The sequence below is a fragment of the Wolbachia endosymbiont (group A) of Paraperithous gnathaulax genome (assembly GCF_964028485.1).
GTDB classification, from domain to species: Bacteria; Pseudomonadota; Alphaproteobacteria; order Rickettsiales; family Anaplasmataceae; genus Wolbachia; species Wolbachia pipientis.
The window spans coordinates 1,209,712-1,254,541 of sequence record NZ_OZ034784.1; the positions used below are offsets into that span (position 1 = coordinate 1,209,712).

General features: G+C 35.0%; 47 protein-coding genes, 3 tRNA genes and 2 pseudogenes. 20 read left to right on the forward strand and 32 right to left on the reverse strand.

Annotation, left to right across the window (positions count from 1 at the left end; genetic code table 11):
- Nucleotides 1–23: 23 nt before the first annotated feature.
- Nucleotides 24–96, reverse strand: a tRNA-Thr gene (locus tag ABWU74_RS06395).
- A gap of 19 nt (nucleotides 97–115) precedes the next feature.
- Between ABWU74_RS06395 and ABWU74_RS06400 the strand changes: the two genes are divergently transcribed.
- The 3 genes from ABWU74_RS06400 to pdxH are packed head-to-tail and all read left to right on the forward strand — an operon-like array spanning nucleotide 116 to nucleotide 1,638.
- Nucleotides 116–259, forward strand: a complete 144-nt coding sequence (locus tag ABWU74_RS06400) for a hypothetical protein (protein ID WP_187296969.1) — start codon at nucleotides 116–118, stop codon at nucleotides 257–259.
- The gene (gene mutM / locus ABWU74_RS06405; protein WP_353286351.1) at nucleotides 225–1,028 is read left to right on the forward strand and encodes a bifunctional DNA-formamidopyrimidine glycosylase/DNA-(apurinic or apyrimidinic site) lyase; all 804 of its coding nucleotides are present in this window, start codon (nucleotides 225–227) and stop codon (nucleotides 1,026–1,028) included. Before ABWU74_RS06400 ends, mutM begins: the two co-directional genes overlap by 35 nt.
- A gap of 16 nt (nucleotides 1,029–1,044) precedes the next feature.
- Entirely contained in the window at nucleotides 1,045–1,638 is a 594-nt protein-coding gene (gene pdxH, locus ABWU74_RS06410) for a pyridoxamine 5'-phosphate oxidase (RefSeq protein ID WP_209472544.1), read from the forward strand.
- Between the two features lie 3 nt (nucleotides 1,639–1,641).
- Here the strand turns inward: pdxH and ABWU74_RS06415 are convergent.
- Nucleotides 1,642–1,718, reverse strand: a tRNA-Met gene (locus tag ABWU74_RS06415).
- Between the two features lie 62 nt (nucleotides 1,719–1,780).
- Here ABWU74_RS06415 and ABWU74_RS06420 point away from each other — a divergent pair.
- Both ABWU74_RS06420 and ABWU74_RS06425 read left to right on the forward strand, forming a co-directional pair.
- Nucleotides 1,781–3,955: a ComEC/Rec2 family competence protein gene (locus ABWU74_RS06420; RefSeq protein WP_264705867.1), complete on the forward strand. Its 2,175-nt coding sequence runs from the start codon at nucleotides 1,781–1,783 to the stop codon at nucleotides 3,953–3,955.
- 61 nt (nucleotides 3,956–4,016) lie between these two features.
- A complete protein-coding gene (locus ABWU74_RS06425) occupies nucleotides 4,017–4,478 on the forward strand; it encodes a hypothetical protein (RefSeq protein WP_353289296.1) in 462 nt (153 codons plus the stop codon).
- On the opposite strand, the gene ABWU74_RS06430 is transcribed toward ABWU74_RS06425, so the two are convergent.
- Together ABWU74_RS06430 and ABWU74_RS06435 are read right to left on the reverse strand one after the other, a co-directional pair.
- Entirely contained in the window at nucleotides 4,456–5,244 is a 789-nt protein-coding gene (locus ABWU74_RS06430; protein ID WP_353289297.1) for an IS5 family transposase, read from the reverse strand. The two genes, ABWU74_RS06425 and ABWU74_RS06430, sit on opposite strands and share 23 nt — an antisense overlap.
- Nucleotides 5,245–5,274: 30 nt before the next feature.
- Nucleotides 5,275–5,481, reverse strand: a complete 207-nt coding sequence (locus tag ABWU74_RS06435) for a hypothetical protein (protein ID WP_353289298.1) — start codon at nucleotides 5,479–5,481, stop codon at nucleotides 5,275–5,277.
- A 31-nt stretch (nucleotides 5,482–5,512) separates the two neighbouring features.
- Here ABWU74_RS06435 and ABWU74_RS06440 point away from each other — a divergent pair, with 31 nt between their 5' ends.
- Together ABWU74_RS06440 and ABWU74_RS06445 are read left to right on the forward strand one after the other, a co-directional pair.
- Nucleotides 5,513–6,577: a hypothetical protein gene (locus ABWU74_RS06440; protein WP_264705870.1), complete on the forward strand. Its 1,065-nt coding sequence runs from the start codon at nucleotides 5,513–5,515 to the stop codon at nucleotides 6,575–6,577.
- Entirely contained in the window at nucleotides 6,568–7,512 is a 945-nt protein-coding gene (locus ABWU74_RS06445) for an RluA family pseudouridine synthase (RefSeq protein ID WP_038227940.1), read from the forward strand. The genes ABWU74_RS06440 and ABWU74_RS06445 overlap by 10 nt, the downstream gene beginning before the upstream one ends.
- A gap of 11 nt (nucleotides 7,513–7,523) precedes the next feature.
- On the opposite strand, the gene ABWU74_RS06450 is transcribed toward ABWU74_RS06445, so the two are convergent.
- The 6 genes from ABWU74_RS06450 to ABWU74_RS06475 form a co-directional block, all read right to left on the reverse strand.
- A complete protein-coding gene (locus ABWU74_RS06450; protein ID WP_353289299.1) occupies nucleotides 7,524–7,709 on the reverse strand; it encodes a diacylglycerol kinase in 186 nt (61 codons plus the stop codon).
- A 122-nt stretch (nucleotides 7,710–7,831) separates the two neighbouring features.
- Nucleotides 7,832–7,978, reverse strand: a complete 147-nt coding sequence (locus tag ABWU74_RS06455) for a diacylglycerol kinase (protein ID WP_244663030.1) — start codon at nucleotides 7,976–7,978, stop codon at nucleotides 7,832–7,834.
- A gap of 97 nt (nucleotides 7,979–8,075) precedes the next feature.
- Nucleotides 8,076–8,264: a hypothetical protein gene (locus tag ABWU74_RS06460; protein ID WP_010082006.1), complete on the reverse strand. Its 189-nt coding sequence runs from the start codon at nucleotides 8,262–8,264 to the stop codon at nucleotides 8,076–8,078.
- On the reverse strand, nucleotides 8,242–8,571 hold the full coding sequence (locus tag ABWU74_RS06465; protein ID WP_010082007.1) for an EndoU domain-containing protein: 330 nt from the start codon (nucleotides 8,569–8,571) through the stop codon (nucleotides 8,242–8,244). Before ABWU74_RS06465 ends, ABWU74_RS06460 begins: the two co-directional genes overlap by 23 nt.
- A complete protein-coding gene (locus ABWU74_RS06470; RefSeq protein WP_012673373.1) occupies nucleotides 8,568–8,855 on the reverse strand; it encodes a hypothetical protein in 288 nt (95 codons plus the stop codon). The genes ABWU74_RS06465 and ABWU74_RS06470 overlap by 4 nt, the downstream gene beginning before the upstream one ends.
- 49 nt (nucleotides 8,856–8,904) lie before the next feature.
- Nucleotides 8,905–10,101, reverse strand: a complete 1,197-nt coding sequence (locus ABWU74_RS06475) for a phosphoglycerate kinase (RefSeq protein WP_010963073.1) — start codon at nucleotides 10,099–10,101, stop codon at nucleotides 8,905–8,907.
- Nucleotides 10,102–10,926: 825 nt separating this feature from the next.
- Here ABWU74_RS06475 and ABWU74_RS06480 point away from each other — a divergent pair.
- The 4 genes and pseudogenes from ABWU74_RS06480 (at nucleotide 10,927) to ABWU74_RS06495 (ending at nucleotide 13,692) form a co-directional block, all read left to right on the forward strand.
- Nucleotides 10,927–11,448, forward strand: a complete 522-nt coding sequence (locus tag ABWU74_RS06480; protein ID WP_010082022.1) for a cytochrome b — start codon at nucleotides 10,927–10,929, stop codon at nucleotides 11,446–11,448.
- Nucleotides 11,449–11,453: 5 nt separating this feature from the next.
- Nucleotides 11,454–12,482 carry an NAD(P)H-dependent flavin oxidoreductase gene (locus ABWU74_RS06485; protein WP_209472394.1) on the forward strand — a complete coding sequence of 343 codons (1,029 nt, stop codon included), beginning with the start codon at nucleotides 11,454–11,456 and terminating at the stop codon, nucleotides 12,480–12,482.
- Between the two features lie 113 nt (nucleotides 12,483–12,595).
- Nucleotides 12,596–12,802 (forward strand): annotated as a pseudogene (locus ABWU74_RS06490) (DUF350 domain-containing protein); the annotation flags it as partial.
- A 57-nt stretch (nucleotides 12,803–12,859) separates the two neighbouring features.
- Nucleotides 12,860–13,692, forward strand: a pseudogene (locus tag ABWU74_RS06495) (IS5 family transposase).
- A 36-nt stretch (nucleotides 13,693–13,728) separates the two neighbouring features.
- Here ABWU74_RS06495 and ABWU74_RS06500 read toward each other — a convergent pair.
- A protein-coding gene (locus ABWU74_RS06500) for an IS630 family transposase (RefSeq protein ID WP_094745768.1) occupies nucleotides 13,729–14,740 on the reverse strand; the annotation gives its coding sequence in 2 pieces (ribosomal slippage) (nucleotides 13,729–14,277 and nucleotides 14,279–14,740; 1,011 coding nt in all).
- A gap of 203 nt (nucleotides 14,741–14,943) precedes the next feature.
- Between ABWU74_RS06500 and ABWU74_RS06505 the strand changes: the two genes are divergently transcribed.
- Nucleotides 14,944–15,651 carry a uroporphyrinogen-III synthase gene (locus tag ABWU74_RS06505; protein ID WP_353289300.1) on the forward strand — a complete coding sequence of 236 codons (708 nt, stop codon included), beginning with the start codon at nucleotides 14,944–14,946 and terminating at the stop codon, nucleotides 15,649–15,651.
- Nucleotides 15,651–16,430 carry an exodeoxyribonuclease III gene (locus ABWU74_RS06510; RefSeq protein ID WP_006279450.1) on the forward strand — a complete coding sequence of 260 codons (780 nt, stop codon included), beginning with the start codon at nucleotides 15,651–15,653 and terminating at the stop codon, nucleotides 16,428–16,430. Before ABWU74_RS06505 ends, ABWU74_RS06510 begins: the two co-directional genes overlap by 1 nt.
- A 26-nt stretch (nucleotides 16,431–16,456) precedes the next feature.
- On the opposite strand, the gene ABWU74_RS06515 is transcribed toward ABWU74_RS06510, so the two are convergent.
- The 13 genes from ABWU74_RS06515 to ABWU74_RS06580 form a co-directional block, all read right to left on the reverse strand.
- Entirely contained in the window at nucleotides 16,457–17,476 is a 1,020-nt protein-coding gene (locus tag ABWU74_RS06515; RefSeq protein ID WP_070356955.1) for a hypothetical protein, read from the reverse strand.
- A 50-nt stretch (nucleotides 17,477–17,526) separates the two neighbouring features.
- Nucleotides 17,527–20,103: a DNA polymerase I gene (gene polA, locus ABWU74_RS06520; RefSeq protein WP_353289301.1), complete on the reverse strand. Its 2,577-nt coding sequence runs from the start codon at nucleotides 20,101–20,103 to the stop codon at nucleotides 17,527–17,529.
- A gap of 214 nt (nucleotides 20,104–20,317) precedes the next feature.
- Nucleotides 20,318–20,482: an IS3 family transposase gene (locus ABWU74_RS06525; RefSeq protein ID WP_084741697.1), complete on the reverse strand. Its 165-nt coding sequence runs from the start codon at nucleotides 20,480–20,482 to the stop codon at nucleotides 20,318–20,320.
- Nucleotides 20,475–20,636, reverse strand: a complete 162-nt coding sequence (locus ABWU74_RS06530) for a DDE-type integrase/transposase/recombinase (protein WP_010082071.1) — start codon at nucleotides 20,634–20,636, stop codon at nucleotides 20,475–20,477. The genes ABWU74_RS06525 and ABWU74_RS06530 overlap by 8 nt, the downstream gene beginning before the upstream one ends.
- A gap of 3 nt (nucleotides 20,637–20,639) precedes the next feature.
- Nucleotides 20,640–21,074 (reverse strand): IS3 family transposase, encoded by a 435-nt coding sequence (locus ABWU74_RS06735; RefSeq protein WP_144078574.1) that lies wholly within the window; start codon nucleotides 21,072–21,074, stop codon nucleotides 20,640–20,642.
- Nucleotides 21,059–21,361 (reverse strand): transposase, encoded by a 303-nt coding sequence (locus ABWU74_RS06545; protein WP_209472831.1) that lies wholly within the window; start codon nucleotides 21,359–21,361, stop codon nucleotides 21,059–21,061. Before ABWU74_RS06545 ends, ABWU74_RS06735 begins: the two co-directional genes overlap by 16 nt.
- A 225-nt stretch (nucleotides 21,362–21,586) precedes the next feature.
- Nucleotides 21,587–22,399: an SDR family oxidoreductase gene (locus ABWU74_RS06550; RefSeq protein ID WP_353289302.1), complete on the reverse strand. Its 813-nt coding sequence runs from the start codon at nucleotides 22,397–22,399 to the stop codon at nucleotides 21,587–21,589.
- 5 nt (nucleotides 22,400–22,404) lie between these two features.
- Entirely contained in the window at nucleotides 22,405–23,049 is a 645-nt protein-coding gene (locus ABWU74_RS06555; RefSeq protein ID WP_015589325.1) for an alpha/beta hydrolase, read from the reverse strand.
- 195 nt (nucleotides 23,050–23,244) lie between these two features.
- Nucleotides 23,245–23,436, reverse strand: coding sequence for a hypothetical protein (locus ABWU74_RS06560; protein ID WP_265023607.1), 192 nt, complete (start codon nucleotides 23,434–23,436; stop codon nucleotides 23,245–23,247).
- Between the two features lie 135 nt (nucleotides 23,437–23,571).
- Nucleotides 23,572–23,937: a hypothetical protein gene (locus ABWU74_RS06565; RefSeq protein ID WP_209472454.1), complete on the reverse strand. Its 366-nt coding sequence runs from the start codon at nucleotides 23,935–23,937 to the stop codon at nucleotides 23,572–23,574.
- A gap of 121 nt (nucleotides 23,938–24,058) precedes the next feature.
- Nucleotides 24,059–25,726, reverse strand: a complete 1,668-nt coding sequence (locus tag ABWU74_RS06570; RefSeq protein WP_353289303.1) for an aminopeptidase P family protein — start codon at nucleotides 25,724–25,726, stop codon at nucleotides 24,059–24,061.
- 8 nt (nucleotides 25,727–25,734) lie between these two features.
- On the reverse strand, nucleotides 25,735–27,657 hold the full coding sequence (gene mnmG, locus ABWU74_RS06575) for a tRNA uridine-5-carboxymethylaminomethyl(34) synthesis enzyme MnmG (RefSeq protein WP_353289304.1): 1,923 nt from the start codon (nucleotides 27,655–27,657) through the stop codon (nucleotides 25,735–25,737).
- Nucleotides 27,658–27,844: 187 nt separating this feature from the next.
- A tRNA-His gene (locus ABWU74_RS06580) sits at nucleotides 27,845–27,920 on the reverse strand.
- Nucleotides 27,921–28,070: 150 nt separating this feature from the next.
- Between ABWU74_RS06580 and murJ the strand changes: the two genes are divergently transcribed.
- On the forward strand, nucleotides 28,071–29,558 hold the full coding sequence (gene murJ / locus ABWU74_RS06585; protein ID WP_010962984.1) for a murein biosynthesis integral membrane protein MurJ: 1,488 nt from the start codon (nucleotides 28,071–28,073) through the stop codon (nucleotides 29,556–29,558).
- Between the two features lie 3 nt (nucleotides 29,559–29,561).
- Nucleotides 29,562–32,105: an AsmA-like C-terminal region-containing protein gene (locus tag ABWU74_RS06590; RefSeq protein WP_182282701.1), complete on the forward strand. Its 2,544-nt coding sequence runs from the start codon at nucleotides 29,562–29,564 to the stop codon at nucleotides 32,103–32,105.
- 54 nt (nucleotides 32,106–32,159) lie between these two features.
- Here ABWU74_RS06590 and ABWU74_RS06595 read toward each other — a convergent pair whose 3' ends face one another.
- Nucleotides 32,160–33,353 carry a phage portal protein gene (locus ABWU74_RS06595; protein WP_209472460.1) on the reverse strand — a complete coding sequence of 398 codons (1,194 nt, stop codon included), beginning with the start codon at nucleotides 33,351–33,353 and terminating at the stop codon, nucleotides 32,160–32,162.
- A gap of 158 nt (nucleotides 33,354–33,511) precedes the next feature.
- Here ABWU74_RS06595 and lipB point away from each other — a divergent pair, with 158 nt between their 5' ends.
- Together lipB and ABWU74_RS06605 are read left to right on the forward strand one after the other, a co-directional pair.
- Nucleotides 33,512–34,129 (forward strand): lipoyl(octanoyl) transferase LipB, encoded by a 618-nt coding sequence (lipB, locus tag ABWU74_RS06600; protein WP_353289305.1) that lies wholly within the window; start codon nucleotides 33,512–33,514, stop codon nucleotides 34,127–34,129.
- Complete coding sequence (locus tag ABWU74_RS06605; protein ID WP_209472462.1) at nucleotides 34,129–35,106, forward strand: LD-carboxypeptidase; 978 nt, start codon at nucleotides 34,129–34,131, stop codon at nucleotides 35,104–35,106. The genes lipB and ABWU74_RS06605 overlap by 1 nt, the downstream gene beginning before the upstream one ends.
- Before the next feature lie 392 nt (nucleotides 35,107–35,498).
- On the opposite strand, the gene terL is transcribed toward ABWU74_RS06605, so the two are convergent.
- The 5 genes from terL to trmD all read right to left on the reverse strand — a co-directional run bounded on the left by terL (nucleotide 35,499) and on the right by trmD (nucleotide 40,925).
- Nucleotides 35,499–36,941, reverse strand: coding sequence for a phage terminase large subunit (gene terL / locus ABWU74_RS06610; protein ID WP_353289439.1), 1,443 nt, complete (start codon nucleotides 36,939–36,941; stop codon nucleotides 35,499–35,501).
- A 636-nt stretch (nucleotides 36,942–37,577) separates the two neighbouring features.
- Nucleotides 37,578–38,375, reverse strand: coding sequence for a phosphoribosylformylglycinamidine synthase subunit PurQ (locus tag ABWU74_RS06615; RefSeq protein ID WP_264705898.1), 798 nt, complete (start codon nucleotides 38,373–38,375; stop codon nucleotides 37,578–37,580).
- A gap of 6 nt (nucleotides 38,376–38,381) precedes the next feature.
- Nucleotides 38,382–39,632 (reverse strand): phosphate ABC transporter permease PstA, encoded by a 1,251-nt coding sequence (pstA, locus tag ABWU74_RS06620; RefSeq protein ID WP_015589336.1) that lies wholly within the window; start codon nucleotides 39,630–39,632, stop codon nucleotides 38,382–38,384.
- 221 nt (nucleotides 39,633–39,853) lie between these two features.
- The gene (rplS, locus tag ABWU74_RS06625) at nucleotides 39,854–40,231 is read right to left on the reverse strand and encodes a 50S ribosomal protein L19 (RefSeq protein WP_006279489.1); all 378 of its coding nucleotides are present in this window, start codon (nucleotides 40,229–40,231) and stop codon (nucleotides 39,854–39,856) included.
- Entirely contained in the window at nucleotides 40,215–40,925 is a 711-nt protein-coding gene (trmD, locus tag ABWU74_RS06630; protein WP_007549279.1) for a tRNA (guanosine(37)-N1)-methyltransferase TrmD, read from the reverse strand. The genes rplS and trmD overlap by 17 nt, the downstream gene beginning before the upstream one ends.
- Before the next feature lie 74 nt (nucleotides 40,926–40,999).
- On the opposite strand from trmD, the gene purC reads away from it, so the two are divergent.
- Nucleotides 41,000–41,722, forward strand: a complete 723-nt coding sequence (gene purC, locus ABWU74_RS06635; protein WP_010081959.1) for a phosphoribosylaminoimidazolesuccinocarboxamide synthase — start codon at nucleotides 41,000–41,002, stop codon at nucleotides 41,720–41,722.
- Here the strand turns inward: purC and purM are convergent.
- On the reverse strand, nucleotides 41,719–42,756 hold the full coding sequence (purM, locus tag ABWU74_RS06640) for a phosphoribosylformylglycinamidine cyclo-ligase (protein WP_353289306.1): 1,038 nt from the start codon (nucleotides 42,754–42,756) through the stop codon (nucleotides 41,719–41,721). The two genes, purC and purM, sit on opposite strands and share 4 nt — an antisense overlap.
- 133 nt (nucleotides 42,757–42,889) lie before the next feature.
- On the opposite strand from purM, the gene ABWU74_RS06645 reads away from it, so the two are divergent.
- A complete protein-coding gene (locus ABWU74_RS06645; RefSeq protein WP_006280049.1) occupies nucleotides 42,890–43,183 on the forward strand; it encodes a hypothetical protein in 294 nt (97 codons plus the stop codon).
- A gap of 14 nt (nucleotides 43,184–43,197) precedes the next feature.
- Nucleotides 43,198–43,542: a hypothetical protein gene (locus tag ABWU74_RS06650; RefSeq protein ID WP_233395610.1), complete on the forward strand. Its 345-nt coding sequence runs from the start codon at nucleotides 43,198–43,200 to the stop codon at nucleotides 43,540–43,542.
- A 66-nt stretch (nucleotides 43,543–43,608) separates the two neighbouring features.
- Here the strand turns inward: ABWU74_RS06650 and ABWU74_RS06655 are convergent, their stop codons facing one another.
- Nucleotides 43,609–44,427: a transporter associated domain-containing protein gene (locus tag ABWU74_RS06655; RefSeq protein WP_353289307.1), complete on the reverse strand. Its 819-nt coding sequence runs from the start codon at nucleotides 44,425–44,427 to the stop codon at nucleotides 43,609–43,611.
- Between the last annotated feature and the right edge of the window lie 403 nt (nucleotides 44,428–44,830).

The following is a 44,830-nucleotide window of genomic DNA, read 5'->3' on the forward strand; positions in this document are numbered from 1 at the left end:
AGTTATGCAATATTGTAAGAGTGTGCCGTTACCAAGATTCGAACTTGGGACCTCGTCATTACCAATGACGTACTCTACCACCTGAGCTACAACGGCAGTCTTATATATTATGATAATGAATAACACAAAAAGGAATAAGGAAAAAGAAGAAGAGAGAAAAAGATTGGCAAAAGCTTTAAAGCAAAATATTGTAAAAAGAAAAAAACAGCAACAGAGTAGACAAGATGCCAGAACTACCGGAAGTGGAAGTAATCTCTAATTTTTTGCTTGATAAAATTAAAAACAAGCAAATAAGCAGTGTTACAGTAAATAATTGGAATTTGCGTGTACCAATAACAAAAAATATTGATGATTTGCTAAAGGGCAAAGTTATAAACGATATCAAGCGTAGAGGTAAGTATATAATCTGGAATACAGATAGTATGGCTGTAATCATACATCTTGGCATGAGCGGAAAGCTTATATATGCTCAAGTGCGGAATAAGCACGATCACGTGGTATTTTTATTTTCCGATAATACTTCAATAATCTTTAATGACCCAAGAAGATTTGGACTAGTTATTATTTTAAGCAAAGAACAAGAAATAAATTTTTTTGACGGTTTCGGAATAGAGCCCCTCACGGATGAATTCAGTGGAGACTATTTACAGGAGTTGCTGAAAAACAAAAAAGTGAATATCAAATCAGCGTTAATGGACAATAAATCAATAGTTGGCGTAGGCAACATATATGCTTCTGAGAGCTTGTTTAGAGCCCGTATATCACCACTCAGGTCAGCAAAAAACTTGACCTATAGAGAGTGCGAAAAACTTGCTGCTGAAATAAAAAATACTCTGAGTGATGCAATTGCTGCAGGCGGTTCAACACTGAAAGATTATGCACAGCCATCTGGATCTGCTGGATACTTTCAAAATAACTTTTACGTATATGGTAAAGTTCAAAAACCTTGCAAGATTTGCAATAATATCATAACACTTATACGACAAAATGGCCGTAGCACTTATTTTTGCAACGCGTGCCAGAATTAAGATTTTATTTTTAGATATGACATTCTCACCTGAAAAAGATCCGTTTGATTTGTTTTCAAAGTGGTACAAAGCAGTACTTAATTCTCCGTGTGAACAACCAACTGCAATGACGCTAGCAACTTGTAGCAAAGACTACATTCCATCTGCAAGAGTAGTATTACTAAAGGAATATAGCAAAGAAGGTTTTGTGTTTTTCACTAACGTAAACAGTAAAAAAGGGAAAGAATTGACTGAGAACCCCAAAGCTGCGTTAGTGTTTCATTGGATAGAATTTGCTAGGCAAGTGCGAATTGAAGGAGAGGTTAAACTTCTAAACGATGAAAGAACTGACAAATACTTCTCTTCTCGAGCGCTGGGTAGTCAAATTAGCGCATGGTGCTCAAAACAATCGAGCATTCTGAAAGATTGGCAAGATTTTGAGCAAGCTATAAAATTGAAGGAAAAAGAATTTCACAATACACAAGTTTCTCGTCCTGATTTTTGGGTGGGATTTTGCGTAATCCCAAAAGTAATTGAATTTTGGCAAGAAGGTGAATATAGGAAGCATATTAGATTTAGATACACTCTTGTTGAGGGAAGCGATTGGAAAGTGGAACAACTATATCCTTAAAAATGGTTGCGGGAGTAGGATTTGAACCTACGACCTTCAGGTTATGAGCCTGACGAGCTACCGAGCTGCTCCATCCCGCGTCGTTGCTTATTTAGTTATTATATATACAAATAATGAAAAAAGAAAAATAAAATTTCACCACATGCAAATATCGACACACTTATTAACTTTTCTTGACATAATAGTTAGTTATATACGTAACAATCTGCGCAATGAACAATATAACTTGATACTGTGGTTTCCTGTTCTTCAGTGTGCAGGAATTTTAACATATTTTTCCCTAAGTTTTGAACCAAGCTGCATATCTATTTTTCTTTTGCTTTTACCCACACTAATTTTGATTGCAATATTATACAGAAAGTACGCAATATTATGCATTGCTTTAATTGCAGTGCTCATAGGATTTACAGCCAGTAAATTAAGAACAGCTTTAGTTGATACTCAAATTCTTGATAAAGAGAGGTATGTAAAAAATATCGTTGCCACAGTGAAGGATATTAATGACAGGGGCTCATACAAACAATTTCTGCTTTCTATTACAAAGCCTTCCACCATTCCAGAATCCTCCTCTGTCATCCCAGTGCTCCCTTCTGTCATCCCAGCGCCCTCTTCTGTCATCCCAGTACTTGATACTGGGATCCAGAAAAAAAAGATATGGATTCCAGCGTCACGCGCTGGAATGACACCGGATAGAGCTCTAGATAACATCAGAATATCAGTTAGAACCAAAGTGGAAAAAGGCATTAAAATAGGCGATCAAGTAAAATTATCAGCAAAACTCTTCCCTCCAAAAATTGCGCCTTCGGAGTATGCATACGATTTTGCAAGAATAGCATATTACCAGAAAATAAGTGCAACAGGTTTTGCAACAAGCAAAATAGCCCTACACAAAAAGGCTGAAGCAAGGCAATTTCTAGAGTATATGGAATCTTTCCGTCAATACATTTATGAAAACCTGCAGCAAAATATTAAAAAACCACATGCAGACATAATTTCTGCATTACTGATCGGTAAAAAGGACGGAATAGACCAAAAAACTATGGATGCGATACGAGATTCAGGTATAGCACATTTGTTTGCCATATCTGGTTTGCATTTATCATTTGTTGCTGGCCTGTTTTTTATAGTGTTTCGTAATTTATTTGCAACATCTGAAACTTTAACTCTTAAGTATAACACCAAGAAAATATCTGCATTCCTTACTATTTTGCCAACCACGTTTTATTTGTTGATTACCGGCATGCAAATTTCTGCTCAGCGTGCCTACATCATGGTGATTTTAGTACTCGTTGCAATAATGATAGAGAGAAAATATCGAGGGTTAATAGCAATTGCGTTTGCTGCTTCAGTGATACTCTCAGTAGAACCAGAAGCAATTTTAAAGCCAGGCTTTCAGATGTCATTTTCTACTGTTTTGGCACTGGTTGCCAGTTATCAAATTAATGCTAATAAATTATTCAAAATAAAAATAATGAAATATTTTGTGTCGATAATGATCAGCTCAGTAATAGCAAGTTTAGCAACTGTTCCGTATACGATATATAATTTTAATTATTTTTCAATTAGTGGCATTATCACAAATTTAGTTGCTATACCAATAGTTACATTAATTATTATTCCACTTGGAATAATTTATGTCTTATTGATTCCTTTAGGTATTGAATGGATTATAGCGCCATTTATAGAGCGCCCAATTGACAGCATTTTGTATATAACAAACGCTATCGCTAGTCTTCAGTATTTGGTTATTCCCATTCGTACTTTTCCTGCCTCATCAATTATTATAATAACATTTGGGTTATTGTGGCTGTGCTTGTGGGAAAGAAATTGGCGTTTTTTGGGATTTTTTTTTATTGTACTAGGTATTTGCTTTAGTGCTGCATATAAAACCCCCGACATCCTAATAAATGCTGATAATGTTGCTGCAAAGGAGAGTGATAACTTACTATATTCTCTCACTAGAAAAAGCAGAAATTTTGTTATCAAAACGTGGGCAAAGCAAAACGGACAGAACCAAATTTTGAATCATACAAAATATAGCAATCCAGATAAAAGACTAAAGTATGGCTGTATATATAATAAAGGAAATAATAAATCAGTACTGCTTGCTTATAAAAAAGAAGATATCTTGAGAAACTGTAATAGTGTTGATCTGATAATTCAATTAAGTGAATTCGACTATTCAGCTTGCAACGCTAAAATTATTAAACATGCTGATCTAGAAACGTATGGCACACATTCTGTTTGGTTAACAAATCGTTACGTAAAGATTAATACAGTGCGCTCCAATAGACCTTGGCACATGTTGAAAAATTAAGAAACTTGATTTTAAGGTTTGGTTAACGTATACCTAAATAAGTTTAAACTAGAAAAATGTTATGGTTACAGACACTCAAGATCCTTTCAAAGACTATTTTGATTTTTTAGGATTTAGAAAACTTTCTGACCAGCCCAGTAGAATTTTGAGCTCTATAAGAAAGTATTCTGGTACTATATCGATAGCAAGTACCATTGCTACTCTTATAGCATTTACTGCCTTTTCTATTCAGCCTGTTACAGTAAGTATTGCTGGGTTTGCGTTCACGCCAGCACCTCTTGCCTTTATTCCTCTTATAGTTCTCTTATTTACTGCTGTTATAAACTTTATAAATACACAAAAAATAAAAGAGAATGAAATAGATAAAAAAATAGGAAACTATCAAGTTGATGAACAGTACAGCCAGATTGCTCAAGAAGCTAAAAAAATTGAAATTGTAACAAATTTAGATAAAAAGGGGGAAAAGCTTTCAATAGTTTTACCAATTTCTAAGAACCTGTTTAAAATCTCCTCAATAGAATAGAAATGAAGGAAAGAACAACCATTTGTAAGCTAGTGTTGAGTTTCCGCTCGCAATTTTTCCACAAACGCCTACATTTTTCCAACCAAGCAAAAGATCGCTCAACAACCCATCTTTTTGGCAATACAACGAAAGAATGTAATTCACTCCGCTTTATTACCTCAACAGTTGCACCAATAGTAGCTTTTATTTGAGTTGCAAAATTTTCTCCTGTATAGCCAGCATCAACCAGTATATTTTCAACTTCAGAGAGGTTTTTTTCAGCCTTTCCCACCATTTCCACAGCACTGCTACGATCAGTTGCTTCTGCTGTTGTTATATGAATTGCGTGTGGCAAGCCTTGCGTATCAACTGCAATATGACGCTTTATGCCTGAAATCTTTTTACCTGCATCATAGCCCTTTTTTTCAGCAGTATCTGTGTTTTTAACGCTTTGGGCATCAATTATACAGAAACTGGTTTTCTCTTCCGACCATTGCTGATACGAACCTCTCCAACTAATTTTTTTTAAGACTATTTCCAGCAAGCTTGGTTCTGCTCCATTCTTTTTATTCCACATTTGAAAATAGTAATACACGTTCTCCCACCTCGGAAAATCTTTTGGCAGCATTCTCCACTGGCAGGGGCTTTTTAGGACATATAGCACTGCACAAAATACATCATACAAATCAAGTTTCCTTGGTTTTGTTTTCTTTCTGCTACTCTCCAGTATTGGTCTAATTTTTTCAAATTGTTCTTGACTTATATCGCTTGGATAGCTTTTTTGCATAGATATACCTCTTTCTTAACTATGCTTATTTTACCTCATATTTTCGAGATCCTTAACAGGTTCTAAGACGCAGAGAGAAATACTAGAAGATATAGAAGCAGAAAATAGAAATAGGATTCTCTTGTTTACTGGATCATATGTATTTGGTACTATTATAGTAGTTTCAGCAATATCACAATCCATTAATGCTCCAATAATATTAATAGCTTTATTAGTCGCTATTCTTTTATGCATCATATCAACACTTAGCAATCTAATAAGTAATAGCGTGGATCATGAAAATCATACTATTAGAAAACACAGTTCTTTAGGTCTTCTATTTCCATACTGGTCTGGAAAGGGCATGGTTGTATCAGTAGTAGAAAATAAGCTTGGTAAAAGGGAAAATGAACTAATATCTCTAATGAAAAAACTACTTAGTCCGCTTTGCAACTCATTTGACAGTAACCTTAAAAAAGCTTGCGATTTACTTGATAATAGTCTTTTAAAGCCTGCAAATATTAACATTAAAGAAACGCTTGATCACCTAAAAAAAATCAGAGAAGACATCAAAAAAGATTTAGATTGGCTACATGCAGAAATTTCAGAAGTTTTAAACAACACTAAAGAATTGACAAAAAAAGCACATTCACTAGATATTGAAGGTACTTTTTCTAGGTTAGAGAATGCTATTAAAATTGCTGAAGATAAAATTGAACGATTTGAACCAAGCCGCTTTGTAGGCTGGCTTCAATCAACTACGCAGTCTAATAATAACGAGTTCCTTAGCATGCTAAAAAAGTTAAAAGAGGATACAGAAGAGGAAAAAACGGAATTGAAGGAGCAATTAAACGTAGTAAGGAATGAATTAGAAGAAATAAAAAAGAAGCAAGCTCAACCAAGTACGCCTGATTTAGAAGCTAACAATGGAAATAATACTAATAAATTATTAGTATTAGAAAATAAAGTCAAAGAACTACGTGACACAGTTAGAAAGTTAGAGCTGGAAGCAGAACAAAATAAGCTGCAGCAAAAGAAGGAAAAGTTAGAGCAAAAAAAATCTGAACAAGAAAAAACAGATGAATGGAAAGAAAAAATCAACGGCAAACCAAGTGAATTCTTATATTATTTATTAGAATCTATTAAGCTGGAAGAAAAAGATAATAAAGAAAAAAAGGTTGAGGCAACATTACGAGATTTTGATAATAAAGTTACAATCTACTGGAAAGATGGCTCTCAAACAATTTGCCATATTAAAAAACAAGGTGATCTGCAAATTGAGTCTAGTGCAACAATGTTTACAGACCCAAATGTTCAAGCAGCATGGGAAATGGCGCGGGGTAAATCACTATAGATTACTCAATAATAACCTTAAGTGTTAATAATGATAAAGAGAAATTAAGGTTAGACACCTATATAGCTGAAAAATGCAACATATCACGCAGCAAAGCGCAAAGATTGATACAAAATGAGCAGGTGAAATTACTTGGCACACCGATAATTAATAATGACTACATAGTAAAACCAGATGAAGAGTATGTGGTGCATCTCGTTCAACCTGACATATCCACATCAATTGAGCCTAATTATGACATAAAACTTAATATCGTCTATGAAGATGAGGACATTATAGTTCTGAGTAAACAAAGTGGATTAACAGTGCACCCAGGTGCTGGGACAAACAATGATACGCTTTTGAACGCAGTTATCGCTCACCTTAATGTAAGACCAGGAATTGTTCATAGACTCGATAAAGATACTAGTGGGCTAATGGTAATTGCAAAAAATGAAGCAGCCCATAGTTTTTTGTCTGAATTGTTATCGAATCGCAAAATAAAGCGGGAATACTTAGCAGTAGTTTGGGGAACATTATCTTCTCAGCAAGGCACGATAAAAACTAACATTGCTCCCAAACGCGGTAATAAAGAAATGATGTGTGTAACAAAAATCACAGGCAAATTAGCAATCACTCACTATTTAGTGCAAAAAGTTATAGGACAAGTAAGCCTCGTTAAATGCACTTTAGAGACAGGCAGAACACACCAAATTCGAGTCCACATGAGCCACATAGGACATTCCATAGTTGGTGATCAAGTTTATGGAAAAAATAGTAGTAAAAGCACAAAATATGCTAAAAACTCTAGTTTCATTCGTAATTTCAATAGACAAGCACTACATGCTTATACACTGGGCTTATACCACCCAAAAAGTAAGGAATACATGGAATTTGTCTCTGATTTACCGCAAGATATAAAAACTTTAATTGGTGAGTTTGACAACATATCTTAATAACATTCGTATTAACCTATCAATATTATCATCCATGTTATCAGGAAGTTAATTAATGAAAGAAAAACTGCTGCACTACCTAGATCTTTCACCTTTTTTGAAAGTATGTGTTGTTCACTGGAAATACGCTCAATTGTCGTTTCAAAAGCAGTGTTAACAATTTCCACAATTAACACCAGGAATAGGCTGCTTATCATTACTGCACGTTCTAGATTACTTATAGCTCTTTTTACAATAATCCGAACAGACCGTAATATGCTACTGGCCTGCTATAGCCATAAACACATATCTTATCGCATTCGGACTATTATAAGAAAGGCTATACATCCAAAACAAACAAAATTGAGACACATACTATAAAAAGCAGTAACTCCTGTCTGAACGCAATTTCTGATATAAAAGCTGATTTTATTCCTTCACAAGAGTATTGAATTGCTTTTATTAGACGAATAATGCCCTTCTTCATTATTATTCACAAAACCCTTTAATCAAAATTTTAACTCATTTAGATTTGCTACACCCTATAGCATTTTTATCATTTGTTCACCCTATTGGTTTTGAAATTAAGATTTACCGCAACTACAATAAGTACTCTTATCATCACATTTTGGTGTTAAGTCAGGATAGAACGTGAGTATAGCATCATTCTTTCTTACAAACACTGATTGATAATTGTCATCTTCCATTTCATATAGACACATTCCATCTTTTCCTAATTCCTTAAACGCCTTAGTTGCAGAAATTATCGGCATGAAGGTTATATGCGTATCCATTTGGGCATTTAACTTTCACTTCCCCATCCTTACCCAAATATTTCATTCCAAATGTATAAACCGGCGGCTTAATATCTGATTCATTGCACAGGATTCCAACTGCCCATTTATCCTCTTGAGCTTCAACATATCTACCTACAAAATGCATACCACCTAATTTATCGTTTGGCTCACCACAAAAAATATGTCCAAACCCTATAGTTTCTTTTTCACTTCCACTATTTGTAAACCAAATGTTAGCCAGTTCATCTTTAAGTAACTCCAAATCCGCATCTGGCGTAATCACTTATATATTCCTTTCACTACTTCTTGATGCTGCGGACAACTAAGTAAAATTTTGAAATCTTCTTTATCTGGATGTGCTCCCCAATCTCCACAAACTTTCAACACTCCTCTATCGAAGTCAGTTAATTCTGAAACGGTGGCTGGTTGTGAACTGAAAAATGGTTCAAAATTGACTTCAACATTTTCTTCTACATAGCCGGTGTGAAAATAATGATCCTTAATATAAAAAATAAATCCTATTATTGGTATTATTAAACACAAAATTAGTTTAACTGTCTTCGACATAATCACGTTCACAAAAAAGCTAGCCTATAAGAAATAATTTAAAAAAGTTTTAATCTAATCGTTTTTGCAGAGCAGCAACTCCCGGCATTTCATCGCCACTTAACCAATCTAAAAATGCTCCTCCACCAGTGGAAACATATGTAAAATCCTTATCGGCAAGGCCTGCAGCGCTTATTGCAGATAGACTATCGCCTCCCCCTATTATGCTGGTTAACTTTCCTTTGTGCGTTAAGTCACTTACGATTTTCATTACCCCTATTGTACCGCTTGCAAAAGCTGAATGTTCAAAAACACCAATAGGTCCATTCCACAGCAGAGTCTTACTGCTTGCTATTATACTGCTTATTGTACTCAAAGTTTGTGGTCCGATATCCAAAATTATATCACCGTCCAAAATGGACTCAGTTCTTCTTGAAATACTAGTGCTGTAATCAGAGTTTACTGCAACCAGAACGTCTTCTGGCACAACTATTTTGCAATTGTTTTTATTTGCTGTTTCAAGAATATTATGCAGAAGGTCGTCAACACCATTTTGAAAGAAAGATTTCCCTATATTTACTTTGCTAAATGACAAAAAATTATTGGCTATTGCACCACCTAGAACTAGGTAATTAACCTTTTCTGTTAGCTTCATAAGCACTTTTATTTTAGTTGATATTTTAGCTCCCCCAACTATCGCAGTAATAGGTTTAGCTTTAAACGATACAGCTTTTTCAAGATACTTTAGCTCATCTTGCAAGCAAAACCCTGCATAAGAGGGTAAAAATTCTGTAATGCGTGAAATAGAAGCGTGAGCTCTGTGAGAGCAAGAAAATGCATCATTTACATATATATCCGCTAGAGATGCTAGTTGTTTGGCAAAATTTGAGTCACTTTGCTCTTCCTCTTTATAAAATCTTAGATTCTCTAGTAATATTATATCTCCTGCATCCATAACACTTACTGCTCTTTGTACTTTTTCACCAAAGCAATCGTCAATGAATTTCACTTTTTTATTTAGTAACTGCGATAAAGTGTCAATTACATTTTTTAGCGACAGATTATTGTCTCTGGCCTTTGGGCGTCCAAAATGTGATATAATAATAATCTTTGCACTCGCATTCACTAAATACTGAATAGTAGGCAATGCTCTCAAAATACGAGTGACGTCACGAATTTCTCCATCTTTTATAGGAACATTGAAGTCAACTCTGAGTAAGACGGTTTTATTGTGAAGATCACAATTTTCTATACTAGGTATATTCATTACAAAATTGAAGCTATAAAGTCACTATACAGCAGTTTGATCTAAAGTAAAGTTTTAAGCTTACGAACGTTTAAGGAAATTTGCATGCCAAACGCTTGACACTGGAACCTTATCGTCATGCCATCACGAACCGTCATACCGCCGGGTATCTCTTAGCCGCTAACACGTAGCGGGATACTTGACCTTTACAGGGATGACGATTGTCGTTTAGCCATAAATGTTTAAGAAATTTACTAAACAGAAAAAAAGGCAAAAGAAGCCCCGTGGTTGGCTAATTACTTACATTATACTTTCAAGTATGGCGTTTTTTTATTCTAAACGCTTAATAACCGCGATTTAGCTGCTTTTTAATGCAACTAACCTTTAGTCATAAATGTTTAAGAAATTTACTAAACAGAAAAAAAGGCAAAAGAAACCCTAGGGTAGCTAATTATTCACTATCCATTTTTTAAGTTGGCGTTTTTTGATGTTTTAAATGCTTTATAAGCGTATTTCAGCTTGTATAGGTAAAAACCTAGAAATTTGATAAAGACATAGAGTGCACATAGTGCAAAAAATTAAACATGAGACGCCAGATACGTTGAGTTTTTTTGTCATTTAATCTATACAGAGAAGATAAATAAATAGCTTCAGTTTCATGATAAGGAGGCTGGCGGAGTTTGTCAAGTAAGTTTTTCGTTTAATCCGTTTCTTGATTTAGGTGCCCTTGACTTCCGGCTGGGTCGAATTTGTATAGCTACATTGTCGGTAAATCTAAATTGCTTTAATGATTTTGATTGAAAAATAGTTTTTCTATTATATAAATGCTACTTTAGGGTAATCAAAATGGAAGACGATAAATATAGCCTAGGTTTAAGGGTTATCCATTGGTTGATGGCTGTTTTTATTATCGGTATGCTTTGCTCTGGACTTTATATGAAAAGCTTACCACTTAGCAATGAAATTAAGTTCAACATATACGCTATTCATAAGGCTTGCGGTATCACTATTCTTGGATTAATCATAGTACGCATATTTTTTCGCGTCTTTACTTATGTTCCACCACTTCCAGCAAATTTTTCTCGGTTTGTAATCAATATAAGTAAAGCAGTACACTTTGGTTTATATTCTTTGATGGTGCTAATGCCACTATCTGGCTATGTCATGTCTTCTGCTTCTGGCAAACAGATCAAATATTTTTTTCATATCCCTTTGTTGATTAATCAAAACAAAGACCTAGCTAACACGGCTAACGAGCTACATTCGATGCTTGCATATTTTATGGTACTCTTTATAATCTTACATATACTTGGCGCCTTAAAACACACATTTATAGATAAACAAAACATTTTTAAACGTATGATATAGGTTATATGTTAAGTAGCCTCTGGAAAAAAGGAACAGATTTTCTTGGCAGTGAGTTTGCTATAATGGGTGGTGCTATGAGCTGGGTTTCAGAGAGAAACTTGGTCTCAGCAATCTCAAACGCTGGTGGTTTTGGTGTGATTGCATGTGGTGCAATGTTTCCAGACTTGCTAAAAAAAGAAATCATAGAGACGCAGCAATTAACTAACAAGCCATTTGGTGTAAATCTAATTACTATGCACCCAAAGTTGAGTGAGTTGATAGATGTGTGTATTGAAACGAAAGTGAGCCATATAGTGCTTGCCGGTGGACTGCCAACAAAGCCTAATATAGAAAAAATCAAGGGTGCAGGCATTAAAGTTATGTGCTTTGCACCAGCATTAAGCCTTGCGAAAAGGTTAGTAAAAATGGGAGTAGATGCATTAATAATAGAAGGAATGGAAGCAGGTGGGCATATAGGTCCAGTTAGCACTTCTGTTCTTGCACAAGAGATATTGCCTCATTTTAAAAATGAACAAATACCAGTGTTTGTTGCAGGTGGAATAGGAAGAGGTGAAATGATAGTTAATTACCTGGAAATGGGAGCAAGTGGCTGTCAAATAGGTACATTATTTGTCTGCACTAATGAGTCAATTGCCCACAAAAATTTCAAGGAAGTGTTTATTAAATCGGCCGCACGTAATGCAATACCTTCTGTACAGATAAGTGCTGATTTTCCTGTAATTCCTGTAAGAGCTATAGCCAACAAAGCAAGCGATGACTTCATGAAGCGTCAAAAAGAAGTTATTGATGAATACCAAAAGGGACAGATCTCAAAAGAAGATGGGCAGCTTGAAATAGAAAAGTTCTGGGCTGGAGCTTTAAGAAGGGCAGTGATTGAAGGAGATGTTGAAACAGGATCTTTAATGGCTGGCCAAAGTGTTGGCATGGTTGATAGGGAAAAGCCTGTAAAAGAAGTAGTGAATATGTTAGTTCAACAGGCAAACAATTATATTGAGAGCAAATCTGTAGAAGTAGAAAGCCCAGAAAGCAAATAGTTAAGCGACCTCACAATAAGCAAATTATCCATATATGGCATAATTGCCCAGTTTTAATGTAAAATTAACGCTAAAAAGGTATCTATACATTTTATTATGTATGGAGGAATGTTATGCTAAGTCCTTTAAAAAAATCTCAGAATAATACAGGAGATATTAACCAACAATTGCACAACACTATATACAAAAAGGTAACAAAAAAAACACATAATCATGAAAGCCCAAAAAAAAATGGAGATGGAACTATCAAAAAATGCATAGAGTTGTTCAAGAAAGAGGCTAATCCTAATGTATTAATTAAATTAGAAAAATCACTGAGAGGTTGTCCGGAAACAAGTAAAAGGCTATAATATCTGAAATTTTAGTACGGGGTAAAGATGAGAAAAAAGTATCCAACAGATCTAAGCGAAAGGGAATGGGCAAGAATAGAAAAACACTTCAGAGTATCATACAAGAAAGGAGGAAGGCCGCCAAAGTATAGCAAAAAAGAAATATTAGAAGCAATTTTCTATGTATTGCGTACAGGGTGTCAATGGCGGTATTTACCAAATGATTTTCCGCTATGGAAGACTGTGTATGAGCAGTTCAGGCAATGGAAGAAGCAGGGAATTTTTGAGAAAATGAATTATGAAATTACAAAATATAGTAGAAGAAAAATAGGAAGGAATGAGCAGCCGAGTGCCTGTATAGTAGATAGTCAATCTGTAAAGACTACAGAAAAGGGGGGATCAAAGGCTATGATGGAAGTAAAAAAGTAAAGGGTAGAAAAAGGCATATAATTACAGACACTCAGGGTTTTATACTAGGTTGTTACGTAGGCGCTGCTAACGAAAATGATAGAGATGGTATTAAAATAGCATTAAACAATATGAGAACAAAATATACTAAAGTTAAAAAAATGTGGGCTGACATGGGATACCAAGGAAGAAATTTAAAGAATCACATAAAGGAAGAATATGACATAGATATTGAAATTGTTAAAAGGCCTCCATGTAGATTTTGGGTGCACAAAGATACGCCACCTGAGCTACTACCAACAAGAGAACAAGGGTTTAAAGTACAGCCAAGAAGATGGGTTGTAGAAAGGACTTTTGCTTGGGTTAATAGGAATAGAAGGCTATCGAAGGAGTATGATTTACTCACAACATCCACTGAGAATTTCATATACCTAGCTATGAGTAGGGTTATGTTAAAGAGGGAATATGCTTGAATTTACTAGTTTCCGGACAACCTCTAATACCAACTCTCATTGTTGGCCAGTCAAATAGGAGACATTGCAGAGTTGTTTAATTGTGGAGCTGGCAAGAGAAGTAATAAATTTGCACAAAGCACCCTCAAGCAGAGCAATTGTATCGTATATTTTATTGCGCAAAATGTTCTGTTTTATATATAACCAAAGCCTCTCAACAGGATTTAGCTCAGGTGAGTACGGAGGTAGGTATATAATATCGATATTTTTAGGTACCTTTAAATTTTTTGACCTATGCCAACTAGCACAATCCATAACAAGAAAAGCCTCTCGTGTTTCTAGATATTGCGACATCTGCTCAAGAAATATGTTCATGCAATCAGTGTTGACATTTGGTGCAAATAAGCTAGAACTCTCTCCATTTCTAGGATTAACCGCACTATAGAGATAGAAATTTTGCCTACCTAATTTTGTTTTAACCTGTGTTCTAATCCCCTTTTTAAACCACCCATGTCCAACCTTTGAATGTGTGCCAAACCGTGATTCATCAAAGAAAAATAGCTCTTTTTCTGGATACTTGCTAATAGCTCCATTGAGATTTTTTTTTGAATTCCTCTTGTTTGCTTTTATCTTGTCCATTATGAACTGGTCTTGGTGTAATATATGAGAATTTCATCTTTTGCATATAGCGGTGTACTGTAGATTTGCTGATATTTAATCTGAACTTTTCCTGGATTCTTATTCTCATTTCTTTAATGGTAATATTAGGATTTTCTTCTATCCACTCTTCAATTTGCTGTAGTTGAACCTGATTTAATTTAGTTTTTCTACGGCGTTGTGGAGGAGCAAACAGTTTTTCTTCTCTGCCAAATTTCAAGAGTTTTACCCACGAAGTTAGTGCGCTTCTTGAAATGCAATATATTTTTGCTACAGCCGTTATACTGTACTTTTTTGCTGCAATTACAGCATTTAGTTTTTTTGAAACATATGCATTATTCCTTACTTTCTTCAGCATTTCTTTTGCTGATTCTACTACTTTTTCATCCAATAATTTTGATCTTAATGCCATTTATACCTCAACTATTTTACTTACTTCATTATGGCTTTTCTTCCATCTTTGTCCATCTGTTTGCCGTGTAATGGGAATTGGTATTAGTACTCCTACTTCCACATCAATTACTTGAATAATTGCTCAAGCTATCAAAATAAAAGTTTTTATTCAGTAATTTGTGTATAAAGGGTACTATTTTACTAGTAGTGAAATAAATCAGAATGAAGTCTATTTTATTAACGAGGCCTTTATTGGACTCGTTCAATACAAGAAATATATTGAGAAAGTATGGATACAAAGTTTTTATAGAACCAGTATTCACAATAAAGTACTTAAATCCTGATATATCTGCGTACGAATTTGACGTTGTGATATCTACAAGTAAAAACAGTGTAAAGGCTCTTAGTCAAATATGCAAAGAGGATGACTTTCCGATTATTACAGTTGGTAATTCAACCATGCAGGCTGCAAAAAATTTGGGATTTTCTGATATAATCTCAGCAGACAGCAACGTTGATGGTCTGATATCATTCATAAAAGCTCATTATTCAAACGCAATAAAGTTCTTGTATATAAGGGGACAAGAAGTATCATGTAACCTAAAAAAGAGATTATCTGAAGAAGATTTTAACGTAAGAGAAGTTGTACTCTATAAAACAATTATAAAAAGGAATCTAACTAATAGGTGTAAAAATTTACTATTGGATGGTAAAATTGATAGTGTTGCTTTTTTTTCCTCACAGACAGCAAGGATATTTTGTTCATTAGTTCTAAAAAGTGGGTTATCTCATGTGATGAATAATGCAGTTGCATATACCATGAGTAAAAACATTGCTGATAGTTTAAAGTTAATCAAATGGAAAAAAATTATAACATCGAGGTTGCCTACTGGGGAGAGTTTAATTGATATAATTAATAAGGATTGTTGATGCTAAAGATTGCAACTTGGAATGTAAACTCCATACGTAAAAGAGTTAACCAACTTTGTAGTTTTATAGTTGATAGTCAGATAGATATAATTTTGCTGCAAGAGATAAAATGTATGGAAGAGCAATTTCCTTATGCAGAGATAGAGAAGCTGGGATATGAATGTGCTGTCTATGGACAAGTTGCAAGAAATGGCGTTTGTGTTTTATCTAAATATCCGATACTGGAGAAGTTTAAGATTGATATCGTAGAAGGTTATCAAGAAGCGCGTTATATAGAGTGCATAATAAAGCACAATAATCAGAAGGTAAGGGTGGGAAGTGTATACGTTCCAAACGGTCAAAGCCCGGACTCTCAAGCATTTGAATATAAACTCAAGTTTTTTGATAATCTATATGAAAGGATGAGCACTTTGTTAAAGAATGAAGAGTTAACTATTATAGCTGGCGATTATAATGTTGCACCGGATGAAATTGATGTCTTTGATTCAAACTTATTGAATGGCCAAGTGTGCTTTCATATAAGAGAACGTGAGAAGTTAAGAGCGATCTTGAATCTTGGGTTTAAAGATGCGTTTAGAATATCTCACCCAAATTTGCAACAATTCACTTGGTGGCATTATCAAGGCAATTCACTCAGAAATAATCAAGGAATGCGAATAGATTATATGCTGTTATCACCACAAGCTGTAGATAAATTGGAAACATGCTACATAGATGATAGATTGCGTAAGCTAGAAAATCCGTCTGACCATACTCCTGTTGTATGTGCTATAGAATAATAGCAGATCTCTTACACAATTCACTTTTAGCAAACCTGAGTAGTCTTACCTTTGCTGCTCTGTGGTTTTTCCCTTCGTTTGTTTTCCTTTCCTGTCCAAGATTGATCGTGCTGCTCACTTTTTTCGTTTCCTACCTGGGAAATTTGCTCAGGAACAGGCTGTTGTTCACTCTTTTCTTTTCCTTGGGAAATTTGTTCAGAAACAGAGGTGCCTTTCTCAACTTCTGTAACTGGGGTTTTTAAAATATCATCAATGCCCTCGAGAATTTTTCCATTCAGTTTTGCTCTCTTTTCTGTATCATCTTTATCTTGTGAGCTAGGGTCATACAAAGTACCTTTTTTGTTATTTGAAAAAAGAACCTCCACTCCTCCTTTTATGGCAAATATTGTGCCGATAGCAGTAAGAACTACTCCGAGTGTAGTAGGACCAAAAATTAACATTGGAATAGTGGAAAGAAGGACAGGAAAAAAGATCTTGCTTAAGAACGTTGTTACCATCTCTTCATCACTGAGTGGTGGTTCATCCTCTTCTTTCTTGTCTTTACCTAAGAATGGTATTTTTTCTTTCATCCCATCCATAAAGGAGCCAGAAATATTTTTCGGGTCTATTTTGATCCCTCCAATTAGCAGCAGCAGCATTTCCAATACAAACTTTATGGATGAATCTTTAGCTTCTGTACCCCGTATATCAGCTACACACTTGGTTATTATTTGTTGTATTTTATCATTATTTAATTTCTCTTCTCTAGCTAAGCCTTGCTCTCTAATTTCTTTAAACATAGAAAGTAAAAACTGAGAAAAATTCTCTTCACTGAGTGGTTTTATATCTTTTGGATTGACATTATTAAGTAGTATGTCCTTATAAGCTGATATAAAATAATCAGTTATTTCTTTGTTCTCCTTTAATTCGGCTTTACCTTCTAATACTTTTACAAAGTAATCATAGATTACCTGATGTTCCTCTTTTTCAAAAATTTTCTCATCTTTGTTAGTTACCTGATTTGAAGGTTCCAAATTCTTTGTTTGTGGAGTTAATATTTTTGTCATAACTGAGTTACTCACATTTACTATACTTCAATTGTAGCATATTTTTCATATTAATTCAAATAATCTATACTCCTAGAATTCACGATGTTTAAGTCATAATTAAGGGAATTTAGACCCCAGTTGTCGCCAACTTTTATTTCTACTTCAAGTGGTACAGAAATTTCTATTGCATTTTCCATTATATCTTTCATAAGTTTTGCTGTTTCTTGTACCTTTTCGTCCTCTACTTCAACCAGTAGTTCATCGTGAACCTGGAGGATTATTTTACCTACTTTCAATTGGTCAAAAAGCTGAATTGTCGCACGTTTTATCATATCAGCAGCGGTTCCTTGCAGTGGTGCGTTTATTGCTGCCCTTTCTGCAAATTGTCTTATATAAGGAATTGTATTGTTTATGTCTCTTACAAAGCATCTCCTGCCAAACAAAGTTTCTACATAACCATGCAATCTTGCGATAGACACTGTTTTTTCCATATAGGCCTTTATTTCTGGGTAACAGGAAAAATAGTAATTAATGTATTCAGCAGCTTCCGCAATGGTAATTCCAAGCCGCTTTGCAAGACCAAATGGGCTAATGCCATATATAATTCCAAAATTGATGGATTTTGCTTTGCGTCTTAATTGCTCATCTATTTCTTGCACTCCAAAAACTTGCCTTGCGGTGATCTCATGAATATCTTGTCCGTTTGCAAAAGCTTCTTTAAATGCTGCAACGTTTGCAACGTGTGCCAGGAGTCTTAATTCTATTTGCGAATAGTCAGCAGAAATTATCTTATGCCCTTTTGGCGCAATAAATGCTTGTCTGATAAGATTTCCCTCTTCGCTTCTGATAGGAATATTCTGTAAATTAGGATTGCTGGAGCTCAGCCTTCCAGTTGCAGTTGCAGTCGTTGAAAAGCTTGTGTGTATTCTACCATCAAGTGGATCAACTTGCTTTATTAATGCATCAGTGTAGGTGCCTTTTAATTTACTTAAATGTCGCCAATTTAAGATTTTACTTGCGATTTCTACCCCTTCTTCTTCGAGTGCCTCTAGAACTTCATAATTGGTGCTATACGATCCAGATTTTTTTGACTTTTTCTTTTTATTAAGCCCCATTTTGTTGAATAAAACATCACTTAATTGTTTTGGCGAAGCAATATTAAATCTTTCTCCTGCCAAATTATATATCTCATCTTCAAGCACGGCAATTACCTGCTGAAATTTATCGGACAGCTCCTGTAATTTTTGTATGTTCAGTAATATCCCATTTTTCTCCATATCAAATATTACTTTCATAAGTGGCTTATCGAAGCGCTCGTAAATTGTGAGCAATTTTTCCTGAAATAACCTTTGCTTTAGCTTTTCATGAATTGCTATTAAAGTTTTTGCCGAGAAAATTTCTGCATTTTCACTCAAATTATGCGCAACTATGTTTGGAATACTGTGATCATGCTTTCCTGTATCCAAGCTATACGACATTATCATCAAATCATCAACTGAATCTAGCATCTTCTCTACTGTAGGGAAGATTTTCCTGATCTCTTTAATGTTATGTATTATTTTAAGCACTCCATTTGAGAGCAAAGTTAAGTTAATTATAATGAGTGCATCTTGTATGCTGTCTTGCTCTATATAAAAAATATTACTTTCGCTATAAGATAGACTTAATACATTGTTTTCAAGGTGGTAATGAATTGCAATTTTGCCTTCATATCTACAATGCTCCAAAAATTTCTCTAACTCTTCACTACTATATTCTATTTTCTCTTTTGTGCTAGACCCATTATAGGAAAAAAGCTTTTCCACTTTCCCTATTAAGGAATTGAATTCATACTTCTTTAAAAAGGATAATAGTTTTTCCATATTTGGAGAATGGACTTCATATTTTGCAATATCATGTTGAAGGTCTACTTTTTCGCATAGTGATAAAAGTTCTCTTGAAATTAGAGCTTTTTCCTTATGTTCGGTGAGAATATTACGAATCCTCGTTTGCTCGATATTATCAATGTTCTCTATAATATTATTCAATGAATCAAATTCATCCAGTAATTTAGCTGCAGTCTTCGGACCTATTCCCGGAACGCCTGGAATGTTGTCAGATGCATCACCAGTTAGAGAAAATAAATCAAGAAGCTTGTGTGAGTTTACACCAAATTTTTCTATTACTTGTTTTTCATCTATATATATATTTTTAATGGGGTCGAATATTAAAATATTGTGGTTCAAGAGTTGAAATAAGTCTTTATCTGATGAAACGACTACCACTTTAAAGTCTTGGTGGTTGGCGTATTTTGCAGCTAGTGTTGCAATTATATCATCTGCTTCATAACCTTCAATCTCTTCATAGCTGAGGTTAAAAGCTTCTACCGCTTCCCTCAGTATGGTGAACTGTGGAGTTAGATCCTCAGGAGGCGTTACTCTGTTCGCTTTGTACTCAGGATATAAATTGTGCCTAAAATTCTTTTTCCCTGCATCAAGTGCTATAGTTAAGTAGTCCGAATGGGCAATGTACTTAAGAACCATATTCAGAAAGCCATATACACCACCTATTGGCATTCCTGTTGTGGTAATTAAGTGAGGTAGTACATAGTAAGCTCTGAAAAGAAAACCATAGCCATCGATGATTGTGAAAGTTTTTTCTTTCATTGTAGATATTTATGCGTGCTTTTGATGGTCCACTATTTAGCTGAGAAAATCAAGTTTTTGTTTTTCTGCTTTTGAGCGTTGTAAGAGATTTTACCGAAAATAGCATTCATGATGGGGATGTACACATATGACCTTACCCAGAAAAAGTGGAGAGAAAGTGCGGAATGTTTTTTACAAAAAGAATGATGCATCAAATTGTTCTGGAATGCAATAGTTAATAGTGACGTTGTTTGTTATAAAAAATTTCTATGTATTCAAATATTGCAGTTCTAGTGTGTTGAGCAGAGTGTTGTGAAGTATCAATAAGTATTTCTCTTTTCAATGAGCTAAAGAAGCTTTCTGCAACAGAATTGTCGTAACAACAGCCTTTATTACTCATCTATATTCTTTACAGCTAAGAGATATTGATACCCTTGCGCAGTATATTGTGAACCTTGGTCACTGTGCAGCAGTAGATTTTTAACAGGTTTACGCCTATTAATGGCCATTAATAAAGAGTTCATAACCAATTGTTTATTTATTGCACTACTCATTAACTACCATACGTGAGAATTATTGCTGCCAAATATAGCCATCCCTCCTTGGTTTTGATGTAAGTAATCCCATACTTTATTTGGTTGATCAACAATAAAGTTTTGATCTAGTATATTGGGAGCTACAGCTCTATTATCTGTTTGTTGTTTTTTAATTTTAAACTTTCTTCTCAGTATAGCCCTGATGTCATTTTTCTGCATAATACTTTGCACCGTTTTCAAATTGCAACTTTTACCCAAAGCCTTCAATTCAGCATGAATTTTAGGAGCTCCATATCTACATTTAGAAACTTGATATATTTTTTGAATAGCTTCGAGTAGCTCTTTATTTGCTGATTCTCTACTGCTTATTTTTCTTGTGGTCCACTTATAGTAGCCACTAGCAGAAAATCCTACATAATTCCTGTACTTTATAGCAGTTACTATATAAAAAAATATTTTACTCTTTTTGACTGGCCAGGGCTTTTTTTTAAATGTCTCTTTCCCTTGTTACTCTTGCTTTGTAAATCAAACCTCTCTTTGTCGTAAGGAGCCATGTTACCTCTACCTGGAAATGCATTTGCCGCTGACTTTTTTTCGTTATATTTCTTCATCCATTTTCCTAATAAACCACCCTTTATTCCTAAATCTCTTGCTATTTTTGTAATTGTTTGACCTGCCTTTCTTTGTTCATTTGCCAGTTTAACAGCTTCCAATTTGAATTCTGCCGTATATTCTCTTACCATTTCTAATCCTCCAAAATTTTATTTTACCCAAAAAAACTCCTTTCTTTCTCTCCACTTTTTCTGGGTAAGGTCACTATTTCTTAAGTAATTTACACTTCAGAGTTTATCTGCTTTAAAGTTTACTCTATTCTGTTTCAGCATTTGTCATAAATCCTTAATTATTTCTGACTTTTTAGTTCAGTTTTTAACCATTCTTTCCTTAACTTAATGGCAGTGACAATAAGCCTATCTATCATTCTGATGTGATTTCAGTTTTTTTACATGCAAACTCTCTAATCCCACCTTGTAGTTAGGATAAATTAGAGAGACATTAAGATCTTTTTTAATTTTAACATTACTTACTCTTTTTGATCCTAAATAAAAACTCTGTGCATAATCTGGTAACTCAATTGGCTCTGGAGGGCTAACATTGAGAAGTTTGGCTGCATACATTATCACTTCAGATTGTGTAGTGGGTAAATCGTCTGCACAATTGTATATTTCACCAGGTTTTATGTTTTGCATGGAAGAAAATAAAATATTCGATATATCTTCAACGTGAATACGAGAAAAAAAATGCCCTTCTTTTTTCACATTTCTTGCTTTGCTAAGCTGCAAGTCAATTAACACGTTCCTACCAGGACCGTATATTCCAGCTAAACGAAAAATATGTACAGGCAATCTGCTATTCAGCCACTTCCTTTCAGATCTAAGGCGCTTTTCTCCTCTGATTTCTATAGGTTTTGTTTCAGATTCCTCATTCACCCAATTACCAGAGTGATCACCATAGACGCTAGTTGCAGACAAATAACCAAACCATTTAACATTTTGCAGGCAATCACCGTATCTCTCCACAACATCATCACCATCTGGAGGAATAGAAATTAAAACGTGCGTTGCGCTTTTAAGCAGATCTTGGCTAACCTTCTCATAATTAAAGAGGATTACATTTTGTATATCTTTACTTCTTGATGTGCCACTGACTTTCCAACCTAAGTTCAGTAATTTTTTCGATAAAAATTTAGCTACATATCCATAACCAAAGCAAAACAAGTGCATGAAAATTAATTTTTAAAATTCTTCTTGATAAATTCTACTCCTAATTTTATTCCCTCTTCATTAATAATATGCCCTAATGCATGAATTGGGTGTCCTTCAACATTTACTCCATTTTCTTTCAGAGCTTTAACCGCTAAGTCGAGGGACGAAAAAGGTACCACGTCGTCAGCATCACCATGGATAACACATATGTTAGGTTTTGACTTGATCTCTGGTGCAGTTTTTGAAGGTGAAAGAAATCTACCAGAGTATGCAACAACTGATGCACAGGATTGAGAGCGGGTGAGAGCTGTATGTATTGCAAGCATTGCTCCTTGAGAAAATCCAACTAAAGAAAGTTGCGTATCTTTTAAATTAAGCTCCTTTAATTTTGTATCAATGAAATGATTTACAATTGATGTAGCATTTTTTACTCCATTATATAGCGCTTCCTCACTACGATCTTCCAAGCTGAACCACTGATAACCATCACCTATTTCTCTTTCAAACGGAGCATTGGGTACTGCAAAATATGAACCCAGTAAAAACTTGCTCATAACTTTAGCAAGGTGAATGAAATTATCGCCACTTGAGCCCCAACCATGTAAAAAAATAATCAAATTTTTCTTATTTCCGCCTGCACAAATTTCTGGGCCTTTAAGTTCAATCATTTCTTTTCCTTTTGCATTTATATTTTTATTTAACACTAATTTTCAAATTTGTAAAAACCCATGTGCAATTATGTACACTAGCTCATAACTGTATGAACATTGCAATTTGCAGGCAATTCGCGTGGCAGATGAAAGTAGCTGACACTGGAATCCAGCTTTTGATCGAAAATGTTGCATAGTGCACAATCAATTTTTCTAGATCCCAGTGTCAAGCACTGGGATGACATCATAGGGGCGCTGGGATGACACCCTCCTGCTAGACAATGTTCGTACAGCTATGGAATGAATCGCGGTATGACGTAGGATTGCTGTCATTCCAGTGCTTGACACTGGGATCCAGTTCTTATTACCTGGTGTAAAGTTAAGTTTCCTGGATTCCAGTGTCAAGCACTGGAATGACACCTCTGGGCACTGCCGTCATAAAGGAACCAGTGTCAGCTACTTTCATGGCATCAATAATTGACCTCGACTTACCGTCCAACTAGAAAGTTGTATATAGAATGACAGAAATCCAGATGTTATTTACTTACTTTCGATCTTTTCTATCAATTTTTTAACTAAGCCTCTTAGCTTTTTACTGGATTCATCAAGCTCTTGAATCTGCGAGCTGTGCTCTTTCATTAGTTCCTTATAGTTACCTCTTATGTAGTCAATCATTTCCTTCATCTGAGCAATCATCTTGTTAACATCCATACTGCCCAAATCAGGTATCATGCCAGGCATAGCCCCTTCTAACATACCGCCAGCCATAAGCTGCTGAGACATTTGCATAAATGGTTTTAAAGTCTGATTAAGCAATCCAGGATCCTTGGCTAATTTTTCTATTTGCTCTTTGCAAGTATCCATATACTGCTTCATAAATTCATCTTCTTGCCCTTTGTCTATCATAATTATAACCTACCTAAAAATACGTGTTCTTTATTATGTATTATTTTAAAATTAAAAACAATACAAAATACCTGTCACAATTGCATTAATACTTTTTAAATAATAAAAAATGCTCCTTTGCTTATAAAGGGTCACATACCTTCTTTAACCATTCCTTATCTTTTACGCTATTTTCTAAGTTTTTATAGACAAATTGATGGTAGCCATTTACCCATTCAATTTCATCCTTAGTAAGCATTTGCACATTTATTAGTCTTCTATCATATGGAATAGAGGTCAGTTGTTTAAAGTTTAAGAAGCCGTTTTCTTGCCTGTCAACATATATCAGATTTTCAATTCTTATTCCATACTCTCCCGGAATGTAATAGCCAGGTTCGTTGGAAAGTATCATCCCTGGCGTGAGTTTCACTTTATTACTTTTTGATATTGCTTGTGGTCCTTCGTGTACTGATAGGTAACTTCCTACTCCATGCCCTGTACCATGCATATAGTCCATTCCAAATTTCCATAAATGCGTACGTGCTAATATATCCAATTCTCCACCAGTAGTGCCAGGAGGAAAGATGACACTTGCTATAGCAATGTGAGCTTTGAGTACTATTGTATAGTGGGTTATTTGTTCATCAGTTGGATTGCCAATTGCTACAGTTCTTGTCACATCAGTTGTGCCGTCAAGGTACTGGCCACCAGAGTCAATCAAATACAGTCCATCTTTCTGAATTACTTTATTCGTCTTACTGCTTGCACGATAGTGAATTATTGCCCCATTCTCATTAAATGCTGAAATTATTGGAAAACTTAGTTGCTTAAACAAATTCTGCTCTTTTCTGTATTCTAAAATCTTTTCTTCAGCTTCAAGTTCTGTACCAACATTATTTTCAAGCCAATATAGAAAATTTGTAACTGCCACTCCATCTCTGATATGCGCATTTATAGCCCCAGCTATTTCAGTTTGGTTTTTTGCTGCTTTATAAATTAGACAAGGATCTTCTCTCTCAGCTACCTGTTTATCTTTTATTACAGCCATGATACTCATTGGAGTTGTGCTTGGATCCATGACTATTGAATTTATCTTGTGCAGCGAATTTTCTAGCTCACTAATATCAAAAATATTTATATGATTGCCTAAATTTGCTTCTATAGTTGAATGTTCTTTATCTTGAATAAACAAACCAACATTACCGCTTTTATACAATATAGCACGGCCCAATATACATGGAGTATATTTAGCATTTTCATTTCTTAAATTTAATAACCACGAAATTGAATTTGGATCAGTTAAAAGCACTACTTCAGCTTCTTTATCTATGCTTTTAGCTATTTTTTCACATTTGTCCTTACTACTTTCACCAGCATATTCAATAGAATGTAAAACCACTGCTTGTTTTCGACAGTCACTTTTTTTTTCAGCTAAACAGGGTATTAATTTACAGATATTCTCATACTTTCTTATATCTTCTATGGTAAAATATTGCAAATAATAACCTAGTGAGGCAGTCGATGTTAAGTTTGCTTTTATCCATTCGCGTGGATCCTCTTCTTGTATATTATATACTTGAAAATTGCCCCGATCGAGCTGATTGCGAGCTTGTGTGATATAGCGTCCATCCGTAAAAAATGGGCACTTGTTGTCTTTTGTAACGATAAGTAGCCCATTTGTTCCTGTAAAGCCACACAGCTTTGTTAGCTCCTCTGAATACTCATTTAAATATTCATCTTTAGTATGCAACATAAATGCATCAACGTTTATCTCGTGCATAAAAGAACGAAATTCTTCGATTTTTGACATAGAACACCTCATACAAAATTAGCAGCCACTTTCGTTTTCCTGTTTCTCAAATACACTAATATGCTCACTATCGCTGCAGGAGTGATGCCTTGTATTTGCTTTGCAATGCCAATCGTCGCTGGTTTTATCGTCTGCAACTTTTCTATTACTTCACTTGACAGGCCTTTAACTTGTGAATAGTTAAAATCAATTGGAATTTGAGTGTTAATTTCCTCTCGTAAAAACTTCATATCCGCTTCTTGTCTTATTAGATAAGGTTTGTATTTTGCTTCAATTTCAACCGCTTCGCATATTTCATTCTTAGTTATGCTACCCATTGCGGTGCCATCCCAGCGCGTGATGCTGCTTAACTCCGGCCATATTTCTTGTAATTTATTCCAGTCGATGTTTGGATAGCTAAGTAAATCTAGTGCCGTTTTTCTTATCCCATCATAAGATATTTTGATACCATAAGACCTAAGCTGCTCAGGAGTAATCGTCAGACTCCCTAACTCCTCTTCAAGCTGCTTAATGGATTCAAGTTTATTCTGTAAAACGGAGTATCTCTCATGCGAAACAAGGGAAATATCATAACCTTTTTGTGTTAATCTTCTATCTGCATTGTCTGACCTGATAGCTAGCCTATATTCTGCACGTGAGGTAAATAATCTATAAGGTTCGATCACCCCTTTGGTGACTAGATCATCTATCATTACGCCGATATATGAGTCTGTGCGATGAAGAACAAAGCTTTCTTTTTTTTCAGATGCAGAGAGTGCTGCATTAATTCCGGCAATAATTCCTTGCCCTGCTGCTTCTTCATATCCAGTAGTGCCATTAATTTGGCCAGCAAAATATAGGCCTTTAATTTTCTTAGTTTCAAGAGTATGGCTTAGTTCTCGTGGATCAATATAGTCATACTCAACTGCATATCCAGGTCTTAGTATTTCTGCATTTTCAAGTCCCTTGATACTCTTTATCATTTCACACTGCACTTCAATAGGCAATGAATTTGAAATTCCGTTCGGGTATATAGTATCATCATTCAAGCCCTCTGGTTCTAAAAATATTTGATGACTACTTTTTTCTGCGAATTTTTTAACCTTAGTTTCAATGGATGGGCAGTATCTTGGTGCTATAATATCATCCAAATACGAAGAAGCTGACCTGTGCAGATTCTCTCTAATTATTTTATGCGTGTTTTCATTAGTATGGGTAATAAAGCATGATACCTGAGGTTGATTAATTTTTTCTGTTAAGTAAGAAAACGGCACAGGTGGATTATCACCCACTTGTTCTTGCAATATTGACCAGTTTATAGTGCCACGATCAAGCCTTGGCGGAGTTCCGGTACGCAATCTACCTAATTTAAAATTATATTTCTTCAACGTATTTGCAAGTTCTACGGCAGGCTTATCTCCCATTCTCCCTGAAGGAGTTACCTGCTCTCCTATATGAATCACACCCCGCAGAAAAGTCCCTGTAGTTAGAACGACTTTACTTGTCAGTATATGCTCCCCTGAGCTTGTTATTACAGCTTTAATGCACAATTCTCCATTGTTATTACTCTCTATAAGAAAATCGTCAACCGACTCTTCTTTTACCGTCAAATTATTATAATTTAGAATAATTTCCTGTATTGCTTGCTTGTATAATTTTCGGTCTGCCTGTGCACGCGGGCCCCATACTGCTGCACCTCTGCTGCTATTTAAAATGACTGAGTGTATACTTGCTTGATCGATTGCTCTTCCCATTATTCCATCAAGAGCGTCAACTTCCCTGACTACAACGCCCTTTGCAACTCCTCCGATTGCTGGATTGCAGGACATTTCCCCTATAGTTGAAATTTTATGAGTTATAAGCAGCGTGTTTGCACCAAGGCGAGCTGCAGCAGCAGCAGCTTCGCACCCTGCATGACCACTACCTACTACTACTACATCATATTTATGCATGCCTTCTTGAGTAATTCTTACTCTACTAATATTCTAACTATTAGCGGTTAATGTCAAATTTTACAGTAATTAACTATTTCAATCATCAGTGGCCAATGTATAGCTAACTCACGTCATACCGTCACGGTATCTCTAGATCCCGCTAACAAGCAGCGGGATGACGGTTTTTCAAATTATCGGGTTTTAGTGGGGCGAGCGACCAGGATCGAACTGGCGACATTCAGTACCACAAACTGACGCTCTACCAACTGAGCTACGCCCGCCAAGATATAAAATTTCTAACATAAGAGCGCAAATAGTCAATTGATTATTTAACTCTCCTTTTGCAGAGGGTTTTAAGTTTAGCCAATAAATATTTTCATTGATACTTTTACCATTATAGTTAATTGTATTGACACTAATGAAGTAGTGGTATGTTTAAAAGTATTTTCACATTTAGTTTTTTTACGGCTATTTCAAGGATCTCAGGGTTAATAAGAGATGTATTGATTGCTACGGTTATTGGTGCGAACTCTCTTGCAGACATATTTTTTTCTTCGTTTCGTTTTGCCAATCTATTTCGAGCATTTTTTGCAGAAGGAGCGTTCACTACCTCATTCATACCATTATATTCGACAGAATCATATGATAATAAAAAGGCATTTAATTTTGCAAGTAGTGTAATATCCATTACGTTTATTATCTTAGTAATTTTTTGCCTTATCATGCAAACTTTCTCCCCTTATATGATTCAAATTTTTGCTCCTGGATTTGACCAAAGTAAGTTTACCCTTACTGTTACTTTATCAAGAATTATGATGCCCTACATAATCTTTGTTTCAATTGCATCACTTATTGGTGGAATGCTGCAAGTAAAGCAGCATTTTGCTTCAACAGCTATTGCACCAATCGTTTTGAATCTCTGTTTAATCATCAGTTTGTTTGTGCCTTACGTAAAAACTCCAGCGCACAACCTTTCTATAGCTGTCCTTATAGGAGGAATTTTCCAGCTACTTTTGATACTATTTAGCGCATACAAGTTAAAGGCAGCTTTTTCTTTTAGCCTTGAATTAAGCAATGAAGTAAGGTTATTTTTTAAGCGTGTGATACCTGCAATTATCAACAATTGTGTAACTCAAATAAGCTTATGGATTGATACAATCATGGCGAGTTTTATACCAAATGCGGTGTCCTATATATATTATGCCGATAGACTAAATCAACTACCGCAGGGAATAATCGGTACTGCAATTGGTACAGTGCTTCTTCCTTTAATTTCAAAACAGGTGGATAATACTGAAAATATAGTCAAAATACAGAACAAGGCTCTCAACATAGGATTAATGTTAATTATGCCAACAACTGCTGCCTTTATCATTATTCCCGACATAATTTTACTTACGCTTTTTTCTTACGGCCGGTTTGATCATTATGCAGTGCAGCAAACTGTTCCCACTTTAATAGCATTTTCTCTTTCTTTACCTGCATTTATTATAAATAAAGTATTGCTACCTACATTTTTTGCTAAAGGCAATCTGAAAATACCAACCATATTTTCGCTAATGTGTCTTGGAATTAATGTAGTGCTAAACCTTTTGTTAATGAACGAGTATCAGCATACGGGGATTGCTATTGCTACTTCCGTTTCCACTTGGATAAACTCTATTCTATTAATTAGTTATTTAACAATAAATAAAATGTATAAGGTTAGCCAAGCGTTATTGTTAAATGTCATGAAAATTTTTGTAGCAACGGCAGTCATGTCAATAGCCCTTTATATTTTTAATTCTTTGTTGGCAGGATTATTTTTTGATAAAATGTTGGCTCGTATTGTTTATTTAACGACTTTAATAGCTTTGAGTGTTATTGTTTATTTTGGTATTCTCTATTTAATATTTAAGGGAAACTTTAAGCATGTGTAAATTATGAGACTTTCTTTATATGCTATATTATCAATCTCACTGCTATTAATTCTCATGCATGTTGCTGCAACTTTTAAGGATTGGAGTGGCTACAGGAAATATATCATAAAAGAGTTAGAGAAGACGTATGATGCTAAAGTGCATATTGGGGGAAAAATTAAAGTTTCGTTGATTACCCCAAAGCTCACTATTTATAATGTATACGTACAATACAACGAAAATAAAGAGCAAAAGTTGTCAGATTTAATTAGTGTAAGAAAAATTGAAATAAGGCCATCGTTCCTATCGTTGTTTTTATTTTCGTTGCAACCAAAGTCAATCACATTGTTTGGCATGAAAAGCAACAAAGAAAATTTACTTAATATTATAAATACAAACGCCAGTGGTAACACAGTCGATATAGTAATAAAAGACAGCCAAGTAAGTTTCAAGAATGATTTCGCTGATATTGTTAACATAAAGGAAGTTGCTGTAAAAAAAAATAAGCAGTTTTTTGGTAAAGTAAAGGTAGGTGATAATAATTACGATTTTTCAGGAAAGGTTAATATCACAAAAAGGAATGTACACATTAGTGTTGAATCAAATTTTGTAAATTTGCTATTTACAGGTAATAGAAATCAAGAAGAACTCCAGGGTAATTTAACATTAACAATTAATAACAGTTCCGGTTCTGTGAGTGATTTAGCAAAAATCATTAATCTTAGCTTTCTCTCTTGTGTTATTCCTAGCGAAAATATCAAGATATCATCCAATATAAGTCTTAATGAAAGTGAGTTTACGGCAACTGACTTAAAAATTGATTCCAAAAGCATGCAAGCCAGCGGTACAATACAAAATGATAGAAAAGGCAATCACACTAATTTCAATATTAGCTTCAGTAAAGTTGATTTAGATTCCATACAAAATGATTCACAAAGAACAATGAATATGAAGGATCTTCTGGAATGTTTTAGAGCAGTTGTGCCAAAGAACTTGAGCTTAAATTTTAATATGGAAGCTTCTAACATTCAATATCAAAACAAAATATTGGACAATTTCCGTGCTGTACTAAAATCCACTGATGGCAAAGTAAAAGTTAATACGCTTCTTAAATTTCCTGGAATCAATAATATATCTTACTTATCAGGAGAGATCTCAAACAATAATGTCCTATCTGAATTCAACGGTGATTTATTAGTCGAAGGAAATGATTTTGAGTCATTCATTTCATGTTTTTTCCCTTCTATAAAGATGAAAGAAAACCAGAAAAATCAATTTACACTAAGTTCTAAACTGCACCTTGCACCAAGAATATTATCTATCTCAGACATTAGACTGCTAAATAATAAGGAATCCTTGCAAGGATCAATTAGAGTAAGCCACACAAAAAAACGCAGTGTGATCGATGGTGAATTTAGCATGCATAATCTTGATGCAGATAAATATGATCATTCATTATTTAGCAGTTTACCTAAAATGCAATGGCTGAAAAATTTTCAGTATGATACAAATATAAAGGCCCGTGTTAATAACCTTACATTGAATGATACGAAAATTAAAAATTTGGATTTTTTGCTGAAAATGGAAAAAGGTAAGCTAGTTGCAGATAAAATAAAACTATCTGGAGAAGATTTCGATATTACCGGTAATGCAAAAATATTAGCAGATCAAAAATACGCCAAACCTTTATTAGATGTTAACCTTACGGGCAGTAAATTTAATGGAAAAATTATTACATTACCAAATTTAGTAGAGACGAAAAGAAATTCAAGAAATGAGATAGATCAAATTCAATGGTCAACAAAGCAGCTTGATTTTTTGGATGATAAAGAAGGCTTTGATGCAAATGTGCAAATCAATACTGCAGAATTTAAAACCGAGCAGAATGTTTTAAAAGATTTTAATTTGGATGCGGTAATGAGAAACAACACTATCACTATCAGGCAGGCAAGTTACGTATTAGAACGCGGGCAAGTGTTTTTTCAGGGTTATTTAAGATCAGACTCAATAAATACAAGATTTTCTATTGTAAATTTGGACACTAAAAAGATTGGTAAGGTTATAGGAATTGACAATGTAAATGGTCAGGTAAGCTTAAATGGTGAAATCAAAACTCAAGGAAAAAGTTTTCATGATTGGGCTAGTAACTTATCAGGAGATGTAAACTTACAAGCGCAAGGAATAGAAGTTACTAATGTAGATTTCAATTCATTTATCACTAATTTGTTAAGCAGTAAGAATAAATCTGAAATTTCCACACTTGCTTATGTTGATATATATAATGGCAAGACATTTTTTGAAAATATTAGCGGAAAAGCAAGTATTAAGAGTGGTATATGTTCAACTAGTTTACAGTTCGGGATTGATCAAGCATCAGGATCGATCTCTTCTAATTTAACCTTATCTAACTTCGCTTTAGCTTCTATATTCAGGTTCTTTTTCATACCACCAAATTATAGTAATCCAATCTATATCGATATGCATTTGGATGGCCCTATTTGGCGTCCTAAGATGAGTTTTGATGTAGACCAAATCTTCATCGCTCTGGTTGGCAAGAAAAATAGTTAATTTACTTAGGTGTACGGTTTAGGGGACAATAAACTCATCTGAACGGATACAAACTTAACCTAACTCATCACCACCTGGCAGTGGTGGCAAGCCAAATGCTTCTCTCTTTTCGTTGAGCGTCATGAAGCTTGCGTTTTCTACGTATTTCCACAACTTTTGTCTTTTTTCCATGAGAATTTCTATTGCATCTTTGTCATACGACAAGCACAGATCTTCACCAAATCTTGGTGTCAGCCAAGAATTCAGGTGACAGATAATATTTTCTAGCGTTGGTAAAACCGTCTGCTCCCAGAGGGATAAGCGTGCTTCGACTAAATTGCTATAAGTGTTATCACCCGGTATGCCAAGCAATTGCGGTGGAACGCCAAAAGCTAGCGCAATATCACGAGCTGAGCTGTGTTTGGACTCAATAAAATCCATATCCCTTGGCGATAAGCTCATTTCTTTCCACTCCAAGCCTCCTTCAAGCAATATCGGTCTTCCAGCGTTTATAGAACCTGAATAATGATCATTTATCTGCGCTTTTAAGCGTTGGTACTGCTCTTGACTTAAACTTCCACCACTTCCATCTTTTGCTGATTTTACAACTATTGCACCACTTGGTCTTGCCCCATTTTGCAACATCGCTTGATTCCAAGCACCCGCCTGATTATGTTGATCTATGCTATATGCAGCTGCCTCAATTGGTGATAACCCATACCAATCATTCAAAGGATTAAAGGTCTTTAAGTGCAACACTGCTGAACATCCAGTTAGTTTATCAACTTTAAAGTCATAACTGTTGTTATTTATGGTATAACGATAGATATAAGGAACGTTATTTCTCCCTGGAACAATTTCAACCCTATCTGGGCGCAGAAGATAAAGCTCTGTTGGTGGTTTTCTACTATTCTGTGACTCAATCATCAATATATAAGAATTGCCATTAACTAACCGATAAGTTACAATCCCCTCAATAAATTCCGATTTTGATGTCATTGGGTTAGGAGAATAAAGTAATTTCAGTAATGGATGGGCTTTTAGTTGCGATTTTCCCTGGTCAGTAAGCTGGCAGAGAGTAAGAGGTACCGAAGATGCAGCATTTGCAATCATATTGATTGCTCGAAAGGCAATAACATTTTTTATGTAACCTTCCTCAGCAAAACTTACATAATCACGCTTACTCCAACTTGGCTCCATCATTAGCTGCAAAGCAGAATATTTAGTAAATACTGCGCTTTTTTTTCTTTGAAAGATGTTGAAATTCATATGTGCCTCATGAAAGATGTTTAAAAGTTAAAAGTGTTTTAGATTCTGTAGTTAAACTAAGACATAGATCCCAGTGTCACGCACTGGGATGACGGAAGGAAAGCACTTGGGTGACAGGAAAAGAACGAACTGCTATACTAAAAAAAAAGAAATAGAATATGACAGAATGGCTAATACCTAATCAGCTTATTGATTATAACTGTGCTGTAAAATCCATGGAAGAGAAAATTCAACAAATTCACAATAATTCAGCAGACGAATTGGTATGGCTACTCCAGCACCCTCCACTTTATACTGCAGGAATCAGTGCAACAGCTGATGATATTGTTGAAAAACTATTTCCCATATATAAAACAGGAAGGGGTGGTAAACACACATATCATGGTCCAGGACAGCGCATTATATATTTAATGTTAAACCTTAAAAAAAGAAACAAATGCGATATAAAGCTATATATTAGAGATCTAAGTAAGTGGATCATAAATGTTTTAAAGCAATTTAATATACTTGGAGAGTTTAGAGAAGATAGAATAGGCATTTGGGTAAACCATAACGGAGTAGAAAAAAAAATTGCAGCTTTTGGTATTCGCTTAAGAAAATGGGTAACTTATCATGGCATAGCGCTTAACGTCTTTCCAGACCTCTCTCACTATAGGGGTATTATTCCTTGTGGGTTGCAAGGTTATGGCGTCACGTCAATGGAAGAACTAGGAGTGAAAGTTCCACTCTCTGAATTGGATGATATACTAAAAAAAGAGTTTTATAAGATATTTTAATGATTGTTTACCTTTTATATTTCATTCTCACTTTATGTGCTAACACAGGTATTCATGCAATCGACCAAGTTGATATTATTGCTCCTTCTTCGAAGGGAAAAGAATTAGATCTGACTACTATAAAAGAATATGTAGAAGCTTTGGATTTTAATCCCCATATTTCGGAGAAAATATATAGTAATGATAATCCATTTTATTCCAACTCTGATGAATTCAGAGCAAATGATTTGGTTAGTGCACTAACCGGTGATAGTAAAATAATCTGGTGTATCAGAGGAGGAGAAGGGGCTTCTCGGTTAATTCCCTATCTAGAAAAGTTACCCAATTATAAAAAAGAAAGGATTGCTCAAAACAAAAAGATCCTCATAGGCTATAGCGATATAACTGCCTTGCACATCCATCTACAAGCTAAATATGATTGGCAAACTCTTCACGGCACCATGTTGGAAATGATAGTAAATAACTCCGTTTCTGAAAGCTCTGTTGAAAAATTGAAAGAGTTAATTCTTAACAAGCGGGATTCTATCAGATTTGATAACCTAAAGACGATAAATAATGGCATTAGACTAAAAGATGGCAGATTAAAGTCTAAAATCATCGGTGGTAATATGACTTTAGTTGAAAACAGTATAGGAACTGTTTGGCAAATAAATGCGAAAGGTAAAATTCTATTTTTAGAGGACATAAGAGTCTACCCATACGCAATAGAGCGCAGTTTAGATCACCTAAAACAAGCTCACATCTTTGATGGAGTACATGCAGTAATCTTTGGGGATTTCGTTAACTGCTATAACGATAACCTTGTTGAAGTTGTAAAAGAAAGGTTTGCAAAAAGTGTTAACTTTCCTGTATTTACAATGAAAGGGGTAGGCCATGGACATACAAATGATCCTTTACCTTTTAACACTCACGCTATTATTAGCGTTCAAGACGAAAAAGAAGGTTTGTTTTTTATGGACGTGCAGAATGTTAGCTAATCTTATAGCTAACGCGAGCTCTACGTCATACCGCCGCAGTATCTCTTAGCCGCTAACACGTACTTAACCGTCATACCGCGATTCATTCGCGGTATCTCATCCGCTAACAAGAGATCCCGCTAACATGTAGCGGGATGACGAATTGCTTAACCGTCATTCCGCCGCAGACCGTCATACCGCCGCGGTATCTCTTAGCCGCTAACACATAGCGGGATGACGAGCTTATCGTCATGCTGCCGCGAACTGTCATACCACCACGAACTGTCATACCACCACGAACCGTCATACCGCGATTCATTCGCGGTATCTCTAGATCCCGCTAACACGTAGCGGGATGACGGTTGTCAGGGTGTCATGCAAGTAGCTGACTACTTGGATCTGGTAGGCTTAAATCACAATGCTCGTATAGCTGCAACCCTGGAGGTACTGTTTCTCACCCACTGCAAATATTGCACGGTACTATCCACTTGATCATCGTGTCGAGTTTCAGGAAACATTAAAATCTCATACTCAAAATCGTTCAGCCATACTGCTTGGTGCGGCAGAAAAACCTTGCCAGACTCTATAATCGGAACAATTTGATGAAATCGAGTGAGCTTGTCATCATGTGGCACTATTTCAATAATCGGTAAATCACTGTTTGTCTTTAGCTCTTGCACCAATTGCTGACCACTCGTTTTTGCTTCAATCAAAATTGCGTGTGGTGACCATCTTGCAGCTAGTGACAAAACCTGTTCTTTAAGCTTTGGATACTCAAGCTTTGCGCGATATACATCAAGTAAATAGAATTTATTATCTATTTTTGCCCAGGTGGTGCAGACACTAAAGTTGCTCATGTCGCTTGTTGAAACCGCAGTATCCCAACTTTGTGTTACATGCGAGAGATTATCAGGAACATTTTTATAGCGCTTTAGCCACTCTCGTTTAATTATACCACTTGAAAGTGGCAGAGGGTTCTGTTGATATTGTGCAGCAAAAGCGTAACTCCCAAGTTCGACTTTTATCATCTTAACTTCTTTTTTTCCTCCATAGAGGGGATATAATAGCTGGCCTTCTTCTCTTGAGTATAACATCTTTGCAGGTCTAGCACGCGATGCTGTTTTATTACTGGTTGTAGTTACTTGGATGACAGAAACAGGATGCGCTGGCTTTTTGATTGAATAGATAATCTTCTTATTTTCAGAAATCATCGGTAAGCAAATATGATGCCATATATTTTTTGGCTTGGAGAGAAGGTGTCCGGTTAAGTCCTCCTGGTGTAGCCTGTGCATTACAAGAACGATGACTCCTTTTTTTCTATCGTTCAGCCTGGTTACTAAAGTCTGATCAAACCAGTTTGTGGCACGCTTTCTAAGCGTTTCACTCAAAGCTTGAGCAGAACTGAGCGGATCGTCCACAATGATAAAATCACCACCTTCACCAGTTAGTGTTCCACCAACTGATGTTGCGATTCTGTATCCTCTCTGCACTGTTTGAAATTTATATTTGGTATTCTGGTCTTTGGATAGTTCTATCTCTGGAAATAGCGCTCTATACCAACTAGACTGCATCACGCACCTGGTGTCGAGCGAGTGCTTTTCGCTGAGCCGCTGAGAATAACTTGCAACTATTATTCTCGCAGTTGGTTGGTTTCCCAGTATCCATGCGGGCCACGCAACGCTTATGCACATGGACTTCATCGAGCGCGGAGGCATATTGAATATTATTCGCCTCATTTTGCCAACATTTGCCGCTTCAAGTCTGTCTGATATGACTTTTATATACTGATAATCATTATACTCACACCCCGGCACTACCGTTTGAAAGCATAACTCAATGAATTTTAGAAAGTTCATGATATAATGTTGAAACCAGCGCGTGACGCTGGGATGACAAAAAAAGGAGCACTGGGATGACACCCTACTTAACCGTCATACCGCCGCGGTATCTCTTAACATAGATCCCGCTAACACGTAGCGGGATGACGGTTGTTGTTTAGCTATAAATATTAAGAAATTTACCAAATGAAAAAAAAGGCAAAAGAAGCCCCGGTCACTCTCTATTGTCAATTTGGCGTTTTTTAAGTCTTAAACGCTGCAATTTAGCTGCTTTTAAATGCAACTAACCTTAGCTATAAATGTTTAAGAAATTTACTACGCAGAAAAAAAAGGCAAAGAATCCCCAGGGTAGCCAGTATTCAAATTCTCCCTTGTTCTATTTGACGTCTTTTGATGTCTTGAACGCTTTATAAGCGCGTTTCTGCTTGTATAGGTAGAAACCTAAAAGTTTTATAAAGACATGAGGTGCACATAGTGCAAAAAATTAAGCATGATTTACGCCAAATACAAAGTTCCCTTTGTCGTTTTAATCTGCAGATTGCGAAGATAAATAAATAGCTTCATTTTCATGATAAGGGCGCTGGCGGAGTTTGTCAAGCAAGTTTTTTGCAATATCAGGGGATAATTTCGACCATAAATCCCTATCAATAAATTTTAACAAAAATACTTTAGTGCATTTTCAAATATAAGCATTCCATCGCCATATTTTGGCACAGCAACACCTAAACGCTTGCTCTTTTCTTTTTCAAGGGGCCAATTATCTTGCTGGGTAAAAAATATTCCCCTTTCTGGATGGGGCATTAAAGCTAGCACTCTTCCACTTTTATCTGATAAAGCTGCTAGGTCGTATGTAGATCCATTCGGATTGTAAGGAAATTGTAGGTTAGCATAGTTGCCATTTTTATCAATGTAACGTAATGCGGTGGAATTGCTCTCAATCAATTGGTTCAAAATATCTTGATCCATAAAAAATTTGCCTTCCCCATGAGCAATAGGGAGATATAGTTCACTCAGACCCCGTAGCCAAACAGAATTACTCTTTGAATTAACTCTCACTCTAATCCAGCGGCATTGGTAATTGCCTATATCATTATGGATTAAAGCTAGATTAGAGAACTCTGGAATTAATTTTACTAATATCTGACAACCATTACATATTCCTATAATCAGCTTGTCCTGAGATAAAAACTCTTGAAACTCATCCAACAAGTTGTTTTTAATACGTAAAGCAAACGCATTACCAGCACCAGTGTCATCACCATAGGAAAAACCCCCTGGAATTGCAAGTATATTGCTTAATTTCAGTTCACCTGGATTATCTATGATATCGTTAATGTGAACGATTTTTACTTCAATATTACCAATACCAAGTTTTCTGCTGCATTCCATAAATGCAAATGCAGTTTCTTTTTCGCAATTTAAGCCATAACCAGATAGGACTGTGATTTTCATGAATTGCTAAAAATTAAAAAATTCGAATTTCCTTTTTACAAAATTTGCTACTAAATTTAACGCAAATAACACCAATAATAAAGCTATAATTGCGATAGCAGCAAGTTCAACAAATGCAATTTCAGGATTGCTTGACCATATGTATATTTGCACAGGTAGAACAGTCGCCGGATCGAAAAAGGACGTAGGTGTATCAGCAATAAATGCCACCATACCCATCATAAGTAAAGGAGAAGATTCACCTAAAATCCTTGCAATTGCAAGCACAGTACCATGTATTATTCTTGGTAACGCAATCGGTAAAGAGTGATCTAATATCACCTTGATGTGAGGTGCACCGAGCGCAAACGCTGCATCTTTTATCGTAATAGGAACATTCGCAAAGGCATTTTTTGTTGCAATTATAATATTAGGTAACATCATAAATGAAAGAGTCATTCCACCAACAAGTGGTGAAGAGCGTGGTAGCCCAAATATGCCAAGATAGAGAGTTAAGCCCACTACACCAAATATTATTGAAGGCACTGCAGCAAGATTATTTATGCTAATTTCTACAATATTAGTCATTAGCCTATTTTTAGGCATAAATTCGTAAAGACAGATGCCCGACATAATTCCTATTGGTAATGCTAATGCTAGGCACACTATAATTGTCATTAATGAACCGATAAACGCTCCTAAAATCCCTGCATTTTCAGGTTCACGAGAGTCAGATTTAAGGAATAAAGACTTATTAAAAAATTTTTTCACTCTCCTCTTTTCTTTTAGCCAATCAAGTAATTTAGCATAACGATCATTCAAATATTTATCTTTATTTATTGAATTAATTATACTTGACGCGGTAAACCAGATCTCATATTCACCACTATCTTTTACTTTCTTACGAAAAAATTTCTCTAGTTCTTTGTAAGAATTACGACTTAAAATTTCGTCACCGTCTTTAAAATCAGTTCCTCCAAACACCTTACGTAAAGAATCGTTGAGTAAGCCAATGGACTTATACCGCAAATCACTAGGATTACTCGCCAAAGTAAGATCAGCATTTATTTCAACTGGCAATAAAATTTTCGTTACTGTTAAGGCACTGTAAGAGTTAACTAATATACTCAACAATATGCACACAGGACAGCCAAGTGAGATAACTAGTGCCGTGAAAGAACAAAAGCGTAACGCTCTGTTCTTTTTATTTTTCCTTTTTATACGAGCATGTACACGCCTTGACTGAAGTAATTTAAGGAATTTTTTCTTTATACTCATTTATTTTTCTTTACACGAGGATTTGAAAAAACTTTCCCCTTTTTTGTCATGCAAGTAGCTGACACTGGGATCCAGCAGGCTTTGCCTGCAAATAATTTTTACATTTTCCATGAAAGCACAAACCAAAAGGAGAATAATGAATGCTGGATCCCAGTGTCGGAGCACTGGGATGACAAGAGAGAGTTCTGAGATGACACAATTGACATCACTCCCTATTGTATCTACTTAGATTTCTTTTTAACATAAGTAGTACGCTCTTTGATCCTTGCAGCTTTTCCAAATAGTTTGCACAGATAATACAGTTTTGCTCTACGAACCTTTCCTTTTCTTGTCACTTGCACTGAAACCAGTGCAGGAGAATAAACAAAGAACTGAGACACTATACTTTCTCCATGGCTCACTTTTCTGACTGCAAAAGAAGAATGTAACCCGCGGTTCCTTTTTGATATACATACACCTTCAAATATCTGTATACGTTCACTTGTACCGTCAACTACTTTAAAAGTGACCTTCAAATCATCGCCAGGACGAAATTCTGGTATTTCTTTAGCTAACACTTGCATTTGCTGTTCGTTAAATTTTTTAAGTAAATTTGTCATTTATCTCTCCACTCAATAATTCAGGCCTACGCTTTTTTGTTATAACATGAGACTGCTTCTGCCTCCAATCACTTATTTTTTTGTGATTGCCAGATAACAAAACCTCAGGTACTTTATATCCCTTCCACTGCTCAGGTCTAGTATATTGAGGATATTCAAGTACACCACCACCATAATTAAAACTTTCTTCAGTAATACTATCGGTATTATTTACTACACCTGGAAGAAGTCTAATGCATGCATCAAGAACCACCATTGCAGCTGGCTCACCTCCTGAAAGTATATAATCTCCAATACTTAACTCATAAGGAGTATACGCATCAATTATCCTTTGGTCAATACCTTCAAATCGACCACACAATATTGTTATATGAGGAAACTCTAATAATTCTCTGGCAATATTCTGATTAAACTTAGTTCCAGATGGAGTCATGTAAATAAACTTAGTGTTTTTATGAACAGAGAGCATACTATCTACTGCATCACCAACTACATCAGAACGCATAACCATTCCTGCTCCACCTCCATATGGAACATCATCCACAGTTGAATGTTTATCTTTCGCAAAAGAACGAATATTTATTACTTCAAGGTTCCATATTTTTTTTTCTAACGCTTTTCCGGCAAGAGAATAGTTCAAAAACCCCGGGAACATTTCTGGGAATATGGTTAATATTGTAACATTGAATGCCATTAAGGTTTATTTTAAGTTATTTGGGGCTATACTCTAAGAATAGTAAATTGATATAATATATAGTTAAATTAAACATGTCACTGAATAAAACGATATACGAAGGTAAAGCGAAAGCCATTATTGAAACTGAAGACTTATCAATTGTCATACAGCACTTTAAAGATGATGTTACAGCATTCAATAAGGAAAAATATGAAATAATCGATGGTAAAGGAATAATTAATAATCATATTAGTGCTTTTATCATGGAAAAGCTTGAGAAAGCAGAAATTAGCACACACTTTATAAAAACTCTAAACGAAAGAGAACAGCTAGTCAAAAAACTCAAGATAATACCTCTTGAGGTAGTAGTTAGAAATGTCGCAGCTGGCAGCTTTTGCAAACGTTTTAATATCAAAGAAGGTGAGAGGCTTGCATCTCCTATAATCGATTTTTTTTACAAAAATGATGACCTAGCCGACCCAATGGTAAGTGAAAATCACATACTGTATTTTGATTGGCTATCTAGCAAAGAAATGGATGAAGTTAAAACTACAACTTTAAAAATCAACGAAATATTAGTTCACCTATTTTCAAATGCAAGTATATATTTAGTTGATCTCAAGTTAGAATTTGGCAGATTAATAAATGACAGTACTAAAATCGTTTTAGCTGATGAAATTAGCCCTGATAACTGCAGATTATGGGATAAAAATACTTATAAAAAGCTAGATAAAGATGTCTTTCGTTTGAATTTAGGAGATTTAAAGGAAGCATACCTAGAAGTTGCAAAAAGACTGTCAGTAAAGTTAGGTTAACTAAATACTACTCTATCAAGTGGAGGGTTACATGCCTCATCAAGTTTTCCAATAATTTCAATTTTTTCTCCACGTTTTTGGAAATGATTTTTCACGTTTTGCATATTCTCAGAACTTACGATCAATACCATACCAATACCACAATTAAATGTTTTTAGCATTTCTTTCTTCTCTATTTTACCCTCCTTTGTTAGCCATAAAAATATATCTGGCCATTTCCAGGAATTAATGTCTATGTTTGCAAATAAGTTTTTTGGAAGAATTCGCGGAATATTGTCTACCAAACCACCACCCGTGATGTGCGCAATACCTTTTACTTGTGACATGATAGGCAGCAAAGAATCAACATATATTTTTGTTGGTTCAAGTAGTATTTCACTCCAAGATTTATTATTCCATAGAGATGTATCGTTATAATTTATACCTAAGCTTTTGAAAACATGGCGCACTAAAGAAAACCCATTTGAGTGAATTCCACTTGACTCTAAGCCAACTATATAATCACCTGCTTTCATCATACTACAGTTTGGAAGAATTTGCTTTCGATCAACTACACCAACCACAAACCCTGCAAGGTCATAGTGATTATTACCATACATTCCAGGCATTTCTGCAGTTTCCCCACCAACCAATGCTATTTTAGCTTGCTTGCACCCCTCTGCAATGCCCTTAACCACAAATAATAAAACATCTTTGGTCAAAACGCCTGTTGCAAAGTAATCAAGGAAAAACAAAGGCGTTGCTCCTTGTGCAAGTAAGTCATTTACACACATTGCAACTAAATCTATACCTATAGTATCATGTTTATTCACTTCTTGAGCTATCAACAGTTTCGTACCTACTCCATCAGTTGAGGAAACGAGTACTGGATGGTCATACTTCTTACTTAGTGCAGCAAAATCAAATAACGCAGAAAATGAACCTATTTCGCTGATTACTTCTTCTCTAGTAGTTTCTTGAGCAATAGGCTTGACTTCTTTTATTAACTTATTATATAGTTCAATATCTATTCCTGATCTGGTATAAGTATTCATAATCCTTTTATAAATTTTAAAATTGTTAATACTATATTAATGCCTTGATATAAAAAGTGCAACGAAACTTTCTCTTAATTGACTATTATATACTTACCAATATAGGGTAACTTAAATCATTTATAATTATCCAATGAACGAAAATACCAAAAACATACTGTTAATAACGGAACTGCTATCAGGACGGCTGCTTCATGACTTTGCTAACTCTATGAATGGAATAACGTTTGGCGTAGAAGAGCTTGAAGTAATAGATAAGAATGATGCTGATGCGCAGAAGGAAGCGTTGTTGTTTCTTAAAGAAAGCTCCGATGATTTAATATATAAACATAAAGTTATGAAGCAGGCATATTCTTCTTCAATGGATAATTATAGCTTTGATAAGACCAAATCTAATATCGAAAATTATTTATTAAAAAAAAAGTAAAGCTTACGTGGAAAATAGACGCATACTCTGCAAAAAATAAGGAAGATTTAATTGAAAAGATAAATAAGATAATTTCTAATATGGTGCTAACTATAGCCAGTGCAGTGGCGGAAGTTGAACTAGTATCTGTTTTACTGAGTCAAACAGAAGATAAAATGCTATTAACTATAAAAATTCTAAATGAACACAAACCAATAAGCAAATCATTAGTAGACAAATTAATCAAAAAAAATGACACTAATTTAAATACAAAAGATATTAATATCTATATGACCTCTTTATTATTAGAGTACTATAACACTGAAATGCATTATACTTGCGAAAATAATTTGCTGGAAATAGGTTTAACTATAACTTGAGTTGCATATTTGGTTATTACAACTTTTTCTTCGTGTCAAGGCATTCCCCGACAAGGGGTACCAAATCTAATTTTTGTAATCACTTAAGTCTAGTACTATTTTATTAATGTAGCGCTCATTTGCATCTTTGATGATAAACTTCATACCATTTTTATATTTAATGACTTCATCTACAGAAGGCACTTTACCAGCAATCGAAAGAATCAAACCACCAAGTGTAACATAGTCTTCTTCAGGGTCACGTAATTCTATTTTTAGATCCTCTTCTATATCTTTTATAAGAGCCCTTGCTGATACTTCAAACTTATTTTGAGACAATTCAGTAATGGTATATTCTGAATTTATTTCGTTTTCACTATCAATGTTTGGTATTAGTTCCTCTATAAGATCAGTCATTGAAATTAAACCATCAGTTCCACCATATTCATCCAATACGATAGCTAAGCATGATTTAGAAGAGTTCATCCTAACAAAAAGATTAGTTGTCTTCATCGAGGGTGGAACAAATATTACGCTTTGTATAATATGTTTCAGATTAAAATTTTTATCCCTATTAAAAATAACATCTTTTACATAAAAAAAGCCTATTACGTTATCAAAGTTATTTTTATAAATTGGTATTTTAGTGTGGCAAGTGTTTTTTATCTTCTTTATTATTTCACGCTCGCTTGACTCAATTTCTACTGCGCATATCTCTGTACGTGGAGTCATTATATCCATTATACCACAATCGCGGAATTTTAATAGACCATTAAATATATTAAGGTCTGGCAGATCTTTCATTAATGCCTCAGTCGCACACTTTTTCAACACAGAAGCTTTTTTGAAAAGGAAGAGAAAAATTCTATATGCTATTTTTTCTACTAAGGTTCTTTTTTTACTCAATTTATTCCCTGTAATGGCAAAAACGTTTTCAGATTAGATTTATCAAGAAAACTGTTATTAAATGTTTAATAAGCATGTGAATAATGTCAAATTAATTTGTGAATTATTTGTTGATATAAAATACCAACAATTGATCAACAACTTTTTCAACAACATATACATAGTTGTGTAACAATGCATGATGGTAAAGTATTTTCCATAAAAGAAAATTACTAACACTCTAAACACCTTACTTATACACATAAATCATAACAGAAAATCAATAATATACGAAAGTTACTCACATATTTATCCACAAGTTGAACAACGCCAATTTTTACTGAATTTTAAGTTAGTAACAAGTTATTGATAGAACTATTATTATTGCTATACTTTAATATAAAAAAGAATAAATAGAATAGAT

Bases quoted from the DNA above. Each gene is read 5' to 3' on its own strand.
- ABWU74_RS06400 (WP_187296969.1), top strand. From the start codon at position 116: ATGAATAACACAAAAAGGAATAAGGAAAAAGAAGAAGAGAGAAAAAGA.
- mutM (WP_353286351.1), top strand. From the start codon at position 225: ATGCCAGAACTACCGGAAGTGGAAGTAATCTCTAATTTTTTGCTTGAT.
- pdxH (WP_209472544.1), top strand. From the start codon at position 1,045: ATGACATTCTCACCTGAAAAAGATCCGTTTGATTTGTTTTCAAAGTGG.
- ABWU74_RS06420 (WP_264705867.1), top strand. From the start codon at position 1,781: ATGCAAATATCGACACACTTATTAACTTTTCTTGACATAATAGTTAGT.
- ABWU74_RS06425 (WP_353289296.1), top strand. From the start codon at position 4,017: ATGGTTACAGACACTCAAGATCCTTTCAAAGACTATTTTGATTTTTTA.
- ABWU74_RS06430 (WP_353289297.1), bottom strand. From the start codon at position 5,244: ATGCAAAAAAGCTATCCAAGCGATATAAGTCAAGAACAATTTGAAAAA.
- ABWU74_RS06435 (WP_353289298.1), bottom strand. From the start codon at position 5,481: ATGATGCATAAAAGAATAGCGACTAATAAAGCTATTAATATTATTGGA.
- ABWU74_RS06450 (WP_353289299.1), bottom strand. From the start codon at position 7,709: ATGATAAGCAGCCTATTCCTGGTGTTAATTGTGGAAATTGTTAACACT.
- ABWU74_RS06455 (WP_244663030.1), bottom strand. From the start codon at position 7,978: ATGAAGAAGGGCATTATTCGTCTAATAAAAGCAATTCAATACTCTTGT.
- ABWU74_RS06460 (WP_010082006.1), bottom strand. From the start codon at position 8,264: ATGCCGATAATTTCTGCAACTAAGGCGTTTAAGGAATTAGGAAAAGAT.
- ABWU74_RS06470 (WP_012673373.1), bottom strand. From the start codon at position 8,855: ATGTCGAAGACAGTTAAACTAATTTTGTGTTTAATAATACCAATAATA.
- ABWU74_RS06475 (WP_010963073.1), bottom strand. From the start codon at position 10,101: ATGAATATACCTAGTATAGAAAATTGTGATCTTCACAATAAAACCGTC.
- ABWU74_RS06480 (WP_010082022.1), top strand. From the start codon at position 10,927: ATGGAAGACGATAAATATAGCCTAGGTTTAAGGGTTATCCATTGGTTG.
- ABWU74_RS06485 (WP_209472394.1), top strand. From the start codon at position 11,454: ATGTTAAGTAGCCTCTGGAAAAAAGGAACAGATTTTCTTGGCAGTGAG.
- ABWU74_RS06505 (WP_353289300.1), top strand. From the start codon at position 14,944: ATGAAGTCTATTTTATTAACGAGGCCTTTATTGGACTCGTTCAATACA.
- ABWU74_RS06510 (WP_006279450.1), top strand. From the start codon at position 15,651: ATGCTAAAGATTGCAACTTGGAATGTAAACTCCATACGTAAAAGAGTT.
- ABWU74_RS06515 (WP_070356955.1), bottom strand. From the start codon at position 17,476: ATGACAAAAATATTAACTCCACAAACAAAGAATTTGGAACCTTCAAAT.
- polA (WP_353289301.1), bottom strand. From the start codon at position 20,103: ATGAAAGAAAAAACTTTCACAATCATCGATGGCTATGGTTTTCTTTTC.
- ABWU74_RS06525 (WP_084741697.1), bottom strand. From the start codon at position 20,482: ATGAGTAATAAAGGCTGTTGTTACGACAATTCTGTTGCAGAAAGCTTC.
- ABWU74_RS06530 (WP_010082071.1), bottom strand. From the start codon at position 20,636: ATGAGTAGTGCAATAAATAAACAATTGGTTATGAACTCTTTATTAATG.
- ABWU74_RS06545 (WP_209472831.1), bottom strand. From the start codon at position 21,361: ATGGTAAGAGAATATACGGCAGAATTCAAATTGGAAGCTGTTAAACTG.
- ABWU74_RS06550 (WP_353289302.1), bottom strand. From the start codon at position 22,399: ATGCACTTGTTTTGCTTTGGTTATGGATATGTAGCTAAATTTTTATCG.
- ABWU74_RS06555 (WP_015589325.1), bottom strand. From the start codon at position 23,049: ATGATTGAACTTAAAGGCCCAGAAATTTGTGCAGGCGGAAATAAGAAA.
- ABWU74_RS06565 (WP_209472454.1), bottom strand. From the start codon at position 23,937: ATGATAGACAAAGGGCAAGAAGATGAATTTATGAAGCAGTATATGGAT.
- ABWU74_RS06570 (WP_353289303.1), bottom strand. From the start codon at position 25,726: ATGTCAAAAATCGAAGAATTTCGTTCTTTTATGCACGAGATAAACGTT.
- mnmG (WP_353289304.1), bottom strand. From the start codon at position 27,657: ATGCATAAATATGATGTAGTAGTAGTAGGTAGTGGTCATGCAGGGTGC.
- murJ (WP_010962984.1), top strand. From the start codon at position 28,071: ATGTTTAAAAGTATTTTCACATTTAGTTTTTTTACGGCTATTTCAAGG.
- ABWU74_RS06590 (WP_182282701.1), top strand. From the start codon at position 29,562: ATGAGACTTTCTTTATATGCTATATTATCAATCTCACTGCTATTAATT.
- ABWU74_RS06595 (WP_209472460.1), bottom strand. From the start codon at position 33,353: ATGAATTTCAACATCTTTCAAAGAAAAAAAAGCGCAGTATTTACTAAA.
- lipB (WP_353289305.1), top strand. From the start codon at position 33,512: ATGACAGAATGGCTAATACCTAATCAGCTTATTGATTATAACTGTGCT.
- ABWU74_RS06605 (WP_209472462.1), top strand. From the start codon at position 34,129: ATGATTGTTTACCTTTTATATTTCATTCTCACTTTATGTGCTAACACA.
- terL (WP_353289439.1), bottom strand. From the start codon at position 36,941: ATGAACTTTCTAAAATTCATTGAGTTATGCTTTCAAACGGTAGTGCCG.
- ABWU74_RS06615 (WP_264705898.1), bottom strand. From the start codon at position 38,375: ATGAAAATCACAGTCCTATCTGGTTATGGCTTAAATTGCGAAAAAGAA.
- pstA (WP_015589336.1), bottom strand. From the start codon at position 39,632: ATGAGTATAAAGAAAAAATTCCTTAAATTACTTCAGTCAAGGCGTGTA.
- rplS (WP_006279489.1), bottom strand. From the start codon at position 40,231: ATGACAAATTTACTTAAAAAATTTAACGAACAGCAAATGCAAGTGTTA.
- trmD (WP_007549279.1), bottom strand. From the start codon at position 40,925: ATGGCATTCAATGTTACAATATTAACCATATTCCCAGAAATGTTCCCG.
- purC (WP_010081959.1), top strand. From the start codon at position 41,000: ATGTCACTGAATAAAACGATATACGAAGGTAAAGCGAAAGCCATTATT.
- purM (WP_353289306.1), bottom strand. From the start codon at position 42,756: ATGAATACTTATACCAGATCAGGAATAGATATTGAACTATATAATAAG.
- ABWU74_RS06645 (WP_006280049.1), top strand. From the start codon at position 42,890: ATGAACGAAAATACCAAAAACATACTGTTAATAACGGAACTGCTATCA.